The organism is Bacillus sp. RO1, assembly GCF_012524115.1.
Taxonomy (GTDB): domain Bacteria; phylum Bacillota; class Bacilli; order Bacillales; family Bacillaceae_I; genus Sutcliffiella_A.
This window is the reverse complement of record NZ_JAAZWB010000089.1, coordinates 57,672-115,342: the sequence shown is the minus strand read 5'-3', so window position 1 is coordinate 115,342 and position 57,671 is coordinate 57,672. Positions and strand designations below refer to the sequence as shown.

The following is a 57,671-nucleotide window of genomic DNA, read 5'->3' as shown; positions in this document are numbered from 1 at the left end:
CATGCAATTTGCCAATGAAGAGGAAAGAGCTCGCATTGAAGCAAAAAACCACCGTCGCGAAGAAAGCATTGCAGCTTTTAGGTCTGAGATTAAAGACGAAGCGAGTGCTCGCGAAAACGGTTTTAAGTAAAAGGGGAAGACGGGCAGCGTTCATGCCCGTCTTTTTTTAACTCTTTTAATGTGGAAAAATATTCTTTTATGTTATCATTATCAAATACAGCCAAGTAAATGGGGGAGTAGAGATGCTGATTTCTAAAAAAGAAATTGAAGTACGTTATGCTGAGACAGATCAAATGGGGGTTGTGTATCATGCCAATTACCTGGTATGGATGGAACTCGGCAGAACACAACTTATTAAAGACTTAGGCTTTTCCTACGCAGAAATGGAGCAGGACGGAGTGATTTCGCCTGTGATAGACATAAATGTTACATATAAGAAACCGCTGCGTTACGGGGAAGTGGCGTCGATACATACATGGATTGAAACCTATGATGGCTTCCGAGTAGTTTATGGTTATCAAATACTTACACAAGATGAGGAAATCGCGCTTGTTGGAAGTTCCTCGCATGTTTGTGTGAAAAAGGATAACTTCAAGCCAATAATCATTCGAAAAAAATACCCAGAGTGGCATTCTGCTTATGAAAATGCAAAAAAGCAAGGAGAGTAAATTATGGCTTTCGGAATTAAGCGTGTGGAACTTCAAGAATGGAAAGAGAAGGTGATAAACGGGGAGATTGCCTTCCTAACCCACTATTGGATTCACCCACGTTTTGATGGCATTACAACCGTTACAAAAGCCGGTTGCTGTGATGTAAATAAACTCATTAAATGGGGCCATCAATATGGGTTGAAGGAAGAATGGATACATAGAAGGGATAAATATCCTCATTTTGATCTAATCGGAGATACTCAGCTTGAGATTTTGAAAAAAGAAGGTCAATGGAATCAAATTACTCGCTTTTTTGAGCATAAATAAAGAATTAGGACTTTTTCGCCCTAATTCTTTTTTATGCTCACTCATAGTCAAATTTAGGTTCATTCAATTGTTCATCGAACTTAATATGAAGATCATGACCATCAAAGTACCAAGCATCTTTTTCTTCCACAAAGAACGTAATGCCGTCTTTTTCAGTGGTAGCAACAGCTTGATCTGGCTCTTCTTTTACAATACCTAAAGAAAATCCCTTCTGGACAGTGCTGCATCCTCCATAGCGCACTTGAAATTTTATGTTATCTCCCTTTTTTAAGTGCAGCTCACTTTTATACCATTCTAAGGCTTGATCTGACATGTGAATATTCATAACAGCAACTCCTTTTGTCTCTTTTGATTGTATTACGTTGCCTTGAAAAAAAGGAAAGATGCTTTCGCATGAACGCAATATGTATATACACCCTTATTATACCTGAATTCCACATATGCAACCAAATGAAACAGCTTTAGATAAAATAAAAGCACCGACCCCGATTATTGGTTCGATGCTTGTCCATTTAGTTTCTTATTTCATCTTCTTGTAACCATTGATACATATGCTTCATCATTTCCTCGTTCTTGGCCTCTGCCTGCGGAAACCCAAATGAAGCTGCGTCCTTTAATGGAACCACATGATATTTAGTAGGGTTTATCTGTGAAACATACGTAGGGATGAAATTATCCACTTTAATATCGATATTACTCTCCTGACCATCTACCGTCTTTTCCACATGGAGTTGAAGGATACCACCGATATCTTTGTAGTCATCTTTTTGACCAGAAAGGAAATTGCCCAATGAATAGACGACAAACATTTTACCACCATCAGGCCTGTCCATAAACTTCATTGGCTGCAATACATGAGGGTGATGTCCGATCACGATGTCGACCCCAATTTCAGCTAGAAAGTCTGCAAGTTCTTCTTGTTCGGAGTTTGGAAAAAGGATGTATTCTACTCCCCAGTGCATGGCAACTACGACGACATCTGAATTTTGTTTGGCCTCTTCCACGTCTTTTTTTATCGCCTCACGATCAATCAGGTTAACAAAGAACTCTTTCCCTTCCGGAACAGGAATACCGTTTGTTCCATATGTATAAGACAAGAATGAGAATTCAATGCCATTTTTAGATATGGTCCGTAATCGTGCTTTATCTTCATTGCTCTTATAGCCACCGACATATTTCATCCCGATGGTTTCGTAATGGTTAATGGCATTCATGATGGCTTTTTCGCCGCGGTCCAATGTGTGGTTGTTGGCGATGCTTACGATATCAACGCCAGCTTCTTGAAGAGCATCAGCAACTTCAAATGGACTGTTAAAACTAGGATAGTTAGATAACCCTATTTCCGTTCCCCCTATGATCGTTTCTTGATTTGCAATGGAGATATCGGTTTCTAGTAGGTGGGATTTCACCTTGTCTAGCATTGGATTAAAATCATAGCTGTTCTCCCCTGTTTTTGCAGCATCATAGACCGTACTATGGATAAGTAAATCTCCAACAGCAGAAAGGGTAGCTTCCGTGCGAAAACCTTTTTCTTCTTTTAATGACTTCGTTGAATGATGTAATTTAACCGGTTGTACAACGAGTTCTTCTTGATTATCGCTCCCAAAAAAACTGTCAAAATGTTTATAAGACAATACAGAAAAAACGGTCCCCAATAGCAATATGATAAGAATTGGGAATAAATATTTTACTTTTGCATTCATTGATTATGACCCCTTATATCATGTTCTTTACTCCACAATATAACATAGTTTTTGTGAAATCAGCCATAATATGTCGAAATTTCAAAAAATTAAAGGGTTTTTGTTTTGTTTCTCGAAATAGTAAGGGAGAATAGATAAAGGGGGAAGTCAATTGCTTACGTTTAAAAAACCTGAAGTGGAACAGTTCTTTAAAGTATTTAATATTGAAGATTTTACATTGAGTCCCGATGAAAAACAGTTAGTGTACAGTACGAATCTCACTGGTCACTATAATGTTTGGGCAATGGATTTGCCGAATCAATATCCATACCCGCTCACATTTAATAATCAAAGCTGTCATGGCTTAAAGTACGATCCAAACGGAAAATACATATTAGCAAGCTTCGACCAGGATGGGAATGAACTGACGCAAATTTATGCTCTACCAAGCAGCGGCGGTGAATTGCAGGATGTGAGAGTGGAACTGGAGCACCGTCACATGTCTCCAAGTTTTTCGAAAGACGGGAGCCGCATCTATTATACAAGCACCAAAGGAAACGAAACATATTTAAACTGTTATTGTTACGACTTAAATACAAAAGAAGAGAAGTTATTGGTAGAAGGGACAGATGCGTCTACCTACTTAATAGCCGTCTCAGAAGATGAAGAAAGCTTCATTACTTTAAGACACTATGCAAATACGTACACACAAGCGTATTTACATCAAGGAGGAACATCAACTAAACTAACACCGGAAACAGAGAGTCAGCACACCGTTGACAGTGCGGTATTTACTGGGGAAAACTCCGTTTATCTTGTAACGGACTATGAGGATGATAATGGTTACCTCGCACATTTTGATTTGGAAACGAAGAAATTTACAAGAGTATCGAAAAGTGACATGCATTTCAATGATATGTATTTAGACAAGACAGGAAATAAGTTATATCTTGTTTCAGCCAAAGGCGTAGAAGATAAGCTCTATACCTATTGTTTGGAGAAAAAAGTACTGGAAGAAGTTAACAGTCCGGTGTCTATTATTGAAAAAGTAGTAATAGGTAAAAGTGGATCGGTCTATTTACTAGGGAAAAATGCTTCAAAACCAGCAAATATATATAAGAAAGAAGATGGAGGTTGGGTACCATTAACAAATAACCGTGTGCCGGCGGTGTCGGATGAAGATCTATGTGAACCTGAAATTCTCTCGTATCCATCCTTTGATGGACTCGAAATTGAAGCTTTATTCTTTAAGGCAAAAGAAGAGGTTTCAAATGGTCATGTAATCCTTTGGCCGCATGGTGGTCCACAGTCTTCTGAACGAAAGTTTTTCCGCTCTTATTTCCAATTCCTTGTTAATAGAGGATATAGTATTTTTGCTCCGAATTTCCGTGGCTCTTCCAACTACGGATTAGCTTATATGAAAATGGTGGAGGGAGACTGGGGACATGGACCTCGCCTTGACAATATACATGGGTTGGAATGGATCATTGAAAAAGGGTTTGCAGACAGAGATAAGATATTCTTGATGGGCGGCAGCTATGGTGGATACATGGCATTACTGCTACATGGTCGCCACCCAGAGTATTTTAAGGCTGTGATTGATATTTTTGGTGTCAGCAATCTGTTCTCCTTCATTGATTCCGTGCCAGAACACTGGAAACCGGTCATGAAACAATGGGTGGGCGACCCAGTTGAAGATAAAGAACGCCTGACAATTGATTCCCCTATTACCTACCTTGATACCATGACAAAGCCAATGCTAATTATTCAAGGTGCTAACGACCCCCGAGTAGTCAAAAAAGAGTCCGATCAAATTGTCGATGCGTTAAAAGAAAAGGGCCGTGATGTAGAGTACCTTGTGCTGGAAGATGAAGGACATGGGTTCTCAAAAAAGGAAAATGAAATTAAGGTATTCAGGGCTATCTTGAACTTTTTAGAAAAACATAAATAATTATTTAAAGATTGTGTGGGGCTCGGGTTTTCCGGGTTCTTTTTTTATTGACAAAGGATGGCGCTCTAGTCGTATCCCTTCTACGCCTCAAGAAGTATTTTCCAAAAAACGCTTTTTATTTGATTTCGGAGAGCATATAATCAATTTTGGGTGTGTTGGAAATTTATTCTTATTTTTCTTAATGGAGAGGAGACTTTAGGGATGTCGATGATGGATTTCATTTTAAAAAGGAAAATTGCAGTTGGACTTTTAGTTGTGTTTGTATTTATGATTGGCTTCTATTCGCTGAACAAACTAGATCAGGAATTGATGCCACCTATTTCCTTTGACATGACAATTGTCCAGGTAGATGCAGGACAAATGCCGGTATTGGATGTAGAAGATAAAGTAACGACACCGATTGAACAAATTTTAAGCGGATTGGATGGTGTGGAATCTCATACTTCCGCAACATATGTAGGAAAGTCTTCTATCACTGTCATGATAGAAGAAGGAAGAGGGGATGAAGTACATAAAAATATAGAGGCCGCAGTAGCCCCTTTGTCCACGCAAATTCCTGGTGTTCAGTATATTAATAGTTTTCAAATGACTACTAGTCAGGAATATGAGTTTTATATGGATATTTTTAATGGTAACATGCAAGACATTTCAGCATTTGCTAAAAATGTAGTAGAGCCTAGACTGGAAGCATTGCCGGAAGTAAGAGATGTGAAATTTGATGGATTAGAAGAGAATGAAGTGATCATTCAATTAAAGAAGGATGAATTACAAGAAGATGGTGTGAACTCACAGCAAATCATTCAAACGATCCAACAGTCTAATCTCATAACGTCATTCGGAGAACTAACGGAGGAAGCAAACGAACCGACTGTCAGATGGAATACCTCTTTGACAAATGTGGAGGATATAAAAGGGATTCTTATACCGACAATGTCTGGTGTGAAAGAACTTAATGAACTTGCAGAAATTAATCTACAGGTTCGCGAAACTTCTTCAGGTGTGTGGAAAGACGGTAGTCAGGATGTGGTAATGGTACAAATCGGGCGTGTTTCTGAGGTTACACAAATCGAAATGGCAGAAGCGGTCCGTGCGGAAGTGGAGAAAATAAGGCAAGAAGGGCTTGTTTCTGGATTTGAATTTGAAGAAGTAGTAGCTCAAGCAGATTATGTTAGCGAAGCAGTGGATGGAGTATCAAGCAACATTTTAATCGGGGGATTACTGGCCATCGTCGTGCTATTTCTTTTCCTTCGAAATGTAAGAGCAACCATGATCATTGGAATCTCTATTCCATTATCTATCCTACTCACTTTTGCAAGTATGTGGTTATTAGGATATAGCATTAATATGCTGAGTTTAATAGCGTTAGGCTTGGGAATTGGTATGATGGTGGACGCTTCCATTGTTATTTTAGAATCCATTTATCGTAAAAAAGAACAAGGTTTAAAGAACCGGGAAGCTGTATTAATTGGGGTTAAGGAAGTTGCCTCTGCGGTATTTGCCTCGATGCTAACTACCATAGTGGTTTTCTTACCAATCGGTTTGTTAGGTGGAGAAGCAGGGAAGTTTATGATCATATTATCTGTTGTGGTCATTGTGACACTCGTTAGTTCAGTGGTGGTTTCTTTTACACTCATCCCATCCCTGTCTGAAAATTTCTTAAAATTGACCAAAAGGCAACAAAATAAAAAAGAGAGTAAGATTATCTTGTCTTATGGTAGGTTCATCAGTTGGCTGACAGGTAAAAAGCGCAGACGCTACGGTGTCATCTTCCTATTTTTCGTCATGTTTATCGGTTCTTTAGCGTTAGTAACAAAAGTGCCGATGACCATCATGCCTGACATGTATAATCGCTACTCGGAAATAATGGTTACCTTAGATAAAGGAGTCACACCAGACCAGAAAAATGAAATAGCAGAAGCCATACATGCCAAGCTTGTTGATATTCCGGATGTTAAGGAAGGTTTTGTACTGGATCAGATAGAATTTATGTTCGTTCTGATTAATATGACGCCAGAAGAAGAAGCCACCTTAGAGCAAAAAGAAGTAAACGAGCAAATTCTCTCGGGATTGCTTGAACTAAAAGATGATTATCCTGTTGTGAATGTTACATCTGTTATGAGCGCTGGAGCAAGTTATCCTGTTCAAATTGGGTTAAGTGGAGAGGATCTTGATGGTCTGACCTCGCTTTCCTCTGATATGGTAAAAGAATTAAATGGGATAGATGGAATCATTGGAACCACTACATCACTCGGAACTTTAATGGACGAAGAACTAATTGTTCTAAATGAAGAAGAGATGAAAAAGGACGGAATAACTCCTTTACAAATCTTAGGACAATTAAATGGTTTATCTTCTTCTGTTCCGATTGGTTCCTTGCAAGATGAAGATGCAACACCTATTTTAGTTGCCCCAGATGAAGTAATTTCAAACAAAAAGCAGTTATTAGATCTTGAAGTGAACACACAGGACGGACCTAAAGACCTTTCTACTTATGTTTCATTTGAGCAGGTGAAAGCACCTGGGCAAATTGATCATAAAGACGGGGAGCGGGTTGTGAAGATTCTTGCGAATATCGAGAATCGTGATTTAGGGTCAGTAAACAGAGATGTTCAAAAAATGGTCGAGGAATTTAATACACCAGATGGGTATTCCATTTCTGTTGGGGGAAGTTTAGAGGAGCAACAAGAAGCGATACAGGATATGTTAGTCATCTTAGCGATTGCCATCTTCTTGGTATATGTTGTGATGGCTGTCCAATTCAACCATTTGCTTCATCCAATCATAGTTATGACCATTATTCCCATGACTTTTACAGGCGTTATTTTGGGACTTCTGTTAACACAGCGTGAATTGAGTATTATGTCAGGGATGGGTGTCATTATGTTAATAGGGATTGTTTTAAATAATGCTATCCTATTGATTGACCGAGCAAAACAGCTGAGAGCCGAAAACTATGCAGTAGGGGAAGCAATGGTAGAAGCGGGTATGAATAGAATACGCCCTATCTTCATGACTACATTGACTACAGTTGGCGGAATGTTGCCGCTTGCCATTTCAACAGGAGCAGCAAGCAACTATCAGGCACCATTAGCCACAGTGGTCATAGCCGGACTATTGTTTTCAACTTTAATAACATTGGTACTGATTCCTTCTGTCTATATGCTTTTCCATGATCTTGGGGTGGGTATCCGTAAAATGTTCAAACGAAAAAGAAGCGATGGAACAGAGATTTCTACAGCTAAAAAAGCAGGATAATGATAAGCAAGCATCCATTGTTATGGAGATAATGGATGCTCGTCTCTATTTGATGTGCAGTCCTACATTTGTGTGTTCCTTTCTTCTTGTTTCCACTTTCTATAAAGAAGAAGGCAGTGGGTAAGGCCAGCTAAGATAAATAGAGACAATAAAAAAGCGGAAGCTATGGTGTCGATTTCAAAAATAATAATAATAGCAATTAATACTACGAAAGACGGTGGGAGTTGCCATAGGTTTCGGATAAGTTTTCGTCTATAACTGAGTTTGTAATAACTTAGTGCAAATCCTTTATCGACTTTTTTCTTCTTTCTGTAAACCCTCTTCATAATAAAACTCACGATTAATCCAACCATAATCCCAATAACTATATTAATCATCAGACTTTCCATTGATAGATTAGTAATTAAATCATTATCCATTATGTAACCCCTTCGCTTTAGTTTTTTCTATTATATGGTAACATAATAACTATCAATAAATATTTAAGGTGGGATCCATACACATGAAAACACTAGTCTGTTTTGGTGATAGTTTGACAGCAAGGCACGAAGGAAAAGACAACCCTCGTCTCACTGAAAAAATTTCCCTACAACTTCCAAACTACAGAGTTGTTAACGCAGGGGTATCGGCTAATACCACTAAGGACGCGTTACGAAGAATTGAAAAGGATGTATTAACTTATAGACCAGATTTAGTAACTGTATTATTTGGCTCGAATGATGCTGCAGTACATAAAAAGGTAGCTCTAAACACATATGAAGAGAACTTAATAAAGATTACCCAACTAATTGGACCAGATAAAACGATACTCATCACTCCTCCTCCAGTAGATGAAAAGTTACAACCAAACAGAAAAAATAGCGAACTGGCTAAATATGCAGATGCAGTTAAACGTGTTTCAGATGAAACAGGCAGCTATTTAATTGACTTCTACACAGAATTGTACTCTAGGACAAATTATAAAGAACTCTTGGTTGGCATCTTAAACGATGGATTGCATTTTGGGGAAGCAGGTTATGATATTTTGGCAAATCTAATCACTGAGAAAATACTAGATATTGAATCAACCCGAGAGAAAAAATTTGATTAGGGCGGTAATATTTGATCTTGATGGCACGCTTTTAGATAGGGATGCTTCATTAAAGAAGTTTGTTGAAGGTCAATATGAAAGGTATAAGCATGCTTTCGCACACATACACAAAAAAACCTATATGGATAGGTTTATCGAACTGGATGCACGAGGGTATGTGTGGAAGGATAAAGTCTATCAGCAACTTGTAGGTGATTTTCTAATAAATGTTCATATTTGGGAAGAACTATTGGAAGATTATATTTCTAACTTCCCATTCCACTGTACCCCTTTTAATAATGTAGAAAACACACTTCAGCGACTTTCTGAGGACAATCTTCCATTAGGCATGATAACGAATGGTTTCGAGGTTTTCCAGATGAACAACCTAAAAGCACTTGGTATTGAACACTATTTTCACTCCATTCTTGTTTCGGAGCGGGAAGGGATAAAGAAACCTAATCCTGAAATTTTTCGCAGATCCGCAGAGTTTCTTCAAGTATCGATGAAGGAATGCCTTTTTATTGGGGATCATCCCGAGAATGATGTGGCTGCTGCTAATGCTGTTGGAATGACGACAGTTTGGAAGAGAGATTCATATCGGGATGAAGTGGATGCAGACTTTATTATAGAGGACCTTGATTGTTTGCCTGCTATTGTCAAGTCGATAAATGAGAAGGAAGGCAGATAACATGATTTTTGAAGTAGAAACCCTTAAGCATGAACTTTTAACAATTGAGGATAAAAAGATACTAGAAGATACAACTTATTGTGACAAATTAATAGATTCCATGATGAAGCACATCGGCACAATTGATCCGACTCTTCGTGATGATTTGATTTACACTACCTTTGCTAAATTGATTAATGGTGGATTCATCCCGCAATCTAAGTTGCTTAAAATGTTAGAAATATGTTTGGATGAGGAGCATCTTTTTTATAAAATCGGGGAAGAAAAAGGGGACTCTGTTTTTACCCGATCCTTCTCTTCTTTGGTTGTTGCACTAATTTTAGCGAACGACGATGGGACACTTCTTGATGCTAAAAAGGTGCAGGAAATAAAGACAGCAATATTAGAATATCTAGATAGAGAAAAAGATACCCGCGGATTTGTTGAAAATAAGGGATGGGCGCACAGTATCGCTCATGGAGCTGACATGTTGACGGCTCTGGTAAGTCACACACATTTTCATATGAGTATACTTGCTGAAGTGCTTAAATCCATAGAAATTTGCCTTCTAAAGGATGTAGTGTACCAAGATGAGGAAGACGAGCGGCTTATTTTTGCTATAGAAGCCCTGTTAGAAAAAGGGATGGAGAAACACATTCTTATAAATTGGATAAAAGCTCTCTCAACTATTTTGAACGAGGGACAGGTAAATCACGGACAAACATTGCCTTTTTACCATAGTAAGGTTAACGTGAATAATTTCATGAAGTCCCTTTATTTTAGAGCGAAGCATATAAACCCTGATAAGGAACTGCTAGAATGCATAGAACAAGAAATTCATTATTGGTTTAGGAAGACTTATGGGCAAGGGTAGGCGTTAAAATGAACTATCATAAAAAAGAATTACTTATAAGGAAACTGCAACAAGGCAGGGATGAAAAACATTTATTAAAATGGTTGTCCAACCCAAAAGTATTGGAGTTCTATGAGGGGCGAGATGTAATATTTAACATGGAAGAAATTATAAGAAAATTCTTCAATAGAGACGATGAAGTATCTAGGTGTATGGTGGTCTATCAAGGAAAAGACATTGGTTTTATTCAATATTATCCAATTAATAAGGCTACTAGCACATTAGCAGAATACTTTGAGATGGAGAGGGTTTATGGCTTAGATCAGTTTATAGGCGATTCAAATTACTGGAACAAAGGAATAGGAACCCAGCTCATTTCCTCCATGGTAAATTACTTAAAAACACAAAAAGAGGCCACTAGGATAGTTATGGACCCGATGACATCCAATGGAAGAGCCATTAAATGCTATGAAAAATGTGGGTTTAAAAAGATAAAAATATTACGTGAGCATATTTTACATGAAGGAGATTATAGAGATTGTTGGTTAATGGAACTAACTAATCTTGAATAACAATCTCTATGCTTACATAATTGCTCAAACCTAGTAAACTATAGCTCTAAAGGTAATGACTAGATAAAACATCAAGGGAAATAGAGTTAAGATAATACCCATGGCCTTATACTTATTTTTAAATTGCAAGCCCAGACCGATAATCCAAATGCCGAGTATAAGTAAATACCATAGATTGTATTGTGAAGTTTCTGTTTCTGAGATACCTGGTCCTGCCAACCATAAGGTTAGTAATAAAACAAATAAACCGGTCACTACATTCCAAGCTACAAGTATAAATCTCTTCAAATTAGTGGCCTCCTTTTATATAAGTTAGTGTAATTTTACACGATAAAAGTATTGGGTGTACATCTTTTATTCTGAAAATTAGATAATTTTTCTTTTTGAAACCTTTTCTTTATTACAATCGTAGTATTAGAGACTTATAAAATTTTTATGTTGAATGGAGGAGTAGGGATGTCTTTTTTTAACAAGGCATTAGCTAGTGTAGGAATTGGAGCAGCAAAGGTAGATACTAAATTGGCTGAATCAAGTTTTGTAGCTGGTGAGGAAATTAAAGGTATTGTAGAAATCACTGGTGGTTCTATTGAGCAGAAGATTGATGAAATTTACTTAACTTTATTAACTAACTATATAAAAGAATCAAATGATACGAAGGTCCATAAACAAGCAGTTCTAGAAAAAAAGAAAATCGTGGATTCGTTTGTGATTGGTGTTAATGAAAAGAAAGAAATTCCTTTTACCTTGACATTGCCATATGAAACACCTGTAAGTATGGGCAACACAAAAGTGTGGTTACAAACAGGGTTAGATATAAAAAATGCAGTGGATCCTTCTGATAAAGATGTGGTCCATGTTCAACCATCTCCACTAGTCTCTACAATTATGAGTGCTGCTGAGCAATTAGGTTTTCGTTTAAGAAAAGTAGAATGTGAAGCTGCCCCTTATAGATGGAAAACTCATTATCCATTCATTCAAGAGTTCGAATTTGTTCCAACATCAGGACCTTTCAGAGGGAAGCTGGATGAAATTGAAATGATCTTTTCCAATAATAATGGAAGTTCAGTAGAATTGATCTTGCAAGTAGATCGTAAAGTTAGAGGTCTTGGTAGTTTTCTATCAGAGGCGCTGGATATGGATGAGACGTTTGTAAAAATGCGTGTAACAACCCAGGACCTTCCTGGCATTAAAGACCAATTAGAAAGTACCATTCGTCGTTATTGCTAAGAAAATATTTTAAATAAGGACACCTTTTCTAGGGTGTTCTTTCTTGTGTGAAAAAAGTTGTTATTTCATATAATATAAATTAAACTAAAAATTCATTCAATTTATTATAAAGGGGCGTGTTGTAATGACGAAACTAGGATTTATCCGACACGGTAGTACGGCTTGGAATAAGGAGCGAAGAGCACAAGGGAGTTCTAATATTCCACTTGATCAAGATGGGATTAAGGATGCAGAAAGTTTGGCAGATAGAATAAAGAATGAAGATTGGGATGTTATTTACTCTAGTGATCTAGTAAGAGCCATGCAAACCGCTGAAATTGTGGCAAGGAACCTGCAAGTTGAAGAGGTATTTTTAGACACTAGACTTCAGGAAGTGAATGGTGGTCAAATTGAAGGAACGACAGAACCTGAACGAATTGAAAAATGGGGAGAAGACTGGCGAGACCTCGACTTAGGTATAGAACCGAGGGAAATGGTAATAAAACGAGCCCTTTCATTCATTGAAGAGGTAACAGAAAAACATAAAGGTCAGAATGTACTAGTGGTTAGTCATGGATCTTATATTAGACATGTATTAAGAGAATTGGTGAAAGACCTTAAGATGGAAGATCATCTTGAGAATACCTCTGTTTCCACCGTTAAAGTTCGCGAAGGAATGTGGGAATGCGAACTATATAATTGCACGAAGCATCTTGGCGGGAAGTAGGAAATGGGTTCTCGATTAATGCACACCATTATTGCAGATGAAATTTCTTTACGGATCGGAGTAGCGGATCCTTCTTCATTCATTTTAGGAGCCGTTGCACCTGATGCTGTTGCTCCTAAGGATTTTTCCCATTTCTATGTAGGGAATCCAAACGATTACACTAGGTCAATAGATTATCAAGCTTTTTTACATAAATACAATACGTACAAAGACAACCCCTATATACTTGGATATTATACACACCTGATAGCAGATGATATTTGGCTAAAGGGGTTCTTTTTACCATGGTTAAAAAACAGGTTGGAAAACGATCCTACTTTATTAGAAAGATATCATAATGACTTTAAGCTCTTAAATTTTAAATTGATGAGTCATTATCAGACGAACCATGATTTATTAAAGGGGATTTCAGGAGCAGCACAGCCTGTAGAATTAGAGGAAGTGTCCATTACGCAGGTTTCATCTTTTATCCCTTACGTCGAACAGGATATGATGCTAAAACAAACAAGCGAGCCTTTGCAAGTTTTTACGATGGAAATGATCATTGGCTATATCGAAACTTCCATTGACAAGGGAGTGCAGTTGATAAAACAAACGTCTGATTGGAAAGTCTTGCTAAAATAGTGCTTTCTTTTGTATAATAAGAATATATGTTCGCATACCGTAAAAGGAGACATTTTTCTTGTTACAAACTGAAAAAGATTTACTAAATCTTATTGAATCAGATGAATGGATGATGGATATATTGAGAGCGGCAAAAGCCCTTAATCTTCCTGATTGGTGGGTATGTGCTGGATTTGTCAGAACAAAGGTGTGGGATACATTACACGGTCATTATAATAGAACTCCTTTGCCGGACATAGATGTTATTTATTATGATAAAAGTGATGTATCAGAGGAAAAGGAAAAGCAGCTTGAAAAAAGACTGCTAGAACTATGCCCGGTTGAACCCTGGTCCGTTAAAAACCAAGCAAGGATGCACGTCATTAATAATTTGCCGCCATATGCTAATTCTACGGAAGCAATGTCTAAGTTTCCAGAAACGGCCACAGCAATAGGGATTAAATTAGACCAAGACAATCAATTGCAATTAGCTGCTCCTTGTGGAATTCAAGATCTTATCAACTTACTGGTAAAGCCTACACCGCTCTATAAAAAAACAGCAGAGCATGCCCGCATTTATGAAAATCGGTTGAAACAAAAAAATTGGCAGGCATTATGGCCAAATATCACTATTTCACAAGTGGAAGGTGTTAGTTCATGACAGGAATGCTACATCATATAGAATTGTACGTGTCGGACTTGAAGAAAACGAAAGAATTCTGGGGGTGGCTTCTCGATGAACTGGGGTATATGCCCTATCAAGAGTGGAAAAGTGGCCAAAGTTGGAAAATAGAAAATACATACATAGTTTTTGTGCAAACGGAAGAAAGGTTTCTCGATGTTCCTTATCATCGGTGCAGAGTAGGCCTCAATCATCTTGCATTTCATGCAGCATCCCGGGAACAGATTGACGAATTATGTGAAAAACTAAAGGCACGTGGAGTAAATATGCTATATACGGACAAACATCCATATGCAGGCGGGGAAAACTACTATGCGGCATTTTTTGAAGATCCTGACCGGATTAAAGTAGAGCTTGTGGCTCCTTCTAAATAATGGCTTTCAAAGGGGGAAAATAAATGATTAATACAGTATTACTAATAGGTATTGCTATTGGGTTAGGAACGATCATTTCTTATCTTGGGCAAATGGTCAAGCAAAATAAAAGAATCATAGAACTATTGGAAAATAAAGATAGCGGAGAAAAATAAAATGACTAAGATCAGCATGTACACGATGTGTCTTGTGGTGGACGGAGATAAAGTCCTATTAATTAATAGACCTTCCCATAAAGGGTTTCCAGGCTATATAGGCCCAGGCGGGAAAGTAGAATTTCCTGAAAGTCTTACAGAAGGTGCAATAAGAGAAGTTCTTGAAGAAACTGGATTGGAAGTTAGTAACTTAGTTTATAAAGGTTTAGATGAATATGTAAATGAGATGGAAAATGAGAGATATATGGTGTTTAACTATGTGACATATACGTTCAGCGGACAACTCTTACCATCTCCACCTGAAGGAGAATTAAAATGGGTAGCAATATCGGAGGCCTTAGATCTCCCTATGCAAGACTGGTTCAAGAAAAGGTTTCCACTATTTTTTGAAGAGGGAACTTTTGAAAAACATGTAGTATGGGATGATGAGGTGAAAAAAGCTGTAAAAGAAGTGGTAACAAAGCATTAATGACATATAAAAAGCATCCGAGAAAACTCGAATGCTCTATGATACCTTCTTCTTTTTTAAACTTAACCAAGTGATCTTTGGCTCCGTTTTCTGGATGATTCGGCCGATATTAGCCCGATGCTTAAAAATCACAAATGCCGTAAGTAGGGACACCGCAATAATTAATGGAAGATCTCCAAAAGCAATGCTATATATGGTGGTGACTATTCCAGTAAGCATAGATGATAGAGATACATACTTCGTCAAAAATAAGAAAAGAAAAAAGCAGAATAACATTAAGCCGAACAGAAGCGGACTGGCGAACAACAGAACTCCACCAGAGGTTGCTACTGCTTTACCGCCTTTGAATTTTGCAAAAATCGGATAAACATGTCCGATAACGGCACAGGCACCAGCAAGAAGCGGATGAATGTCAGCTCCAAGTAAGATAGGCAAAGAAGCAGCGAGTGTCCCTTTTAAGATGTCGCATATCGTTACAATCATTCCTGCCTTTACACCCAATGTCCGAAACGTGTTTGTACCGCCTAAATTCCCGCTTCCGTGTTCACGGATGTCGATTCCATAGCCTACTTTTCCCACAATAAGTGCGAAAGGGATGGAACCGATAAGGTATGCAAGTATAATAATTAGTAGTTCAGTCATTCATTAAACCCCTTTATGTAATAATCCCTATCTTTAATATATGTTAAATTTAACAGGATGCAAAGGGTTTATTGCAATTATAGCGAATTTTTTATGAGTAAGTACTAATATCAGGTTATTATTAGTTGTTAAAACTAGACTAAACGGGTATAACAGTAAGAATTAACTTAAAAAAATAGTAAAGGGGACAAAAATATGAATATTCCTAGCAGAGAAGAAATCGGAAAGATATTAAAAAAGAGCAAGCGGATTGCTGTAGTTGGATTGTCTGATAATCCTGCTCGTACATCCTATATGGTTTCAAAAGCGATGCAGGATGCAGGATATGAGATTATTCCTGTTAATCCTACTGTAGACGAAGTCCTTGGAGTGAAGGCTGTTTCAACTTTAAAAGAAGTGGAAGGGCATATAGATATTGTCAATGTTTTCCGTCGTTCTGAGCATTTATATGGAGTTGCTGAGGAATTTTTACAAGTAGATGCAGACGTTTATTGGGCACAACTCGGGCTTGCTGATGAAAAGACATATGAACTGTTGAAAGAAAAGGGCTATACTGTCATTATGGATCGATGCATTAAAGTGGAACACGCATTAACCAAATAGGTCAAATTCGTCCTTGTTTTTGTAGAAAAAACAAGGATTTTTATTCATTATATGACAATTTACGCCAGATTATATTGGCTAAAGTCTAAGAACCCTATACAATAGAACATAGACAAGTTTCAAATGTATGATAATATATAAACGAATATTTGTTGTGAACAAACGACAAATCCGTATAGATAAAAGGAATTCATACATAACGTGATTTATTGGTAGTAGTAGTGAAAGGGGTATGTTTTGGTGGCAAAAAATACGATTGAATATAACGATGATGCGATACAGGTATTGGAAGGTCTTGAAGCTGTACGTAAACGTCCTGGTATGTACATTGGAAGCACGGACAGCAGAGGTCTTCATCACCTAGTATACGAAATCCTTGATAATTCCGTCGACGAAGCGTTGGGTGGATACGGGGATCATATCATTGTGACAATACATAAAGATAACAGCATTAGCGTGAAGGATAAGGGCCGTGGAATGCCTACCGGAATGCATAAAATGGGAAAACCTACCCCCGAAGTAATTTTAACGGTATTACATGCAGGTGGAAAGTTTGGTCAAGGCGGATACAAAACGAGTGGAGGACTACATGGTGTAGGTGCTTCAGTCGTCAATGCATTATCCGAATGGTTGACTGTAACGATCAAGCGGGACGGTATTGTATACGAGCAACGTTTTGAAAATGGAGGTAAGCCAGTTACAACACTTGAAAAGATTGGGACAACCAATCAAACAGGTACAACTATCCATTTCAAGCCTGATACAACTATCTTTAGCACCACAACATATAACTTTGAGACATTATGTGAGCGTCTAAGAGAATCTGCCTTTTTGTTAAAGGGACTAAAAATAGAGCTGAATGATGAAAGAAATTCCGTAAAAGAGATATTTCATTATGAAAGCGGGATTGAGGCATTTGTTACTTACCTGAATGAGGAAAAGGATTCGCTTCATAATGTTGTTTCCTTTGAAGGTGCCCAAAACGGTATTGAGATAGATTTCGCTTTTCAATTCAATGATGGATATTCAGAAACCATCTTGTCTTTTGTTAATAACGTGAGGACGAAAGATGGCGGGACACATGAAGCTGGTGCTAAAACAGCTATGACCCGTATTTTTAACGAATACGCTAGAAAAGTGAATCTTCTAAAGGAAAAAGACAAAAATTTAGATGGGTCAGACATTAGAGAAGGACTATCTGCTATTATTTCCGTTCGCATCCCAGAGGAACTCTTGCAGTTTGAAGGGCAAACAAAAGGGAAACTTGGCACAAGTGAGGCACGTTCTGCGGTAGATAGTGTGGTGTCTGAACATCTTGCCTACTTCCTGGAGGAAAATCCAGAAACAAGTTCGATGCTTGTGAAAAAATCCATTAAAGCTTTCCAAGCTAGAGAAGCGGCTCGAAAAGCAAGAGAGGATGCCCGGAGCGGGAAAAAGAGAAAACGATCTGATGCGATGCTTAGCGGTAAATTGACTCCAGCACAATCACGCAATCCTCAGAAAAATGAAATTTACCTGGTAGAGGGTGACTCTGCAGGAGGTTCGGCTAAACAAGGCCGTGATCGCCGTTTCCAAGCAGTCTTGCCACTTCGAGGAAAAGTTATCAATACCGAAAAAGCCAAGCTTGCAGACATTTTTAAAAACGAAGAGATTAATACGATTATCCATGCAATAGGCGGTGGCGTTGGACCGGACTTTTCAGTGGAAGACATCAACTACGATAAAGTGGTAATCATGACCGATGCCGATACAGATGGTGCGCATATTCAAGTGTTATTATTGACCTTCTTTTATCGCTACATGAAGCCGCTTATTGAAGCTGGAAAAGTATTTATCGCTCTTCCACCTCTTTACAAAGTAAGCAAGGGGACCGGGAAAAAAGAAGTATTGGAATACGCTTGGTCTGATGAAGAATTGCAAGGAGCTATCCAGAAGATTGGTCGCGGCTATACCATCCAACGTTATAAAGGTCTTGGGGAAATGAACGCAGATCAATTGTGGGAAACAACCATGAACCCAGATACTCGTACCTTAATACGCGTACGAATAGACGATGCAGCCCGTGCTGAGCGTCGTGTAACCACACTAATGGGGGACAAAGTAGAACCAAGACGAAAATGGATAGAAAGCCATGTTGCTTTTGGTTTGGAAGAGGACCCTAATATACTTGAAAATGATAACTTGTTGGTCGCAGCAGAGGAGGTATAACAGATGACACAGATAGAGAAATTTCACGACTTACCCCTAGAGGAAGTTTTAGGCGACCGATTTGGACGTTACAGTAAATATATTATCCAGGAACGTGCACTACCAGATGCACGTGATGGACTTAAACCAGTACAACGACGAATTTTATATGCCATGTACGCAGAAGGAAACGTACATGATAAACCATTCCGTAAATCTGCAAAAACAGTCGGTAACGTAATCGGTAACTATCATCCACATGGAGATTCCTCTGTGTATGATGCTATGGTCCGTATGAGTCAGGACTGGAAGGTACGAAATATGCTAATCGAGATGCATGGTAACAACGGTAGCATCGATGGCGACCCACCAGCGGCAATGCGTTACACGGAAGCAAGATTATCACCAATCGCATCTGAGCTTTTACGTGATCTTGATAAAAAAACAGTAGAATTTATTCCTAACTTTGATGATACATCTCAGGAACCTGTTGTTCTTCCTGCCATGTATCCAAATCTATTAGTAAATGGCTCTACAGGAATATCTGCCGGATATGCAACGGATATTCCTCCACACCATCTTGGAGAAGTCATTGATGCAACTATCATGCGTATCGATAATCCTTCTGTGACAGTGGATGAACTTATGACTGCTGTCAAAGGACCGGATTTCCCTACTGGAGGGATCATTCAAGGAGTAGAAGGAATCAAAAAAGCCTACGAAACTGGAAAAGGCAAGATCATCGTTCGCGGGTTGGCTGAAGTGGAAGACATCCGTGGCGGAAAGCAACAGATTATTATCACAGAAGTTCCATATGAAGTGAACAAAGCGAATCTCGTTAAGAAATTTGATGAACTTCGCTATGACAAAAAGGTGGATGGCATTGCAGAAGTTCGTGACGAAACCGACCGCACAGGCCTTCGTGTTGTTATTGAACTAAAAAAAGAAGCAGATGCCAATGGTATTTTAAATTATCTTTATAAAAATACAGATCTGCAAATCACTTTCAACTTCAACATGGTTGCCATCTATAAAAAGCGCCCGACATTAATGGGATTGCCACACTTTTTGGATGCATACATAGATCACCAGAAAGAAGTAATCTCAAACCGTTCACGTTTTGAGTTAAATAGAGCAAAAGAACGCCAACACGTTGTAGAAGGCTTAATGAAAGCACTCTCTATTTTAGACGAAGTAATTGCTACCATCCGTGCTTCCAAAGACAAACGCGATGCAAAAGATAACTTGATTGCCAAGTTCACTTTTACAGAACCGCAAGCGGAAGCTATTGTTTCCTTGCAGCTTTACCGTTTAACCAATACGGATATTACAGCTTTGCAGGCAGAAGCAGATGAATTAGCTAAAAAAGTTGCTGAGTTAGAAGCAATTCTAGCAAGCGAGAAAAAGTTACTTTCAGTTATTAAGTCCGATTTAAAACGCGTGAAGAAACTCTATACAAATGAGCGTCGTTCTAAAATTCAGGATCAGATTGAAGAACTCAAAATCAACCTGGAAGTAATGATTCCTTCAGAAGACGTCATCGTTACCGTTACAAAGGACGGATACGTAAAGCGTACAAGCTTACGTTCTTTCTCCGCTTCCAATGGACAAGATTTTGGAATGAAAGAAACGGACAGAATTATCTCCAAATTGGACATTAATACAACCCAAACGTTGCTATTGTTCACCAACAAGGGTAATTATTTGTTCCTGCCAGTCCATGAACTTCCTGACATCCGCTGGAAGGATATGGGCCAACATGTAGCAAATATTGTTCCAATAGACCGAGATGAGTCCATCATAAAAGCAATACCTGTCAGCAATTTCGAGGATCCTAAATTCTTGTTGTTCGTAACACGTAACGGAATGGTCAAGAAAACAGAGTTGAGCGCGTACAAAGCACAACGCTACTCTAAGCCACTGATGGCCGTAAACCTTAAAGGTGATGACCAGGTAGTAGATGTTCACCTTACAGATGGCAATCAGGATATCTTTTTGGCAACGCGAAGCGGGTATGGACTATGGTTTACCGAAGAGGAAATTAATGTCGTCGGCGCCCGTGCAGCCGGTGTGAAAGGTATAAACTTGAAAGATAATGACTTTGTTGTAAGCGGCTTAGTATTCGAAAAGGAATCCAAAGCCATGCTGTTTATCGCCACCCATCGCGGTGCGGTGAAGAAGTTGAAAATTACCGAGTTTGATAAAGCTACACGTGCTAAACGTGGGCTAGTTATGCTTCGAGAAGTTAAAAATAATCCACACCAGATAGCAGCAGTTGATCTTGTGGAGCCTTCAAGCTTCATTTATGTACAAACGGAAAAAGGCATGGTGGAGAAGCTTGCAGCTGCCTCTTACCGCAACAATGACCGCTATTCAAACGGATCCTTCGTCCTGGATCAACAGGAAGCAGGAGATGTAGTGAAGATGTGGGTAGAGACGGAAGAGGAAGTAGAAAGTAAGGAAAAATAGGATAAAGTTAGTTGAGACCGCTTTTCTGCGTAGGATTTTTTACGTGGAGGGGCGGTTTTTTTGGGTTTGTTTTGTTGTATGTTAGTGAAATGCGTAGAATGGTTGGCAGGAAGGTTATTAATCGGTTTACTAGATTTTTATTATGTAAACTTATGGTGAGCAAAAATATTAAAATTGTAGAAGATCTTAATTTAGAGGTAGAAGATTGTGTGGGAAATGTAGAAGCAAATCCGGGAAATGTAGAAGGTCGCAGTTTTATGGTAGAAGGTCACGAATAAATGATAGAACCAGTCCCAACATTTCCAGACTCTCCAGTAAAAAATTGTTTCTGAAACAGCAGATAAACAATATCTGATATAATATGGTAAAAACAATACTCAAAGTAACAATACTCAATGTTTATCTCTAAGCATATCGATTACAAACATCTAATAGAATAGTGGGGAAAGAGAGGGGATGCATTATGAAGCCAGTATTACTAGTTGTAGATGTTCAAAAAGGGTTTGACGATCCAGCATGGGGCCAACGCAATAATCTAGATGCTGAAGATAGAATGCTAGAACTGATGAAAGCGTGGAGACAAAAAGAGCTTCCTATCATACACGTTCAACATGTATCTCAAGATCCAAATTCTAAACTTCATCCCAGCAACCCTGGGTTTGCTTTGAAACCAGGATTTGAGCCGTTGGAAGACGAATATTTTATCCGAAAGAACGTAAACAGTTGTTTTATAGGAACACAATTGGACAGCTATCTAAAGAAAAATGGGTACCAAACATTGATTGTAATTGGTTTGACCTCCAATCATTGCATATCCACTACAGTAAGAATGGCTGGAAATCTCGGTTACAGAACATATGTTTGTAGTGACGCAACTGCAGCATATGAGACTGTTTCCTTTGATGGTTTGAAGCTATCAGCAGAAGATGTCCATCGTCACGCACTTTCCGCACTACACAATGAGTTTGCCGAAGTTATTTCTACGAAAGATGTCCTAAAAATAATTCAACAGCAACCCATTAAGAATTAATAAAAAACAACGCCATAACAATGTGGCGTTGTTTTTCAATAATGAGTCCGATCAACTTTTTTACTCCAATTAATAAAAGGTTGCAAGGAGTTTACTAATGGTAAATGAATAAAGGGGAGGGTTCGATTTGCAGGATCAAGTTGAACTTCACGATAAATAAACTCGTCATCAAAATGAATGGAGGCAGCATCATTTCGATCTGCAGCAAAATATACGGTTGGAATACGAGACCAATAAATAGCTCCAAGACACATCGGACAGGGTTCACAGCTGCTATAAAGTACGCAATCTCTAAGTTCAAAGGTTTGTAAGTTATGACAAGCTTTCCGTATAGCCATAACTTCAGCATGTGCTGTTGGATCAAGGTTACTGGTAACTCTGTTGACACCTTCAGCAATGATTTGATTGTTCTTAGTGATAACGGCACCGAATGGACCGCCATTTTCTTTAACATTTTGAAGAGCCAAGTCTATGGCACGGTGAAGAAAGAATTCATGCATGTGCTTTTCCAAAGAAACACCTCCACAGAAAGGGATTTCTAACATCTTATTGCATCTTTTTAGAGTTAATACGCTTTAGGAATAATTCTTCTAAATAAAATTTGGACAGCAATGAAGGGACAAAGTCATTATTTTATTGCGGTAATAATGTTATGTAAACTCACTAATAAAAAGAGACAACTGCATTATCAGATCTATAAACAATTCAATAGAGACCATTTATCAAAAATAAAACAATAAAAATCCTTATCAGCCAGACAAACTCAGTTTAGTTTTAGGTTGTAGATCTAATATAATGATGAAAAATAATTATTCTAATGCAAATTAGGTAAAAATAATTAAACTAAGGGATTATATCTTTTTTTTTGTTTTTTTGTCTCACTATCATAAGTTTACTTAGTTTTTGATACAAAATAACGTTTTTTCTATAACTTCCTATAATACATATTATGTAGACCCCGAAGAAAATAAAAGATTAGAGGAGTATTAAGTTACTCCTCTGCTCTCAAGTATTTATATTTTTGTTATGATTTTAATATTTGCAAATCGATCATCAGTTTTAATCCAATTCTCTAACTGCTCAACAGAAATATTTGCATGTAAACGTGCTTTTTCTATAGAGTTGTAAAACTTTAACTCTTTAAGGAATACTCTTTGCTTAGTAGGTTTTTTTGGCGCTTTGTTTATTAACTGTTCAGCTGATAACTCTTCTTTATTGTAAATATCAAACTTTCTTTTCAGATATAATTTTTTATCATTGTATATCCAGTCTCCAAATTGTTTTATGGTCTTTTTGCCGCTTATGTAAATTCTGAAGTGATTATCTTTGCTCGTAATTATTGGGTCGAATCCTTTGTCTTCGAGTATATCTCTTAACTCTAAAATAAAGGAATATGAACCTCCAACAAAGTTTATCATATTTCCTTTTTTATATATACTACCATCCCCATCAAAATAACCTCTTATAAAATGATGCATATATTCTTCTGGTACATAAGGAAATTTAACCGTTTTAGATTTGTTTGGTGTTAAACCATGTATATTCATCAGGTCATCTTTAATAATTTTGCTGTTTATATTAAGGAAATATACCCCATTTTTATATTCCCCAATTGGATGATTAGATTTCATTTCATGTCTTATTTCATCAAGAATTTCAATTTCCTTTTGTGCAAAACTTACTGTTTGTCCTTCTCCACTTACTACTCCATCCGCTAAAAAAAGCCTAATATATATGCCATGTTCGGTGACCAGCACTTGAAATAATCCTCATTTAAATGATATTTCCTTTTCCAATGTCCCCTTGGACGCAGTTCCACATTATTCTTCTTTAGAATTTGTGTAATTCTTCGGCTTGATACATTCCCTGCCTTTGCAATCTCACTGGTACTCAGTCCTTCTTCATACATTTTAATTATTTCCGGGAGGTCTAAGGTGATTTTTCTACTTGGCATCTGCTTCATATATTCCCCTTCCTCTCCTGTAGATCTAATTACCTATATTTATATTATACGAACATTTGTTCTGTGGTGCAAATAATAGCACTTCCCCTCATAAAAAAGAAAAAACCGCCCATCAATGAGCAGTTTTCCCTTCCATTTTCATTAATTTAAACGTCAACCCAACTGCCCCCATCACCATGACTCCCCCAATCCATGGAGTATGGATCAGACCTATAGAAACCACAATAATACCACCTAACAACGATCCAATCGCTATCCCTACGTTAAATGCTGCAATATTGAGCGCAGAAGCCACGTTTACTGCAGAAGGTACATATTTTTCTGCAAGATTCACGACCAACACCTGAAGTCCAGGTACATTCATAAATGCAAACATCCCCATTAAGAAAATCACGATCAGCCCTACAACTTTAAATGGTGCTGCAAATGTCAACACAACCAAAATGACAGCTTGCATCATAAACATCCACATTAGTGCCTTCAAGGGGTTCTTATCTGATGCTTTACCCCCAATTACATTCCCTACTGCAACAGCGATTCCATAAACAAGTAAGATACCACTTACCCACTTTGCACTAAATCCTGTAACGGTTTCTAAAAGTGGTGTCAAGTAAGTGAATGCCACGAAAGTCCCACCATATCCTAAAGCGGTTATCGCAAAGGCCATCAAAAGTTTACTGTTTTTCAACACATCAAGTTGCTCGCGTAACGTTGATGGTGGTGCCTCTTTTAAATTGCGCGGAATTAGAATTGCACTTGCTACTGCTCCAATCACTCCCAACAAAGCAACACCCCAAAACGTTGCTCTCCAGCCAAACATTTGTCCAATAAAGGTTCCTAGTGGTACACCTGTTACTGTCGCCACAGTCAATCCTGTAAACATCAAAGCAATGGCGCTGGCCCTTTTGTCAGCAGGAACAAGATCTGCAGCGATTGTTGCCCCTATTGAAAAGAAAATTCCGTGTGAGAATGCGGTGATAAACCGTGCTACCAATAGTAGTTCATAACTGTTGGATAATGCTGCTACCGTATTACCAATAATAAATACAACCATAAGTGAGATGAGTAGTGTTTTGCGATTCATTTTATTTGTCAGTGCCGTTAGTACTGGTGCTCCTACAGCAACACCCATTGCATAACCCGATATTAATAATCCAGCCAGTGTGATGGAGATGTTTAAATCATTAGAGATTGTTGACAATAAGCCAACGGGAACGAATTCAGTGGTTCCAATTCCAAAAGCACTAATTGCTAAAGCTAACAATGCTAACGTACTATTTTTTCTGTTTGTTTTAGGATGATCTATAGAAACTGCTTGTGAATTCATCTTAAAAGCCTCCTTCATATGTTTCAGATTTCCTGTTGGCGCCATTAGGAATCCTTTCGAGTTCTTATTATGAAGGTAGTTGTTTAATATTGTAAGTACGCACTTTAAAGTGAGGTAGGTACCTGGAAGTACCCTATTTACCTTTAAGGTCATGGTGGTATAATGAGTGAAATAAATACCAGACAAAGAAGGGATATTTTATGAAGAAATACAACATTCCTGTGGAAGCTGCATTGGAAGTTATCGGTGGTAAGTGGAAAGTAGTCATCTTGTGTCACCTTATTAAAAGTAAAAGACGAACAAGTGAACTTAAAAGGCTAATGCCTACTATTACGCAAAAGATGCTCACACAACAACTAAGAGAACTGGAGTCTGATGGGGTTGTAAATCGCATTATTTATAATCAGGTACCTCCTAAAGTGGAGTATGAATTAACCGAGTACGGCTGGTCTTTGAAGCCAGCATTGGACATGCTTTGCGCATGGGGTGAACATCATATAGAAAAGACCTCGCCAAATAATGAGTTAGTAAATTAACCCCCTTTCTTCATGGAAAGAGGGTTTTTCATTTTACTTTTTTCTTTCTTACTCTATATAATAGAATTGAGGGTGTGGATGTGAAAGAAAGTCGTGATGTGATATTGTCCAAGCATAGGCACCAGCCATGCTGAATATAACTAAATCGCCCACCTTTAGCGACTTAACAGGTTGTTTTCTTACTAATATGTCATTTGGAGTACAAAGCTCACCAGCTATTGTCACATCTTCTCCCCTTATCTGTGGTCGTGGCAATGGTGAATCGCGCCATTTCTTTATGGAGTAGATTGTGAAGGGATGACTTATTTTCCATGCTGCCGGAAGTCTGAGGTGGTGACTTCCTCCTCTTATTATAGCAAACCATTCCCCATAATTCTGCTTTAAATCAACAACTTCTGACACGTAATATCCCATTCTACCGGTCAGATAGCGTCCAAGTTCCAAGAACATCTTTAACTTATGTTCTGCAAAAAGGGGTGCTAGTTCTCGAAGCTCCTCACTGAAATAATTCCAATCGAACTGAGCTGCTGGATTCTCGTAATTTATCCCAATTCCTCCACCGGCATTCACAATTTCCACATTTAAAGCATAGGATTGCTTCCACTCCAAAGTTCTTCTTAAACATGTTTTAATAAAATCCACATGCTCTTTAGCGTTTAAATTATTACTCATAGCGTGAAAATGAAATCCTTTTACTTCTATGTAGGGAAACTGTACTAAGTTCTTTAAAAGATAAGGTATATTGCTCTCCTCTATTCCGAATTGAGTTGCAACTCCTGCCATTTTATGTGAACTCTCCTTGACGTTATGTTGGACATTCACTCTAATGAATACCTGTACCACCTTTTTAGCTTTTTCAGCTAAACGATTTATTCGGTGTAGATCTCTTTCACTCTCAATATTCATGTATAAGATCGTACCATCTACTAACAGAGAGATCTCCTTATCTTTTTTTGCTGGTGCTCCCAGTACAACTGGTTTTCCTAAGTTTTTTACTTTCCTAACTTCTCCCTCAGATGCCGTATCAAATCCATCTATCAATGTTGCCAGGGTGTTGAGAATTTTTTGATCAGGGTTTGCTTTGACTGCATAGTATAAAGAACAATAAGTTGGCAGGGACTCTTTTATCGTTTGTACATGGTTTCGTAAGCTTTTTAAGTTATAGATGTAAGCACTTGCTGGCTCTTCGCTTATAACAAGCTTGTCCACCAAACTCTTTATTTGATCTATTTCCAACAATCTCATTCCTTCCAAAGTCGTTGATTTATCAGTACTAAAATTAATGTAATAACAATGATACCCGCTCCCATCATTAGACCAGCAAATATAATGCCTATTAAATTGGCAATAAACCCTATTAAAATTGCTCCAAGTGGGATGTATCCTCTATCCATGAGGGCAATACTTAGTACTCTTCCACGGTACGCTTCCTCTACTTTTAACTGTACTATCATTCTACTAAGTGTCCTGTAGTACTGACTTATTGCTCCAACTATAAACATAAATAAGAAGGATAGGAGGACGGATTTACTAAATACAATAAATAAAAGAAAAGCTAATCCAAAGCCTATGGAAGATAAGATAAGCCATTTCCCTTTTTGTGTTGGCTGCTTCCATGACAGTAGTATCGTTGAAAGAATTGCACCGATGGAAGACACAGAGAGCAGAAGGCCAAATCCTTCTGGGCCTGCTTGAAATAATTGTTCAGCAAAAACAGGCATCATTGTTGTGTAAGGGAAACCAAATATCATGGGAGCAATGCTTATAAGTAAAATGGACTTAATAACCGGGTCTCTTTTTATATAAAAAAAGGTTTCTTTCCACGTTGATTTCTTAGTTTCCCGCTTCAATTTCTTATCTCTCTTGTAGGAATTGGGGGTGATTATCATGCTTAGCACCCCTATGGTCCCTAATGATAGCAGCATTATGATACTTGAAGCAGAGAAATGACTAAGCAATACACCAGCCATTGCAGGTCCTATCATTCTTGCTAAGTGAATGCAAGTAGTTTGTAGAGTAATAGCACTTCCTAGCATTTCATTTGGCACAATATCTGATAAATATGCATTACGAACAGGTACTTCTATACTCATAATGATGGATCTTATAAAGACTAGCACCATAAACATTACTAAAGTGGCATGATTGCTTAGTACAATTCCTAGCATTATAGTCAGTACAAAGATTCCAGAATAAAGCCACAGGAGAGAATGTCTTCTATCAAATCGGTCCGCTATATATCCACCGGTTAATGAGAAGAGAAATACTGGAATCAATCGACAAGCATTGGCAATACCAAGTGCGAGAGCTGAATGAGTCCATTGAAATACAACCCAGTTTAATACAGTGAGGTCCATCCAATCAGAAGTCCTCACAATAAAACTACCGTAGAGAAACCTTCGATATTGCTTTGACTTTAAGGCAATGCTGCCACCAATTGCATGTGAGGGAACACTATTCATTTTTTCCTGCTCGCACTCAGTGGATTATCAATATCGCTAAACATATACCCATCAGATGGATTCAATCGCATCTTTGTTAAAGCCTTGTGACTTATTTTATCCTGGTAGAAATATGTTCGGTCTTCCTTCACGTTCACTTCTGTAGATGACTCTAAGCATTGGAACACTGCCTCTATCTTGTTATCGACTGCCTGCCAAAATTCACTCTCCTCTACTCCAGAACTTTCTACTAGCAAGCGAATTATTTCCCCAATATGGCTTTGTATAATGGTATAATGTGCTTTCGTATGAATGTCATAAATTGCATCCGTTTCAATTAGACTACCACTATAAAAATCAGGAAAAATACCCTGTGATTGCAGTCTTGGCCTATATATTCTTGCTCCACCCCAGTCCCTAAAATAAAATCTTACCGGCTTCCCATTCCGAAAGACAGGTATACTATTTTGTAAATGACCTTCTAAAGCTATACCGTATTTTGTTAAAAATGTGAGGAATCCTGGAATAGTTATGCTGAGGTATTCTTGGAAAAATTGAATAGTCCCTTCCCTTCTGGGATAATGATAATATGATAGGTACTCCTCTAAAATATCATCCAAGATTGTTTTATTGGTCAATGGTGATTTATTGTATAAACTACTCCCTACTACCGGTATTTCCCCGTTCTCTAACTCCATTTCCTTGTTTTCACGTACAATTACTGTCAAATTTCTAGATTTATCCTTGTTTTCAGATTTAAATGCAAATCCACTTGTTTCATTGAGAGGGATAAAATCCCTTAAACTAAGCTCTTTGTCTAGTACCTCTTTTACCATATTACTGAAATGCACAGTGTTTAGTGCTGTGTTCGTTGATATGGACCGAACCGTTGATGTCATCTGACTATTAATCGCTAATTTCAAAAATGTATTTGTTGCTTTAGTAGGCATGACGGTTCTAAAAGAAGACGTTGCTCGAGCTGATATTTTAATAGAAGGTAACGGGATAATGATGTTCTGTCTTATTTCATTAGAATATAATGTATATAGAGTATGATTTAGTTGCCACTCGTGTACGGGTAAAATGTAATAGTTGGACGGGTTATGACCTTGAGCACTTAGCAGTTTTTTACCTTCCTCGAATTGTTTTTCAAGTATCCTTTCAAGTTGATTTGGTTTCATTTCTACTTGAAGTAAATAATCTCTACGTACAGCAAGGAAATGGATAGAAAATTGTCCATGGTATTCTGGAGAATATCGCATTACATCTTCCATACTCATGCCAGTTTTTGTTTTAGTGCCTGGATGTAAATGGTGACCTTCTACTGCAAGCTGCTCAAAAAATAATAAAGTGTTCCACTCAGGGTCCGTTTCCTTCTTTCTCTTGATAAAGTTAGAAAGGGATGGTGTTCTAAGCGCACTTGCTTCCTCTTTCATTTGATTCGTCCACCTATCGTGGTAAGTGTGAGCCAGTACACAATTTGAAGTACTATTATCCAATTCATTACAATACTCCGTACTATCCTCAAGTTGCATCAGTCTTAGCAATTCGCTTGCAGTTTCGACGACAGTTATAGAATTAGATGTTATTTTATAAATGTCTCCTTCGAGCGTTATCCGCCTAAAAGAAAATTCTTTTCTTATCGGGAAAACCAAAATATAATCTTCAAACCATTTAATACGATAAATCAGATGCTCTTTTAAGTCCAATCTTTGTATCTGATTAAGGTAGGGCTCCCAATGCTCTTCTACTTTTAATAAAGTGGTGACAAGTACAGAGCCGATTCTTTTTAATTCAACAGATTGAGAATACAAGTTTACAACATCCTCTCGAAAAAGAGAGGCAGCCAACTTATGAAGAATATGTTGATGGCCAGTTTTTATGAAAACTGGAAACCTTTCAGCAAGTGTAGAAGACATATTACGCAGCTTTTTATAATACTGCTTTTCTTCTTCAAGCCACACTTTTACACACTCAGCATTCTTAACAACGGTAGATTTAAGCTTCATCGTACTTGTCCTCCCTCTCTACTATTAATGGATTTGGTGCCTCTACGTACATATTCTCTGTATATGTATCCGATAGCCTCATACTAATTAATGCTTTTAAATGGGTATGTGAGGAGAAAATGTATGCTTCCAACCCCATTGCTTGCTCCTTTGTGCTAAGGTTTGAATATAGTTCCTGAAACGTATGTTTAATGACTTGCTTTACCATTCTCCACAGATATATCTCACCAACGCTAAACTCTTTAGCAAGTATTACAATTAACTCGCCAAGGTGGTTATGAATAACGGCATGTGAGAACATTTTATATAGGTCTAGATATTGATCTGTGAGTATGTTGGTAGATTGATCTATTTGATTAAGGTCCAACCAACTACTTGCATCCTGTTGATGGATTCTAATACCCCCATTATCACGAATCATCAACTCAACAGGTTGTCCCTTTCGAAATATTATTATTGCATTCTGAAGGTGGGCTTCCATACTAATGCCGTATTTCACTATTAAATGAATGAGTACGGGTATAAGGACCTTTCCGTATTCTTCTACGAAATTCATTGCTGCTATTTTTGGTGATAGACGATGAGAAATGGCGTAACTTTCTACTAGTTCTTTAATCAGGATCCCTTTTGAAAAGGGGAGTTTATTCAACAAAGCAGCTGCTGGAATTGCGAGCTTGTCTGGAGCCAAGGCGGCTTCTGGATTTTCCCTGATTATGCAGGATAAATTCTTTTCTAAGTCAAGTTCTGAAGATGGGTGTATAACTTTAAAATGACATCCTGCAATCTCCGATAAAAACACAGCCTTTCCTTTAATAAATGGGTCCTTCTGCTCTATATCTTTTAAAAGCTTGGATAAAACAGGGCCATTATGAACAGAAGCTGGGGAAACTGTTCGTTTAGCACTAGTCATCTGGATATTAACTGCAGTTTTGATATGATGTAATGTACTCCCCTTTGTTGGAGCCATTGAGCGAAATGACATTAAGGGTCTCACCCGTATCGAGGTATGTAAAGGAATGATTCTATTTTCAATTAATTCTTTTTGGTAATGTTTTCTTATTGTATGTTCGTATTGCCAAGGATGCACGGGCAGCAGTTCATATGAAGTTAAATGACAATATTCTTTATGTAATTCAGGATAATCCGATAGAAGGATTTCCGTGATGGATTGCTTTTCCATACATGTAATACGAGCAACATCCTTGTGAATCGCTAACACGACAAGATCGACTTCTGACCGCCATTCTGGAGCAAAGCGTCTGGTTTCATCTATGGATAGACCTAGCCTTGTTTTTGAACAAGGGTGAAGTGTGTGCCCCTCTATTACCGACTGTTCCAAATATGTAAGTGGACTGAAGGATGGATCCAGCTTTTTCTTCTCTAATAACATGTCCAAGATGTTATTTTTATCGTTTTTAAATTCGATAAATTTTTCTAGGGCTTCCATTGCTAAAGCATCGTTTCTAATACTGTTTTGTAACTCATCATGTAACTTCTTTATTCCGTGCGGTGCTAAATCCAGCGGACCAAACATAGCTTGGAGGAACTCAACAGAAGTCTTAATTTCCTTTTCCATACCATTTAAAGCGTGTAAAATCTTATCTTTTATTTCTAGTTGTCCTAGTAAATATTTTTGCTTAACGGGTATGGTGATGAAACCTTTAGCGTTTAAAGTGTGCAGTTTATAAACACCACCTGCTTTTTCTTTATCTGGCGTCCAGTCTGTTTCTATCACATTTTCTCGAATTACTGCTTGAACTAATTTAGCTAGAATTCTTTTTTCTGAAAATGGCAGATATCGTTTAGGTAGATCTTTTTCAAGAGCTTTATTACATAGTATAGACAATGGTATTCCTCCTGCTTTTTGAGTGAGAATGATTTTCATTAACAATTGAATAATAATTGAAAATCATTCTCACTGTCAATGGATATTGTACAATTGAGGATAAAAGACCTAATAGTTTATGGATAGAGGGTTTTTCATATTCCTTATGTGTAACAAACAAAAAAACCCAACAAAATTATTGGGTTTAGTCTTCTGTCTTCTTCTTTTCATGAACACTTAACTCTTCTGAGAACTCTGTTTGTAGTTCCATTGGTGAAGCTTCCCTCTTCGATTTCTTTCTCGGGTGATCAGGGAAAACACTTTTAACAAGGTACAGATGAAAGAACACTTCAAAAACTGTGATTGTAAATGCTGCAATTACAGATGGTAACAAGAACCCGCCACTTAAATTGGTCAAAATATATACCATGAAAGCGATAGTGGCAAAGTTAAATACAAAGTCAAATCCTGCAGCAAATGTATAGTTGGTTCGCGGCAATACCATGTCATCCACTACAAAGTACGAAAAAGTGATAAGGAGAACGGTTGTCAAAAGGATATCAAGGAAAGAGATTTCAGCAAACTGATTCAAGAAAAAGGATAAGATTAAAAAACTGGCGATGAACTTGATTAAAATCGGCATTAAATGCTTCACATTTTTCACTCCTTTTCTTTTGTAGATTGCTCGATGAAAAGGTGTTTTATACAAGTAAACCCCCTCGTAATATAAACGAGGGGGCTTTTGAAATCATCCTTCGATATCACGGTATTGAAATCCTATATAACCTACTAACGATAAACCAATGGAAATAATAATAAGAATCGCAAGCGTTAGATAATTGATCTCTTCCACCGGAATCTGTGGAATATGTCCGTATGGAGATAAATTTGCCATCCATTCAGGAAGCTTGAGCATGCCGCCAAGATAAACAACAAAAAACGAATAGCCAAGTACAAGCCAAGTGAGTCCTGTCAGTTTAGGTTTTAATCCAATGGTAGCAACTCCAATTCCGGTCAAGATCCACAAAGCGGGCAAATAGACTAAGCCTGCTTTTAAAATTGACTGCAAAGAGATTGGATCATCCATTACAGAATCTGCTGCCACCCATAAGCCTAAAATGGCCAAAGTTAGCATAATAAAGCCGAAAATGAGAGACAACAACATATAACTTCCCAGTAACTTTGATCGTGACACGCTTCTCGCAAGTATTGGCTCCAAGTGCCCTCTCTTCTCCTCCCCTTTTAGTTTCAACAAAAACATGATGGGAGGAATCGTACAAAGCATAGAAATAATAGCCATTAGCATGGTCATAAATTGTTCGGTTAACGTGTATCCTTCTACAGGTGGTAACATTTGAGTTAACATATCATTGCTAGAAAAGAACGTTTCTAGGTCCCCAAGCACAGAACCATACGACGCTCCTAAGATAAACATTCCAATCGCCCAAGCGATAATCCCTGTACGTTGAAGCCTGAAGGCCAATCCGAAAGGACTTTTTAAGAAACGAGACGCATATCGTTTACCTGGCTTTGTCGGGATGAAACCAGACCCAAGATCACGCGATGCATGTAAATAAAGCCCAGTCACGGCAATAGTTATAGAGCTGCCTAATGTAAGGAAAATTGGCCACCAATAGTTGTTCACATAAACCTCTGTTCCCAATATCCATCCGAGCGGTGAAACCCAAGACAAGCCTTCATTACTTACATCACCTACCGCACGAATTAAATAAGAGACTGCAAGCACTGTAAATGACAACCCAATGGTACCACGCGAGTTTGAAGAAAGTTGTGCAAATAGAAGCGTAATGCTTGTGAAAAATATCCCCGTAGCACCTAATGCTGCACCGTATAAAAGGGAGCCGTTTAGATCAATGCTGTCAATTCCTAGAGAGAATAAGCTAAAAGCAACGAAGAGACTTAAACATACATTGGTAGCTATCACAACGACCAGTGTAGAAGTAACAGTAGCTAAACGACCTACAGGCAAGGAGCGGATTAACTCGACGCGTCCCTCCTCTTCATCATTTCTTGTATGACGCGTAACCAACATAATACTCATGATTGCCACCACTATTGCTGTAAATAGTAGCATTTGGTGCGCCATCATGGGCCCCTCAGTATAGTTTTCCAACCCATATCCCTTACCGACCATTGCCGTCATGGCTGGATTCTTCATTGTTTCAGCGATTGCTTGTCTTTCCTGGTCATTCGCATACAGACCAGAAAAAGACGTGGCCGTTAATATTGTCATAATAGTAATGGACAGCAACCAAATTGGGATACGAATCTTATCCCGTTTCAAAGTGAAGAGAATGAGTCTACCAGTATTAGTAAAACGTTGCTTCCACATTAGGCTTCCCCTCCCGCTCCTGCATTGGAGGTATTGCCACTATCATAATGTCGCATAAACAAATCCTCTAATGTAGGAGGAGAACTTTCTAATTTAATTAGGCCGAACTCGCTCACATGCTTCATGACATTAGCCAGTTCCTCTGCGTCAACTTGAAAAGAAACCGCAGCATCTTGTTGTTTTACTTCATGTACACCCTTCAATAAACTGATATCGACTAAAGGCTGTTTTGTTTCAACTAGTAGATTTGTTCTTGTGAGATGTCTCAATTCTTGTAAGGTTCCTGTTTCTATAATCTTCCCTTGTCGGATGATTCCAACACGGTCACATAGCTTTTCAACCTCAGAAAGTATATGGCTTGAGAGAAGCACGCTCTTTCCCGCAAGTTTAGCCTCCAATACGCATTCCTGGAAAATCATCTCCATTAATGGATCAAGTCCTGAAGTAGGTTCATCTAATATATATAAATCTGCATTTGATGCAAATGCCGCAACTAACGCTACTTTTTGCCGATTTCCTTTAGAATAAGTTCTGCATTTTTTTGAAGGATCCAGTTTAAATCTTTCAATCAGCTCTTCTCTCTTTCCAGTGTTGCTCCCTCCACGAAGTTTCATGAATAAATCAATGACCTCTCCTCCTGTTAGGTTTGGCCATAATGTCACATCACCAGGTACATAGGCAATGCGTTTGTGGATTTCTACAGCATCCTTCCAAGCATCTAGGCCGAATATCTTCGCTTCCCCATGTGTTGCTTTCAATATGCCCAATAATATACGTATGGTGGTGGATTTCCCCGCTCCGTTAGGTCCGATGAATCCGTATACCTCTCCACTATTGACACTCATATCTACCCCGTCTAAAGCAGTGAAAGTACCAAATGTCTTCTTTAAATTATTCGTCTCTAAAATGGTCATGAAAGACCCTCCCTTAATCTACATGATAAACATACAGAAAAGAAAAATATGAAATATTTTAACTTATATAGTTCATAATATATATAAAAATATCCTTTGACAAGAGTTTATGAACTATTTTATTTGTTTTATTACATAAATTTGATTAAAATATAAGAGAGGTGAAGGAGAATGGACGGTTTTCAACGAAGGAGAGAACAAAAAAAGCTGGATATTTTAGAAGCTGCTTTAGTACTTTTTATGGAATTTGGCATTCAAAAAGTGTCCGTAGCGGAAATAGCACAAAAGGCCAATGTTTCTCAAGTGACGATCTATAATTATTTTGAAAGTAAACATAAATTAACTAGTGATGTGTTTGGATACTACATAAATAAAACTTCTGACGACTTCGAAAAGCTCATTCATAGTGATAAACCGTTCCCAGAGAAAATCAAACAAATTATTTTCAATAAAAAAGAAATCTCAAAACAGATTCATGAAGAATTTTATCATTTCATGATGAAAGAATATACAACAGAAGGTAATATCATTGAGAAAATTTATGTAGAAAAAGCACTTCCCTATTTTGCAAAACTGTTTGAGGAAGGAAAGGAACAAGGCTATGTCGACCCAAATCTTTCGCAAGAAGCCATTCTTTTCTATGTACAGATGCTGAAAGATTATATGCAAAGAGAAGAAGTTTATCAAAAAGTGCTTCCGTTAACAGAAGACATTACGAATATCTTTTTTTACGGAATTATTGGTAAAAAAGAATAAAAACAGGTGCCTTATTTGTGGGTACCTGTTTTTTCTTAGTCTCTTCTGTAACGAACCTGTAAAGAAAATTACCCCCACAAATTATCCTATTTTCCTTAATATTATAGATACAATACATAACCTTAGTATCAGTATGTTCATGGGAGGTAACTATGCAAACATATGTAAAGGATTCTTTATTAGAATGGAAAGAAGAAATGTTAAAGCAGAAGAAAGAAATTGATGATGAATATGAAAAAGTGAAGTCGGATCTTCAGTTATATTCTATAAAGTTCAGTATTACGAAACAAGTGATCCAATCCACCATAAACGATGAAATCATCGACAACATCAAAGAATCGTATCACAAACCATTTGAAGAGAAATTTAATGAACTTAAACAATACATAAAAGAGTTAGATGAAAAAAGAAAAGTGTTTCAGATGTTTGTGGACAAAATAGATAAAGTCAATGAAACTGAGATGATGGAGAAATAGAACAAGATGGCCAGGTGGAAAATCAAGTAGAATTCCCACCTGGCCATCTTGTTTACTGTGGACTTACCATTTTACTCGGATCAACAAAGGCATCAAATTCTTCTTCTGTTAGCAGTTCCAGTTTTAGTGCGGCTTCTTTTAACGTTGTCCCCTCTTTGTGTGCAAGCTTAGCAATGGAGGCTGCTTTTTCATACCCTATGTGAGGATTTAGGGACGTGACTAACATTAAAGAATTTTGCAGATTTAATGCTATTTTTTCTAAATTAGGTTCCATCCCGCTGACGCATTTGTCGTTAAAGCTGTTCATGCTGTCTGTCAAAAGTGTAACGGATTGTAGGAAGTTATAGATAATGACGGGTTTGAACACATTTAGTTCAAAATTACCCTGACTCGCCGCAATACCAATCGTTACATCATTCCCCATCACTTGCGTTGCCACCATCGTTAATGCCTCACTTTGGGTTGGGTTGACTTTGCCGGGCATAATAGAGCTTCCAGGTTCATTTTCTGGTATAGTTATCTCACCTATCCCGCTTCTTGGACCACTGGCAAGCCACCTTACGTCATTGGCAATTTTCATTAAATCTGCAGCAAGTGCTTTTATTGCTCCATGTACATACACAATTTGATCATGACTGGTTAATGCATGAAACTTATTCGCTGCAGAAGTGAAGTTTTTCCCAGACAGCTGTGTGATTTCTTCTGCTACCATCTGCCCAAATTCCGGATGTGCATTTATCCCTGTACCTACTGCCGTTCCACCAATAGCCAGTTCTTTCATATAGGGTAGGCTTTCTATAATCATGTTCTCCCCTTTTTCAAGCATATGATGCCAACCGCTGATTTCTTGGCCTAGTGTAAGTGGCGTAGCATCTTGTAAGTGGGTCCTACCTATTTTAATGACATCATTAAATTTGTCCGACTTTTGCAGCAAAGTCTCTTTTAGTCTTGTTAGAGCTGGAAGAAGTCTTTCCTCTACTGCTAACACGCCAGCAATGTGTAAGGCAGTCGGAAACGTGTCATTGGAGCTTTGGGACATGTTTACATCATCGTTTGGATGGATCCGGTCCTCTCCTCCGCTGTCCGTTAACAGTTGATTAGCCCTATTGGCAATCACTTCGTTTACATTCATATTGGATTGTGTACCACTACCTGTTTGCCACACAACAAGTGGAAAATGCTCATCCCATTTACCCATTATTATCTCATCAGCAGCGGCTGTCATTGCCTCTGCTTTTTCGGTAGAGAGTTTCCTCAATTTATGATTACTTTTTGCCGCTGCTTTTTTTAATAGTGCAAATGCGTGAATGATCTCTATTGGCATCCTCTCCGAACCAATTGCAAAATTTTCAATGCTTCTTTGCGTTTGTGCTCCCCATAGCTTATTCTTTGGGACTTTTATTTCGCCCATTGTATCTTTTTCAATCCGGTATTCCATGTATGTAGTCTCCTTTCTTTTCATTACTTACTATTTACCTCTATTGATAAAAGAAAAACGTAGTCTTTTCAGATAAGTATTTCTTTTTGTCCATAAAAATAACCTGTTCCTCGTTTGAGAAACAGGTTAACTGCTTATATATTAGTTTGTAACTTCTTCTTTGATTGCATCCATTCTTTTGCTTACTTCTTCTTCTGTTAATCCATGTTCTGTGATATAACGATTTCTTGGGTGTACACGGCATTCGTGGGAACAACTGCGCAAGTATTGGTGTTCATTTTCCTCAGAGCTCAAGATCTTCTTGTTACACTCAGGATTAGCACAGTTTACATAGCGCTCGCAAGGTTCACCAGTAAAATGATCCTTACCGACTACTACATGTTCCTTTTGATTAATTGGAACACTGATACGTTCATCAAACACATAGCATTGTCCATCCCATAGTTCTCCTTGCACTTCAGGGTCTTTCCCGTAAGTGACAATTCCTCCATCCAGCTGAGAAACATCCTCAAAACCTTCTTCAAGTAACCAGCCGGAAAACTTTTCACAACGTACTCCGCCAGTACAATACGTTAAAATCTTTTTGCCTTCAAAATTCTTCTTGTTTTCTTTAATCCATTGAGGAAGCTCTTTGAACGTATTGATGTCAGGTTTTACTGCCCCGCGGAAATGTCCAAGGTCGTACTCATAATCATTACGAGCATCAATTACTACTGTATCATCGCTTTGTAATGCTTCCAACCATTCTTTTGGTTTTAAATGCTTCCCGGTAGTTTTGCGTGGGTCAATGTCATTTTCCAGGCGTAATGTCACCAACTCCGGACGATAACGGACCTTCATTTTAGGGAATGCATGTTCAGTTACTTCATCTACTTTATAGATAATATCTGAGAACAGAGGGTGTGCATTCATATGCTCAATATAAGCGTCCGTTTGCTCGATCGTCCCTGAAACTGTACCGTTAATCCCTTCTTTTGCAATTAATACACGGCCCTTCAACCCTAGTTCTTTACAGAATTCCAGGTGTTCTTGTGTGACCTCTTCAGGATTCTCAATATCTACATATTTATAATACAATAATACTCTATAGTCTTGACTCATTATTATCACCAGTACCTTTATTAAATTTATCTATTTACATAGTTGACATAATTGTTTCTTTATATAAGAAGTTACAACATATTACTATATCAAAAATGGTGGGATTGTGACAAGCTTTTATTACGATAACATAAAGAAGTGAATGTCATTTCATTATTTTTAGTGAAAATGTATTGATTAACGTTAGGTTAAAGGGTATATTTTACACAAATGAAGGCGTTTTCAATTATTTTTTCGAAACGTTTCACTAAATCACTTTAAAGGAGTTGTTACAATTTGAGAAAATTGCTTGGGTTATTTTTGATAACTATGGTGTGTGTTGGTACAATTCTCTATTTTACAAGCACTCCAGAAAATGCAGTTGTTCAACCCAAAAATGAAATGGAAAAAGAACTACTAGACACTGCTGAAAAAACGTTTCGATTTTTTGAAGATTATACCGATCTTGAAACAGGTCTTACCATGGATCGGGTTGACTTTGAGCAGGATGAAACGAAAGCCGAACATACCTCCCCTACTAATATTGCCATGTATATGTTAGGAATGGTTTCTGGTGTGGAACTTGGCTTTATACCAAAAAATGAAGCCGAGAAAAAGCTTGAAAAAACCTTGCGCACATTAAATGAAATGGATACTTGGAACGGTCTTTATTACAATTGGTACTACACGAAGGATGGCAAGCAAAAAAAAGATTGGGGACAGTTTATCTCTAGTGTTGATAATGGTTGGTTGACTGCAGGGTTAATTGTTACAGGACAGTACTTTGAAGATCTGAAAGGTTTAACAGATCCCCTCGTTGAGCAAATGGATTATTCCACCCTTTATGACCCTTCTGTTGGTCATCTACATGGAGGATATGATAAGGAACAAGAAAGTCTTACTTCTCATCATTATGGGATGTTATATACGGAGCCGCGAGTGGCAAGTTACCTCGCTATTGGTAAAGGTGATGTACCTGAGGAACATTGGTGGAAGTTGTACCGAACTTTTCCGCCAGAGTTTGATTGGCAATCTCAAACTCCTTCGGGTGAGATGAAGGAGTATAACGGTGTAAGTGTGTTTCAAGGTGTGTACGAATATGAAAATATTAAGTTTGTACCAAGCTGGGGAGGCAGTATGTTTGAAGCGCTGATGCCAAGCCTTGTCATGAAGGAAAATGAACTCGGTGTGGATGCTTTAGGCTTGAATAATCTACAGCATGTAAAAGGTCAAATCCGCTATGCGGAAGTAAATGAATTGGAGGCTTGGGGCTTTTCCCCTGCAGCCATCCGAAATAATTATGGAGAGTTTGGAGCGCCTGTATTAGGAACTGAAGGTTATGAAGATAAAGCGACAGTTACACCACATGCGAGCTTTCTTGCATTAGAGCATGCTCCTGAAGAAGTCTATGACAACCTTAAAAAGCTGCAAGATATGGGAGCCTATGGAGAAGATTATGGATATTATGACACAGTCAATCTTGGAACAGGGGAAATTGCCCATACGTATCTTTCTTTGGACCAGGGAATGATTTTAGCTTCTATCACCAATTATTTAAAAAAAGGTGTCATCAGGGATTATTTTCATCAGGATTCAATTGGGAAAAAACCAGAACATCTATTGGAAGTGGAGGATTTCGGTATCAGGGAGTAAACTAAAAAGAGCCCAATCTTGACGGCTCTTTTTACTATTCTCTAAAGAAGTTATTTTATAGAACCAATATATGATAAAGAATTCACTTCTGCAGAATCATAGGAACCTTCTAGTATTTTTCTAATATCTTCAAGCATCGTCGGGAGGTCAACATCTTCTCCTTGTTTACCAGAAAAGGGTTCAGCAACATAGAAAGGTTGGGTTAGATATGCCTCCAATCTTTCCCCTCTCTTATAAATTTGTATATCAGATTCAGGGAGTTGATCCATTCCTCTGACTTGAACAAGTGAGCGTAACTCACGGTACCGTCTAAGAAGTTTTTGTGAGCGTTGTTGTATGGATAAGTGGTGTTGATCTAGGTGGGCACCTTCTAAAACAGATGAAGTAGAATGTAAAGGATTAATAGCTGGATATTTATGTCTTGCTGCAAGATCAGCATCAAATTGCCATAACGTTTCTAAAGGTCCATAAGGAAGGTCTTCATCCACAACTTGACCACTTAAATCAAGAAGGAAGGTTGTAACTGTATTCATTCCAACCTTTTCTAGTTTGTTGTGAAGGTCTTGAATGTTCCCGCTCGCTACATGACCTCGGTCAGCAGTGAAAATTATCTCTTTATTTGGTCCAAGTTCCATGATTTTTTGGTAAGCTTCTTCTATTGTGCTTACAGCGAAATCGACATGATCAAGAATGTCCACGACCTCAGGATGCTCCCCTTTAGGTGATAGCAAAATTGAAGTGTACCCTTCTCTTTTAAGACGGTAATACAACTCTGCTAGAACCACAAGTTGCCCCATGCCTGGTCTTGCCACAAGACCGTTAGTACCTCCTTTAGTCAATGGAGCCAATAAATCAATAGCTTTAATTTTTGTTTCAATCATATCGACTTTCTCCCCTCTCAATATCAACTCATCCAAGCTACACTCTGCTAAATCAGCTAGTGCGATAATGGTGCGTACCTCTGCTCTCCCAACTGGAATTTTGCCTGTGCACAGATTTGAAACGGTTGCGGGTCTTAAGCCCACAGATTTAGCCGCACTCGTCAAGTTTGGTACCTTTCTACGCAATAAAGCAACATTCAATCTTACATTTTCCATTATTTTCACCTCCTGTTACTTTATAGAGTAATTTATATTATGTTTAAAAGCAACAGAAATTTACGCTTAAACGCATTTATTTTTACTTCGAACCTCAGTAGTAGGGATTTTAACTTTTCTAAGGCTGATTGTAACTATTTCTTTAGTTATTGTAACTTTCTCTAAGGTTATTGTGACTTTTACACAGGTCATTGTGACATTTCGGCTTTCGTAACTAAAACACCAAAAAAAAAGAGCAGCAACTATGCTGCTGCTCTCTCTCCTCATACAAAAACTTATTATACATCCAACTCCATATCCGTAGATGCTTTACTGTTAAAAACAGTAGTATCAAGGTCATTTGTCACCTTACTCGTCAGCACACCTGCGGTCATACTACCACTTACATTCACTGCCGTACGTCCCATATCAATTAGAGGTTCAACCGATATCAATAATCCTGCCAGTGCAATCGGTAAGTCCATTGCGGAGAGCACCAGAATTGCAGCAAAAGTTGCTCCGCCTCCTACTCCCGCAACCCCAAATGAGCTGATAGCTACGATGACAATCAACATGAACAGGAACGATGAATCTAACGGATTTATTCCGACTGTCGGTGCAATCATCACTGCCAGCATGGCCGGATAGACACCTGCACAACCGTTTTGGCCGATAGATAACCCAAAAGAACCTGCGAAATTGGCAATACCGTCTGACACACCGAATTCTTTCGTCTGTGTCTTGATGTTTAATGGTAAAGCTCCAGCACTAGTACGTGAAGTAAAGGCAAATGATAGAACAGGAATCGCCTTACGAACATAAGTTAATGGATTCAAGCCGGCAATAGCTAAAAGAACTAAATGGATACCGAACACAATTGCCAGTGCCACATAGGAGGCTGCTACAAACTGTCCAAGCTTGGCAATGGCTCCATAATCACTAGTTGCGGTAACCTTGGTCATCAACGCCAGTACCCCATATGGAGTTAAACGAAGAATCAAGGTCACAACTCTCATAATGATGGTATAAAAGGTATCCACTATTTTTGCGAAGGATTCCGCCTGTTCAGGGTTTTTGCGTCTAACTCCTAAATAAGCTATCCCAATAAATGCGGCAAATATAACCACAGCTATTGTCGATGTCGAACGAGCACCTGTAAAGTCAAGGAATACATTGGAAGGGATGAAATCCAGCATCTGTTGCGGGAATGTTTTAGATGCAAGGTCCCCTGCTCGCTGTTCCATCTGTTCTCCTCTAGCTGTTTCCGCTTCTCCTTGCTCAATTTGGATTGCTTCTAGATCAAAGACAAGTGTGGTACCGATACCAACGGCCGCTGCTACAGCTGTCGTACCGATCAAGATACCAATGATCAACCCGCTGATCTTTCCAATGTTACTCTTTAATGTAAGTCTGGTGAATGCTGCAATGATACTGATGAATACTAATGGCATTACAATCATCTGCAGAAATTTTACATAACCAGAACCTACAATATTGAACCAGTCGATAGAACCTGTTAAAACTTCTGAACCTGATCCATAAACAAACTGAAGTCCAAGACCGAAAAGAATCCCTATCCCCAATGCAGAGAAAACGCGTTTAGAAAAAGAAATGCCTTTCTTTTGCATCGTATAAAGCCCAAAGCAAAGTAAAAGTAATAAAATAATATTTAGTACAATAAACAAAGTGTCCATACTATCTCCCCCTTCTTTCTTACTCAAATACTTTAATCCACTAAAACAACCCCGTCAAGTAGGAATTGGATATAAAAGAATAACTTTCCAGGTGAAAATCATTCTTTGATATAATGTATGGAGCTTATTCTCATACATGCCATTAAACAAAAAAAGAGGTTGTCCTTTTTTACAGGACAACCTTCATAGTATTATTGTTCTTTGTCTACCATCGTTTCGAATGCTGCGGAAACTTTATTAAACTCTTCGTCCGTTTCAATTTCGGATAATTCTCCGTCTTCTTCCACTTTCAAGAAGAAAATATCGACGTCGCCAGTCGTGTCTTTTGCAATCTCTTCTACAAAACCGACTGCTACGTATACAGCACCTTCCACGTCCATCGTTCCAAGAACCTCAAGCTCTTGTTCCTGATCATTCTCATCTGTCACAATAAAAATATCTCCAACTTCTATCTTTTCCATTTTTCTATCTCCCTTCAGTTACTTTACTTAGTGCTCTTGTAAGTATTTTCCTAGTACTCGTTATTCTATACACGATATAGAACTTACCTATCTTAACATACTGTGTTACTCAATTGGTGTAGCCAGCAAATAAAACGAGCCTCCACCTAAAGATGGAAGCTCGTTTTTTAGTGTGTTTTTAAAGGAACAAGCCACAACTGCCGTAACTTAGTATAAGAAAGTTTTAAACCACCACTCCTGAAAGTGGGTGTTCGCAAAAACATTCCTGTCGTCCTCTATCCATGGAGGCATGACATTCCTGCTTTTATATAAAACTCCCTAGCTAAGTATAAAGGTTAAAACTTTGTTATGGTTACGTACATCGTAGCTTGTTTCCCTATAGTACAGGAGAACGAGAAAAAATGCAAATGGTTTTAGTTATAACACTGTCTTGAAATGTTCCCCGCAGTATGCAAGGACTGCCTTCTCTTCTTCTTCTTCCATTTCGAAATCCAACGCCTTGTTGGTATTTTCTTCGTAGAACTGATATTGAGCAATCCTATGTCCATTACCATCTACCGCAAGGATCACTTTTATATAAACACCTTGCTCGGAATATAATTCATCTTCTTCATCAATTTCCAGATCTAGAAAAAATTCATATCTATCTCCCTCGATGATTCCTGTTGGATCTTTGAGTTTTTCCGCTTCATGACCTTTAATATTCATTGTTAAATCTTCCTTTCTATCTCTTGAAATTCCTGTTAGTAAAATCTTTTTTCTTTGCTTTTTCTTTTCTAGCTTTTGCAATATTTATATTGCGCTCTTCCTCGTAATCGTCGCGGTCAGGAATACTAATGCCTTTAAAAACGAGCTTCTCAAGTGGCATATCTAATCCCTTTTCTATCATTTGTAGGAAATCCACATCTCTAGGAGCGTAAAGCGTGTATGCTTCTCCTGTTCCACTCGCTCGCCCTGTGCGGCCGGTACGATGGATGTATGTCTCTAAGTCTTGTGGAATGTCATAATTATAGACATGTGTAACACCTTCTACATCAAGCCCGCGAGCAGCTACATCTGTTGCAACCAGGTATTGAAGTTTAGCTTCCCGGAACCATTTCATCGCTCTGTTCCGTTTGGATTGTGGGATATCCCCGTGTAATGCTTCACATTCTATGCCCTCGTGTTTTAAAATTTCAGTCAGTTTTTGTACCCTCGCCTTTGTACGGCAGAAGATAATGGCTAAATAGGGATTATGTTCTTTTATAAGATGAAGCATAGTGCCTTCTTTTCGGCGATCAGTCGTTTCCACGGCATAATGGTTGATAGTCTCCACAGTCACTTGCTTTTCCACAATTTGAATGTGTTTAGGGTGCTTCATATATTTTTGAGCTAAAGAATGGATCTCATTTGGTATGGTTGCAGAAAACAACATTGTCTGACGAGAAGAAAATGTTTCTGCAGTGATGGTATCTATATCCGGTAAAAAACCCATTAATAGCATCTGATCTGCTTCATCAATGACAAGCATGGAGATAGTGGAAAGATCAATTGTCCCTCTTCTCACATGATCTAGCAAGCGACCAGGTGTTGCCACGATAATATGCTGTGCTCCCTTAAGCTTTTTCAGCTGGGAATTAACATCCTGTCCACCATATACTGCAAGAACGTTTAAATCATCTATGTTTTCCTTTAATTTCTTTATCTCTTTTGTAATTTGGTGCGCAAGCTCTCTGGTTGGTGTTAAAATCAATGCTTGAGTATCAGGGCTATTAACATCCACTTTTTCTAGAATAGGAAGAACAAAAGCTAATGTTTTACCTGTGCCTGTTTGCGCCTGTGCAATTACATCATGTCCCTCAAGAACGGTAGGAACGGTTTGTTCCTGTATGGGGGTTGGGGAAGTTATTCCCATGGATTTTAAGGAGTGATTTACTGCCTTACGAATCCCTAATTTTAAAAAATCAGTCACTCTTATCACGTCTCTTTTCTAAATATAGCCTTGAAATAGCTTTCATAACTATATCACATATTAAAGTAGAGCATAAACAAAAACCGATCTTACTCTTAGATCGGTTTTTAAACATTCTATCCAATTTTATTTAAACCAACCTTTTTCCTTGGATTGGGTAATAGCTTCAATTCGGTTTTTCACTTCCAGCTTATCGAGTATGGTAGAAATGTAGTTTCTAACGGTACCTGATTTGATGCTTAATTCATCAGCTATTTCCTGTGTGTTTTTCCCATCTGCCACAAGTTCAAGAACCGCTTTTTCCCTTTCTGTGAGCGGGTTTTCCTCTCCGTAGAAGTCATCCATCAATTCAGGGGCATAGACGCGTCTACCTGACATGATGCTCCGAATGGAGTTGGCCAGATCTTCACTTGGACTGTCTTTTAGTAAGTAACCTGTAACACCTGCTTTTAAGGCTCTTTGGAAATACCCTGTTCTTGCAAATGTGGTCAATATGATTACTTTGCAACCTAACCCTTTTAACTCTTCCGCTGCCTCCAAACCTGTTTTTTCTGGCATCTCAATATCCATGATACATACATCAGGCTTATATTTATGATATAAAGCTACAGCCTCTTCCCCGTTCCCGGCCATTCCGACCACTTCCATATCGTCTTCCAAATCTAGTAATGAACCTAAGGCGCCTAACATCATTCGTTGGTCCTCTGCTATTACTATCCTTATCATGCTTTCTCCTCCCGTTCCCTCTGATTGACCATTTTAGGCACCTTGATACGGAGCGTTGTTCCCTGTTCCCCAATAATCTCCATCAGGCCATTTACAAATTCCAGGCGTTCCTTAATACCGAGCAGACCGCTGCCTTTTCCTATATCCTGTTGCTCTGTCATTCCAACCCCGTTGTCATGAATAGTCAGTCTGATCTCGTCTCCTAACTGCTCCATACGGACCATACATGTTGAAGCTTTACTATGTTTAACTACATTGGTAACCGCTTCTTTTAAGCACATACTTAAAATGTTCTCCAAGAACAATGAATTGTCCTTTAAAGGTAAATCGTGTTCCAATTTTAATTCTATCTCTGCAGCGTCAAGTATTTGTTTTATCCTTACAAACTCCTCTTTTAATCGAATTCCCCTCATTTGAGACACCATTTGTCTCACTTCATTTAACGCTGTCCTCGCTGTTTGTTGTACATCCTTTAGCTCCAATTTTGCCTGATCAGGGTTTTTACTCATTACCTTCCTTGCAAGATCACTCTTTAAGCCGATCAACGAGAGTTTTTGTCCAAGTGTATCATGCAGGTCTCTTGCAATTCGTTGCCTTTCTTCCTGGATGATTAGCTCAGAAATTCTTTTATTGGCTACATCCAACTGCTCTTCTAGCTGATCTTGTTTTCGTTTATTGTATAGATTAAAGGGAAGCAAAATTACAGCAATCCATATAATCACCACAAAGGGGATCTGCTTTAGGAATAACTCGTCCCTCATGACAACATTTATGTTGATTGCTACTGTAGTTGCAATTAGATGAATGATATATAGAACGATAAAAGCAATTTTATTCTTAATTTTCCCATTGTAAAATGCAATATAGAAAGCAAAATAGATGAAATGAAACAATATAGTCATCGTTATAGAAATCCCTATCAGTAAGCAAGTCCAGAAATAAACCGGCCACTTATTAGAGATGAATGCAAATCTATAAGCAATAAAAAATAGAATCGTTAAGAAAATACCTACTATTATCTCAGGTGTGGATGATGATTGAAAAATAAAATAAAACGGCAGAATGCTGAATACGCTCCAGATGTATGGGGATATTCCTGAACCCTTTTGAAACATTAAGTATCTCTTTTTCATAATAGTTGAAACCTCATTTACCTTTTACATGTCTTGTATCATAATTATAACAAATATTACTAGGAAAGTTTTGTAAAATACTCTTCATCTTTTAACCTTATTTTACTATTATAATGAGACTTGGCATAGTCATACGTGTCATGACAATATCATGACAAATGTCATATATATCATTAATTGGGTGGATTTTTACTGAACTTTTTATTCGTTAATAAATTTAGAACTGCCATTCCATCACTTGGACAGCCATTTAGGTGATTAATTGGAAATAATGAAAAGAATAAAAAGTAAAAAGAGAAATAGGTAAACTGATAATAGAAAATGCTTGGCTCTAAAAAGTCATTTAAGATTAATGTGTTCAAGATAAAAATGGACAAGATATTGAAAAGTGATCCCCCTAAATAAACTAAAACTTTATCAAGTTTAGACGCTTTTTTGCTTAACGATATATACTCACACCAACCATCATAAAAATATAACTTCCTTATGCGCATAGAACCAAACTTGAATAGGATATTTCCTGTTCCTATATGCACAATTACCTTACCACCAAAAAGCTTAGCAAAGAAATAATGCCCCATTTCATGAATGACTGTCACGATAGGAAGCACAAGAAAAAAGGAGAGAAAAAATTTCCACAAATCATTTATCCCGAACAATGTAAACACTACCTTTCTTATAAAAAAGATTAAATAATGCTTACATACCCTATATTGGTTAATTAAACATGTTTTTCAATAAAATTTTAACTAAGCCAAATGACCCGTTTTTCATTGTAAAAACCCACACCAGCATTCATAGTGTGGGATTCTCTAGTTTATTTTAGTAAGAGGTTTTGGATTTTATATTTTGCAAACAACTGTTAAAAAACTCACTTGCCAACTTGTATTGTTGGTTTTCGTAATAGTATTTCGCTAACATCTCTGTATATTTAATCGTGTAACGTTCATTTCCAGCATTCTTAAAATAAGGAATCACTTCTTGCTGGATGTATAGCTCTAACTTTCGATCTTTATCCAATAAATAAATATGTGTAGTGAAGTGAAGAATATATTCATTTAAATCAGTTCTCACAGCCAATCTTAACCCTTGTTCTGCCCATTCTTTTGAAAATTCTGTTTGACCCAAAAAATAATATTCTTCGACTAGCCCTAATATGGAATATACACTTCTTTCTTCTTCTCTTTTCCTTTTTAACGATTCTAGATAGTAATAGATCGCTTCCTCTGACTGTTTTTGATAGGATTTGATGCAACCAAGATTATGTAGTGCCATCGATTCGAGATAAGAATCTCCAATGGTTTCCCCTATATTTTTTGCAGACAGATAATGCTTTTCTGCAAAATCTTGTCGTTTGGAATGGTTAAAGTTTATTCCTAAAATAATATGACACTCAGCCGAGCGCTTATTGTTATAGAGACTCTGGTAGAGAGAAAGGGCCTTGTCTGCAAAAAAGATGGATTCATACGTATCACAAGTTTTTAATTTTGTTAATGCGACTTGATAATACAGTTCAGCTTTATCATTTGCAGAAATGTGTGGTAGTTTTTCCGCTAAAGAAAGGGCATTATCAAGCGCTAAAGTGGATTGTAAAAAGTTATTAGTTCGATAATAATAGATACCTAATGTTTTATGGTGTATATATTCAATCGAGGGATTTATGCTAGTAGGTAAACTTCTAATTTGATTATATATTGGCTGATATAACTTTCTATCATTATTTAAGATAGAGAATTTAAGTTTCACCACCAAATAAAGTAAGTTTATGCTGGGGTCCGACAATAAACTGCCGGTATCAAACTCATCGTTTAAGTATTGGAACTTTTCCCTTGCAGCTTTCTTATTTTGAAGCACTGTTAAATCATAGATTGTGTATAATAGTTTTTCCACTGGTGTATTAAATTTTAGATTCTCATGAACTTTCACACAATCATTGTGCCCTTCTGATAATTCAAAGGTGCCAACAATTCCTTGATCTAGATTATAGTTTAGAGAGAATGTGTCTCTGGAAAGCTTATTAATATGATTTTTTAAATTGCTCATTGAATACACCCTTTGTGTGAATTATAAGAATATTTTACCACCTTCTTCTACATATTTATACAACATTCCGTCAGTTTTTACTTTTTTTCTGAAAATTCTCCAACTGTATCTATATCTCATTTAAGATGATTTGTTATCTTGGATGAACTTCCTTGGTTGTCACAAATTAGCCGAATCTTTGCCATAAAGATGTCATATTCAAGCGCTTTCCCCCTGTTTTGCTTTATGTTTAAAGGGAATATACTAGAAAGAGAGTTTGCTTGATGTTTATATTGTGAAATATTGAGCAATCTACTGTATAATAATAAATATATCTTGAAGACAGAAATTTTGTGTTAGAGAAGGAGTGGAATTGGATGTTTGGGATGTTTGAATATGACCCGGTTTTATTAAGCCGAATTCTAACAGGTATTACTTTGGCTGTACACGTAATCTTTGCCACAGTCGGCGTGGGAGTACCCTTAATGATTGCTTTGGCAGAGTGGATGGGGATAAAAAGGAATGATGAGCATTACCGCCTGCTTGCAAGAAGATGGGCACGCGGATTTGTCATTACTGTTGCAATCGGGGTTGTAACCGGGACCGCTATTGGTTTACAGTTAAGTCTGCTTTGGCCTAACTTTATGCAAATGGCTGGACATGTTATTAGTCTTCCTTTATTCATGGAAACCTTTGCTTTTTTCTTTGAAGCTATTTTTCTTGGTATCTATTTATATACGTGGGACCGATTTAAAAAGAAAATTTATCACTTTTTCATACTAATCCCAGTAGCACTAGGGGCAATGGCTTCAGGCTTCTTTATCACAACAGTGAACGGATTTATGAATGCGCCAAGAGGATTTGATCTTGAAAACGGCATCCTGACCAATATCCGTCCATTAGAAGCGATGTTCAATCCCGCAACCCCTACAAAGGTTGCACACGTCTTATCTTCTGCCTATTTAACAACTGCTTTTGTTTTAGCAGCTATAGCAGCATTTGCAATACTTAGAGGAAAAGATCATGTTTATCATAAAAAAGCATTGCACCTTACAATGACAGCAGCTGCAATCTTTGCGATATCCACTGCTATCATTGGTGATTTTTCAGGTAAGTATCTAGCAAAATATCAACCTGAAAAACTTGCGGCAGCAGAATGGCATTTTGAAACTTCAACGGAAGCTCCGCTAATATTGGGTGGTGTACTGCAAGAAAATAATGAAGTGAAATATGCACTGGAAATCCCCTATGCCTTAAGTATATTAGCTCACGGGACACCAGATGCAGAAGTTATTGGCCTAGAAGAATTCCCTGAAGAGGAGCTACCTCCATTAATCGTTCATTACTTCTTTGATTTGATGGTCGGAATTGGTATGTTCCTGGCGTTTATATCACTCTTATACGTCTTATTTGCAAAAATCCGGAAATGGAACGAATGGAACAAGCCTTTGTTATGGGCAATAGTTGCGGGTGGACCGTTGTCCCTACTGGCAATTGAGATGGGTTGGTTCTTCGCGGAACTTGGTAGGCAGCCGTGGTTGCTTGTAGGCTATATGACCGTCGAACAAGGTGCAACGACCTCGGAACATGTTGACTTAATGATTGTACTATTTGTTCTACTCTACATCGTTCTTCTAACAACTTGTGCGACTGTCTTACGGAAAATGTTTAAAAATAACCCGGTGGAGAAAGAGCTTCACGATAGGGGCATGGAGTGAAGGGGATGACATATGAGTTATGAAGTAATAGGAATTACTGTCCTGTGGACGTTTTTGTACGGTTATTTAATAGTAGCATCCATTGATTTTGGTGCCGGGTTCTTTAGTTATTATTCCACCATTACAAAGAAAAACCACCTGATCAATAAAGTGATTGTCCGTTACCTCTCTCCTGTTTGGGAAGTAACGAATGTGTTCCTTGTTTTCTTCTTTATTGGAATAGTAGGCTTCTTCCCTTCTACTGCTTATTATTATGGAACAACTTTGTTAGTTCCGGGAAGCATAGCCATAGTGTTATTGGCCATTCGCGGATCATACTACGCTTTTCATCATTATGGAGAAAAAGGAAACAATTTTTATCAAGCCTTATATGGAGCCACAGGACTTTTAATTCCTGCTTCCCTATCTGTTGTGCTGACCATTTCAGAGGGTGGCTTCATTTACAAGTATGAAGACTCCGTATGGCTTGATTACGGAGCACTGTTCACTAGTTTCTATTCTTGGGCAGTGGTCATTTTAGCCTTAGTAAGTGTACTTTACATCTCTGCTTATTTCTTAGCATTTTATGCAAAAGCAGCGCGTGACGAAAATGCATTTGAAGTTTTAAGAAAATATGCATTAAACTGGAGTCTTCCAACTATCCTTGCCAGTGTTCTCGTCTTTTTCGCTTTAAGTGATCATAACCCAAAACACTTTGATAAAATGTTGGAGCTTTCTTGGATGTTCAGTCTATCGTTCCTTTTTTTCCTTGGAGCGGTTTATCTGATGTGGAAAAAGAAGCACCTTGGTGTAGCTTTTATCTTGGTGATGCTTCAGTTTGCAACGGCATTCTTTGGTTACGGGGCATCTCATATGCCTTACCTTCTGTATCCATATTTGACGATCTATGATGGATTTACGAATGAGGCGATGGCAGTAGCGTTGATTACAGCATTTATCGCCGGTCTTTGCCTACTGATTCCTTCATTATATCTTTTGATGCGCTTGTTCTTATTCGATAACAAGTACGTGCAAGGAAAAAAATAAGGAGGTTCATTTCATGGAAAACTTTTTGATTATGTATGCTTCCCCATTGATAGTGGCTGCTGGTATCTTCGTTCTATTCTTTTGGGGAGCGAAGGGGAAAGAGAAATACAAATAACTTATAAAAAAAACTGCTTTTCCTGAACATAGGGAAAGCAGTTTTTTTCAGTTAAGAAATCTTATTAATGATGGCATTTAGTACATCTCTGTAAAAATCGTCATTATGCGGAACAAAATTAGTTTTATTCACCTTCCACTTACTCGCTTCCATTTTGCCTTCCTTATTTTCAACAATCCCTTCGATTAGAACTGTTTGTAGATGATCTTTAAACAATAAATTCTTAAAACCTTCTAAAGGGACCAGATATACCCCACTCACCTCTTCCTGCTGAAAGGTGAATTCCTGAAATGGGATCATTCTTTTTAATAAAAAGACATGTGCATGTTCTTTATCAATAAAGCCCTCCAATACTTTCTCATATGGAAAAACCCCAAGATAATTTAATTCTTCTATCGCTATATCCAGACCTATTTCTTCTTTCACTTCCCTTATCCCGTCTTCTATATTTTCGTTATGTAACAGGTGCCCTGCTGCTGTTATATCTAACAGTCCAGGAAAATCTTTTTTATCTTCACTTCTTAGTTGGAAGTAAAGATACTTTTCCCCATCTATTTCTGCAAGCAGCCAAAAATGAAACGTTTCATGCCAATACCCTTTCTTGTGAACCTCCTCCCTTGAGGCGATTCCGACATATTCCCTTTGTTTGGTAAAAACTTTAAATTGCTCTAGATCTCCCACTACCACCTTCAACTCCTAACTGCTATTAACTTATTCTACGAAACTGATTCATTAACTTCTCTCTTTAACAATACCTAATTTATCGGCAATCTATCAATCTAAATTAAATTTCGCGAATTCGGGAAATGATTTTGATATAGCGAAAAATTTATTTTTGTAATATAGCACCTCCGTTACGAATAATGTTTCTTATCAGTTATGTTAAGATAGCAATAGCTTTAATTCCATTAATTATTTCCCGTTTTGTATTTACATAAGAAAAGCGATCCCTTTAAAGGATCGCTTCTCTTATGTGTTCTTAACATACTGAATCAGTTGATTTTGGATTATTGTTTTTATCGGAATTAATTATTTTTCACATGATGACTTCTTTCCAACTACTTGTAAACCTTCTGCTTGTATTCTATATTTCTTTAAAAGTTTGACTTTTTCATCTACTTATCTATAATTCGATTAATCTATCGAAATCTTTGTAAGTTGATTATTTAATCGAATTGAATTAAACTTATGTGGAATTCTTTTTGGAAGGAGTGAGAAAAGATGAAGCACCCAATATCCATTTTTATGATGGATGTGACAAACTCATCAAAAAATTGGAATGAAATAACTTCGTATTTAGGAGATATTGAAGAGCTTGTGAAAAGGTGGACAAGAGGTCTCCCTCACGCACAGGTTAAACACCGACTTGGAGACGAAATTGTCGGGCTTTTTGATCATTACTCTACCGCATATACAGTTGCATTTTATATAAGCCAAATTTGGAAATACAAAGAACAGCCTCCCTACTTCGGAATCACATTTGGAAGGGTTGCCACAAACTTACAGCAAATTGATTTAGACAAATGGAATCATCCGCTCATGCGGCAGGCACGGCTAGCTAATGAAAAAATTAAGCACTCCTCCCAGCGTTCGTCCATGATTTTTCTCCCAGGTGAGGAATCAATAGAAAATACGTCATTAGAAATGGCCAATTTGCTTTTATCTTATCAGCATAAATTTATGAGTGACCAAACGTCCTTGCAGCAATTAATCTGCAGGCTGTACGCCATCCTTGATGAGCAAAAAGCCATAGCAAGGCTAGTAAATAAGTCGCCTTCTACTATCTCCAGTCACTATAAGAAAGGGAATTGTGAGATAATATTGAATACCTTATACACGCTACAAGAAGCCTTGGACAGATTAGAAGCAAACAGTTTTGGGAACAATCCACATCATATTACGAAAGAGTTGATCCAAACGATTAAAAATGAGCTTCTTAAAAATATCGATGCGATCATTTCTATATGATTATCTATAGCAAGGAGCGTTTGAAATGATAATCCTTTCCCTTATCTTAGCCCATTTAATAGCCGATTTTTATTTTCAGACAGAGCACATGGTGAAGGAAAAACGAAAGTTCTTAAAGCTCCATTTATTTCACCATGCTGCTATCATGTTTATTACTCTCCTCCTTATTTATTTTTATCAAGGAAATGATTTAATTATAGAGGTCGTGTTGGCCACAATCCTATTAGTGGGCATACACGGGGGCATTGATTACTTAAAGATTTTCTTCCAGGAAAAAACAGATTATTTAGTACAGAAAAATGCCTGGAATCTTGGGTTATTTATCGTAGATCAACTATTGCATGTGATTACTATTTTGTCAGTCTGTTATTTTACTTTACAAGTAGATTTAAAGTCTACATTCAATACCTTTTTATTGTTATCCAACTTAAAGGAAGGCTTACGACCAGATATTGGATTGCTTGATGGACTTTTGTTTTTAATAATTATGTTAATACTATGTACAACCGTAACAGGCCATCTTATAAGAATCATGCTTGGTTCACTAACTAAACATATTTCCCTTTTTGAAGGAAAATACACATTGAAAGATCTTGCCGTCAGTCCTAATAGCGAAAAAAATATGTCAGAGGAATATACATATATGGTGATGAAACACCAGGATTTATCGCGGGGAAAAGTTATTGGATATCTAGAAAGATTATTAGTAGTGGCATTAATATTGATGGGTTCTTTTTCTGCAGTTGGATTCATTGTTGCAGCCAAATCACTTACTCGTTTCAAACAAATGGATGACCGCGATTGGGCGGAGTATTTTTTGTTGGGGACACTCACGTCCTTCCTATTTGCAATCATTTACGGAGTGTTGTTGAAGATAGTATTCTTCGGTGCTTACTAGCAAATCATTTTTTCGTTTTAATAGATTTTTAAAAAAATTCATAGAAAAAAGGTATATACCCTGTCCGATTCTATCAACTCTCATATGATAGAAACAAAGGGGGTGACTACATGTTGCGTTGTTACCGTTATATCACAAGATTAGGCGAAGTTCTAGTTGAAGAGGGCGAAGATTACTTGGAAAGACGAACAAAAATGGCAAAGAAAGTAATCAAAAGAGTAGCCCGCCGTTTGGATGATCTGAATGACGTTGATTGATTAAAGGTTTTCAGTCACTGTCTTTCAGGTTATGCATGGAAAACAGCACTATTAATACGATAGTACTGTTTTCCTCTACATACCTTGCTTTAGGAACCCTATTCTTCAGCAGCCTCCGCATCCGCTTTGTTGGGATGAACCGTACCAAAAGGGTGATTTGGAGGAGCATAAATCGAATATAACTTTAAAGGAGTACTTCCTGTATTGGTCAGGTTATGCCAAGTACCTGCCGGGATCACTATCGCATAATCGTCTGCAACCATTCTTTCAAAATTAAGATTATTTTTATCATCGCCCATCTGCACAATCCCTTGCCCCTGTTCTAGACGGAGAAATTGATCAACATCTGGGTGCATTTCTAATCCGATATCTTCTCCTGGATTTAAGCTCATCAATGTTATTTGGAATTGTGTTCCGGTCCATAATGCAGTTCGAAACGTATTGTTTTGTAAAGTAGCCTGGTTGATGTCTGTAACAAATGGGTTTGGACCATAGTCTGTTAACTGAATAGCCCTAAAGTTGTTGTTCAAATAATAAGCATTATACATAGCTGGATGTGCCCAGTAACTGTTCCTAACATAATTGTATGCATACGGATTTGTAGCATAAGGGTATGGATAATTATTTGTTGGATAATACATTCCTTCATCTCCTTCTTAAAATTCATTAAATTATCCTATTCATTCTGACTGGGAATGTACGTTGTAAGGGTTGGTTTAATTTAGAACATATAAAAAGCCTGTTTCTTCAAAAAAGAAACAGGCTTTATCAATGATCATTCTTTTGTAAATTCTTTTGTACTTCTTACAGTATCAATTGGTCTCACAAGCTTTTCAATTTGCTCGCGTTTTGGTTCAAGGAACGGAGGCAAAGAGAGTTTCTCTCCTAACGTTTCATATGGCTCATCCCCCATGAATCCTGGGCCGTCCGTTGCGAACTCAAATAAAATCTGAGGCGCAACTCGTGCATATAAGGATTCAAAGAAATAACGGTCCACATGTCCTGATGTGTTAAAGCCAAACCCTTTCAATCTTGCATCCCATTCATCAATGACAGCTCGATTGTCTACTCGGAATGCGGCATGATGTACCGTGCCGAATCCTTGCTGCGCTTGAGGAAGTGTATCGTTATGTTCAACAACTAGTCGGGCACCATTGCCTCCTTCTCCTACCTCAAATAAATATGTGTCTCCATTTTGGTCAATTTCTTTGAAGAGTAAGACTTTCTCTAATACTTCCTTAAAAAAGTCAAAATTTGCAACACGAATGTGGAGAGGTCCTAGTCCCGTGATGGCATATTCTAAAGGAATCGGCCCCTTCTGCCATGGCGTGCCCGGCTCCACCCCTTTATTATTTTCATCGGATACTAGCTGATACTGTTGGTCATCAAAATCTACAAATGACAGGGTCTTTGTCCCAAACTGATCCTTGATGCCTTCATGCTTTACGTTTAGGCGGTTAAAACGATCTACCCAATAAGTTAATGCGTTGTCGGATGGTACTCTGAAGCCAGTTCTGAAAATTTCATTTGTTCCGTGGCTTCCTTTTGGAATGCCTGGAAAATCAAAGAATGTCATATCTGTTCCCGGGCTTCCTGTATCATCCGCAAAAAACAGGTGGTATGTTTGGATATCGTCTTGATTGACTGTCTTCTTAACAAGCCTCATGCCTAGTACATAT

General features: G+C 37.8%; 60 protein-coding genes and 1 other RNA gene (2 of these 61 cut by a window edge). 30 read left to right on the top strand and 31 right to left on the bottom strand.

Annotation, left to right across the window (positions count from 1 at the left end):
• The 3 genes from tlp to HC179_RS19280 form a co-directional block, all read left to right on the top strand.
• Nucleotides 1-130, top strand: the 3' portion of a protein-coding gene (gene tlp / locus HC179_RS19290) for a small acid-soluble spore protein Tlp (RefSeq protein ID WP_060663629.1). 113 nt of this gene lie to the left of the window's left edge; 130 of the gene's 243 nt are visible here — the last part of the coding sequence; its start codon lies beyond the left edge, outside the window; it ends in the stop codon at nucleotides 128-130.
• A gap of 112 nt (nucleotides 131-242) precedes the next feature.
• Complete coding sequence (locus tag HC179_RS19285) at nucleotides 243-668, top strand: acyl-CoA thioesterase (RefSeq protein WP_168865824.1); 426 nt, start codon at nucleotides 243-245, stop codon at nucleotides 666-668.
• A gap of 3 nt (nucleotides 669-671) precedes the next feature.
• Nucleotides 672-977, top strand: a complete 306-nt coding sequence (locus HC179_RS19280; RefSeq protein WP_168865823.1) for a hypothetical protein — start codon at nucleotides 672-674, stop codon at nucleotides 975-977.
• A gap of 37 nt (nucleotides 978-1,014) precedes the next feature.
• On the opposite strand, the gene HC179_RS19275 is transcribed toward HC179_RS19280, so the two are convergent.
• Both HC179_RS19275 and HC179_RS19270 read right to left on the bottom strand, forming a co-directional pair.
• The gene (locus HC179_RS19275) at nucleotides 1,015-1,302 is read right to left on the bottom strand and encodes a HesB/YadR/YfhF family protein (RefSeq protein ID WP_168865822.1); all 288 of its coding nucleotides are present in this window, start codon (nucleotides 1,300-1,302) and stop codon (nucleotides 1,015-1,017) included.
• Between the two features lie 187 nt (nucleotides 1,303-1,489).
• Nucleotides 1,490-2,680, bottom strand: coding sequence for a CapA family protein (locus HC179_RS19270; protein WP_168865821.1), 1,191 nt, complete (start codon nucleotides 2,678-2,680; stop codon nucleotides 1,490-1,492).
• 151 nt (nucleotides 2,681-2,831) lie between these two features.
• Here HC179_RS19270 and HC179_RS19265 point away from each other — a divergent pair, with 151 nt between their 5' ends.
• Entirely contained in the window at nucleotides 2,832-4,610 is a 1,779-nt protein-coding gene (locus HC179_RS19265) for a S9 family peptidase (protein WP_168865820.1), read from the top strand.
• A 201-nt stretch (nucleotides 4,611-4,811) separates the two neighbouring features.
• The gene (locus tag HC179_RS19260) at nucleotides 4,812-7,865 is read left to right on the top strand and encodes an efflux RND transporter permease subunit (protein WP_168865819.1); all 3,054 of its coding nucleotides are present in this window, start codon (nucleotides 4,812-4,814) and stop codon (nucleotides 7,863-7,865) included.
• A 62-nt stretch (nucleotides 7,866-7,927) separates the two neighbouring features.
• On the opposite strand, the gene HC179_RS19255 is transcribed toward HC179_RS19260, so the two are convergent.
• Nucleotides 7,928-8,284, bottom strand: a complete 357-nt coding sequence (locus HC179_RS19255; RefSeq protein WP_168865818.1) for a hypothetical protein — start codon at nucleotides 8,282-8,284, stop codon at nucleotides 7,928-7,930.
• 83 nt (nucleotides 8,285-8,367) lie between these two features.
• Between HC179_RS19255 and HC179_RS19250 the strand changes: the two genes are divergently transcribed.
• Genes HC179_RS19250 through HC179_RS19235 form a run of 4 tightly spaced genes read left to right on the top strand, consistent with a single transcriptional unit; the run spans nucleotide 8,368 to nucleotide 11,029 of the window.
• Nucleotides 8,368-8,955: a GDSL-type esterase/lipase family protein gene (locus HC179_RS19250; RefSeq protein ID WP_168865817.1), complete on the top strand. Its 588-nt coding sequence runs from the start codon at nucleotides 8,368-8,370 to the stop codon at nucleotides 8,953-8,955.
• Entirely contained in the window at nucleotides 8,948-9,625 is a 678-nt protein-coding gene (locus HC179_RS19245) for an HAD family hydrolase (protein ID WP_168865816.1), read from the top strand. Before HC179_RS19250 ends, HC179_RS19245 begins: the two co-directional genes overlap by 8 nt.
• 1 nt (nucleotide 9,626) lies before the next feature.
• Nucleotides 9,627-10,478, top strand: coding sequence for a DUF2785 domain-containing protein (locus HC179_RS19240; RefSeq protein WP_168865815.1), 852 nt, complete (start codon nucleotides 9,627-9,629; stop codon nucleotides 10,476-10,478).
• An 8-nt stretch (nucleotides 10,479-10,486) separates the two neighbouring features.
• A complete protein-coding gene (locus tag HC179_RS19235; protein ID WP_168865814.1) occupies nucleotides 10,487-11,029 on the top strand; it encodes a GNAT family N-acetyltransferase in 543 nt (180 codons plus the stop codon).
• A gap of 30 nt (nucleotides 11,030-11,059) precedes the next feature.
• On the opposite strand, the gene HC179_RS19230 is transcribed toward HC179_RS19235, so the two are convergent.
• Nucleotides 11,060-11,317: a hypothetical protein gene (locus HC179_RS19230; RefSeq protein ID WP_168865813.1), complete on the bottom strand. Its 258-nt coding sequence runs from the start codon at nucleotides 11,315-11,317 to the stop codon at nucleotides 11,060-11,062.
• A 168-nt stretch (nucleotides 11,318-11,485) separates the two neighbouring features.
• Here HC179_RS19230 and HC179_RS19225 point away from each other — a divergent pair, with 168 nt between their 5' ends.
• From HC179_RS19225 to HC179_RS19200, 7 genes are all read left to right on the top strand, one after another.
• Nucleotides 11,486-12,256, top strand: coding sequence for a sporulation protein (locus HC179_RS19225; protein ID WP_168865812.1), 771 nt, complete (start codon nucleotides 11,486-11,488; stop codon nucleotides 12,254-12,256).
• A 124-nt stretch (nucleotides 12,257-12,380) separates the two neighbouring features.
• Nucleotides 12,381-12,962, top strand: coding sequence for a histidine phosphatase family protein (locus HC179_RS19220; protein WP_168865811.1), 582 nt, complete (start codon nucleotides 12,381-12,383; stop codon nucleotides 12,960-12,962).
• Between the two features lie 3 nt (nucleotides 12,963-12,965).
• On the top strand, nucleotides 12,966-13,586 hold the full coding sequence (locus HC179_RS19215) for a zinc dependent phospholipase C family protein (protein WP_168865810.1): 621 nt from the start codon (nucleotides 12,966-12,968) through the stop codon (nucleotides 13,584-13,586).
• 109 nt (nucleotides 13,587-13,695) lie between these two features.
• On the top strand, nucleotides 13,696-14,226 hold the full coding sequence (locus HC179_RS19210; protein ID WP_168865887.1) for a nucleotidyltransferase family protein: 531 nt from the start codon (nucleotides 13,696-13,698) through the stop codon (nucleotides 14,224-14,226).
• Entirely contained in the window at nucleotides 14,223-14,621 is a 399-nt protein-coding gene (locus HC179_RS19205; RefSeq protein WP_168865809.1) for a VOC family protein, read from the top strand. Before HC179_RS19210 ends, HC179_RS19205 begins: the two co-directional genes overlap by 4 nt.
• Before the next feature lie 23 nt (nucleotides 14,622-14,644).
• Complete coding sequence (locus HC179_RS21235) at nucleotides 14,645-14,776, top strand: hypothetical protein (RefSeq protein WP_277351332.1); 132 nt, start codon at nucleotides 14,645-14,647, stop codon at nucleotides 14,774-14,776.
• 1 nt (nucleotide 14,777) lies between these two features.
• Entirely contained in the window at nucleotides 14,778-15,245 is a 468-nt protein-coding gene (locus HC179_RS19200) for an 8-oxo-dGTP diphosphatase (protein ID WP_168865808.1), read from the top strand.
• Between the two features lie 36 nt (nucleotides 15,246-15,281).
• On the opposite strand, the gene plsY is transcribed toward HC179_RS19200, so the two are convergent.
• On the bottom strand, nucleotides 15,282-15,887 hold the full coding sequence (gene plsY / locus HC179_RS19195; protein ID WP_168865807.1) for a glycerol-3-phosphate 1-O-acyltransferase PlsY: 606 nt from the start codon (nucleotides 15,885-15,887) through the stop codon (nucleotides 15,282-15,284).
• A gap of 195 nt (nucleotides 15,888-16,082) precedes the next feature.
• On the opposite strand from plsY, the gene HC179_RS19190 reads away from it, so the two are divergent.
• The 4 genes from HC179_RS19190 to HC179_RS19175 all read left to right on the top strand — a co-directional run bounded on the left by HC179_RS19190 (nucleotide 16,083) and on the right by HC179_RS19175 (nucleotide 22,176).
• On the top strand, nucleotides 16,083-16,490 hold the full coding sequence (locus HC179_RS19190) for a CoA-binding protein (protein ID WP_168865806.1): 408 nt from the start codon (nucleotides 16,083-16,085) through the stop codon (nucleotides 16,488-16,490).
• Nucleotides 16,491-16,727: 237 nt separating this feature from the next.
• The gene (gene parE / locus HC179_RS19185) at nucleotides 16,728-18,698 is read left to right on the top strand and encodes a DNA topoisomerase IV subunit B (protein ID WP_205825395.1); all 1,971 of its coding nucleotides are present in this window, start codon (nucleotides 16,728-16,730) and stop codon (nucleotides 18,696-18,698) included.
• Between the two features lie 3 nt (nucleotides 18,699-18,701).
• On the top strand, nucleotides 18,702-21,146 hold the full coding sequence (gene parC / locus HC179_RS19180; protein ID WP_168865804.1) for a DNA topoisomerase IV subunit A: 2,445 nt from the start codon (nucleotides 18,702-18,704) through the stop codon (nucleotides 21,144-21,146).
• A 463-nt stretch (nucleotides 21,147-21,609) separates the two neighbouring features.
• Complete coding sequence (locus tag HC179_RS19175) at nucleotides 21,610-22,176, top strand: cysteine hydrolase family protein (protein ID WP_168865803.1); 567 nt, start codon at nucleotides 21,610-21,612, stop codon at nucleotides 22,174-22,176.
• 35 nt (nucleotides 22,177-22,211) lie between these two features.
• Here the strand turns inward: HC179_RS19175 and HC179_RS19170 are convergent, their stop codons facing one another.
• The 4 genes from HC179_RS19170 to HC179_RS19160 form a co-directional block, all read right to left on the bottom strand.
• The gene (locus tag HC179_RS19170) at nucleotides 22,212-22,676 is read right to left on the bottom strand and encodes a nucleoside deaminase (protein WP_168865886.1); all 465 of its coding nucleotides are present in this window, start codon (nucleotides 22,674-22,676) and stop codon (nucleotides 22,212-22,214) included.
• A 513-nt stretch (nucleotides 22,677-23,189) separates the two neighbouring features.
• The gene (locus HC179_RS19165; protein ID WP_346775165.1) at nucleotides 23,190-23,933 is read right to left on the bottom strand and encodes an LAGLIDADG family homing endonuclease; all 744 of its coding nucleotides are present in this window, start codon (nucleotides 23,931-23,933) and stop codon (nucleotides 23,190-23,192) included.
• Nucleotides 23,891-24,139, bottom strand: a complete 249-nt coding sequence (locus tag HC179_RS21105) for a helix-turn-helix domain-containing protein (RefSeq protein ID WP_240948590.1) — start codon at nucleotides 24,137-24,139, stop codon at nucleotides 23,891-23,893. Before HC179_RS21105 ends, HC179_RS19165 begins: the two co-directional genes overlap by 43 nt.
• Before the next feature lie 112 nt (nucleotides 24,140-24,251).
• On the bottom strand, nucleotides 24,252-25,466 hold the full coding sequence (locus tag HC179_RS19160) for an MFS transporter (RefSeq protein WP_168865802.1): 1,215 nt from the start codon (nucleotides 25,464-25,466) through the stop codon (nucleotides 24,252-24,254).
• 200 nt (nucleotides 25,467-25,666) lie between these two features.
• Between HC179_RS19160 and HC179_RS19155 the strand changes: the two genes are divergently transcribed.
• Nucleotides 25,667-26,002, top strand: a complete 336-nt coding sequence (locus tag HC179_RS19155) for a winged helix-turn-helix transcriptional regulator (RefSeq protein ID WP_168865801.1) — start codon at nucleotides 25,667-25,669, stop codon at nucleotides 26,000-26,002.
• Between the two features lie 48 nt (nucleotides 26,003-26,050).
• On the opposite strand, the gene HC179_RS19150 is transcribed toward HC179_RS19155, so the two are convergent.
• The 7 genes from HC179_RS19150 to HC179_RS19120 all read right to left on the bottom strand — a co-directional run bounded on the left by HC179_RS19150 (nucleotide 26,051) and on the right by HC179_RS19120 (nucleotide 35,544).
• Nucleotides 26,051-27,241, bottom strand: coding sequence for a type III PLP-dependent enzyme (locus HC179_RS19150; RefSeq protein ID WP_240948589.1), 1,191 nt, complete (start codon nucleotides 27,239-27,241; stop codon nucleotides 26,051-26,053).
• 2 nt (nucleotides 27,242-27,243) lie between these two features.
• A complete protein-coding gene (locus HC179_RS19145) occupies nucleotides 27,244-28,464 on the bottom strand; it encodes an MFS transporter (protein WP_168865799.1) in 1,221 nt (406 codons plus the stop codon).
• Nucleotides 28,461-30,452 (bottom strand): IucA/IucC family protein, encoded by a 1,992-nt coding sequence (locus tag HC179_RS19140; protein ID WP_168865798.1) that lies wholly within the window; start codon nucleotides 30,450-30,452, stop codon nucleotides 28,461-28,463. The genes HC179_RS19145 and HC179_RS19140 overlap by 4 nt, the downstream gene beginning before the upstream one ends.
• On the bottom strand, nucleotides 30,442-32,298 hold the full coding sequence (locus HC179_RS19135; RefSeq protein ID WP_168865797.1) for an IucA/IucC family protein: 1,857 nt from the start codon (nucleotides 32,296-32,298) through the stop codon (nucleotides 30,442-30,444). Before HC179_RS19135 ends, HC179_RS19140 begins: the two co-directional genes overlap by 11 nt.
• Before the next feature lie 184 nt (nucleotides 32,299-32,482).
• Entirely contained in the window at nucleotides 32,483-32,932 is a 450-nt protein-coding gene (locus HC179_RS19130) for a DUF2512 family protein (protein ID WP_168865796.1), read from the bottom strand.
• A gap of 93 nt (nucleotides 32,933-33,025) precedes the next feature.
• The gene (locus HC179_RS19125) at nucleotides 33,026-34,630 is read right to left on the bottom strand and encodes an ABC transporter permease (protein ID WP_168865795.1); all 1,605 of its coding nucleotides are present in this window, start codon (nucleotides 34,628-34,630) and stop codon (nucleotides 33,026-33,028) included.
• Entirely contained in the window at nucleotides 34,630-35,544 is a 915-nt protein-coding gene (locus tag HC179_RS19120; RefSeq protein ID WP_168865794.1) for an ABC transporter ATP-binding protein, read from the bottom strand. The genes HC179_RS19125 and HC179_RS19120 overlap by 1 nt, the downstream gene beginning before the upstream one ends.
• Nucleotides 35,545-35,715: 171 nt before the next feature.
• Here HC179_RS19120 and HC179_RS19115 point away from each other — a divergent pair, with 171 nt between their 5' ends.
• Nucleotides 35,716-36,300 (top strand): TetR/AcrR family transcriptional regulator, encoded by a 585-nt coding sequence (locus tag HC179_RS19115; protein WP_168865793.1) that lies wholly within the window; start codon nucleotides 35,716-35,718, stop codon nucleotides 36,298-36,300.
• Nucleotides 36,301-36,452: 152 nt separating this feature from the next.
• Complete coding sequence (locus HC179_RS19110) at nucleotides 36,453-36,776, top strand: hypothetical protein (RefSeq protein ID WP_168865792.1); 324 nt, start codon at nucleotides 36,453-36,455, stop codon at nucleotides 36,774-36,776.
• A 52-nt stretch (nucleotides 36,777-36,828) separates the two neighbouring features.
• Here HC179_RS19110 and fumC read toward each other — a convergent pair whose 3' ends face one another.
• Together fumC and trhO are read right to left on the bottom strand one after the other, a co-directional pair.
• Complete coding sequence (fumC, locus tag HC179_RS19105; RefSeq protein WP_168865791.1) at nucleotides 36,829-38,214, bottom strand: class II fumarate hydratase; 1,386 nt, start codon at nucleotides 38,212-38,214, stop codon at nucleotides 36,829-36,831.
• Between the two features lie 141 nt (nucleotides 38,215-38,355).
• Nucleotides 38,356-39,315: an oxygen-dependent tRNA uridine(34) hydroxylase TrhO gene (trhO, locus tag HC179_RS19100; protein ID WP_168865790.1), complete on the bottom strand. Its 960-nt coding sequence runs from the start codon at nucleotides 39,313-39,315 to the stop codon at nucleotides 38,356-38,358.
• Between the two features lie 276 nt (nucleotides 39,316-39,591).
• On the opposite strand from trhO, the gene HC179_RS19095 reads away from it, so the two are divergent.
• Complete coding sequence (locus HC179_RS19095; protein WP_168865789.1) at nucleotides 39,592-40,947, top strand: glucoamylase family protein; 1,356 nt, start codon at nucleotides 39,592-39,594, stop codon at nucleotides 40,945-40,947.
• A 50-nt stretch (nucleotides 40,948-40,997) separates the two neighbouring features.
• Here the strand turns inward: HC179_RS19095 and HC179_RS19090 are convergent, their stop codons facing one another.
• The 10 genes from HC179_RS19090 to HC179_RS19045 all read right to left on the bottom strand — a co-directional run bounded on the left by HC179_RS19090 (nucleotide 40,998) and on the right by HC179_RS19045 (nucleotide 50,031).
• Entirely contained in the window at nucleotides 40,998-42,044 is a 1,047-nt protein-coding gene (locus tag HC179_RS19090) for an ATP synthase beta subunit C-terminal domain-containing protein (RefSeq protein WP_168865788.1), read from the bottom strand.
• A gap of 278 nt (nucleotides 42,045-42,322) precedes the next feature.
• Entirely contained in the window at nucleotides 42,323-43,717 is a 1,395-nt protein-coding gene (locus tag HC179_RS19085) for an L-cystine transporter (RefSeq protein WP_168865787.1), read from the bottom strand.
• Nucleotides 43,718-43,908: 191 nt separating this feature from the next.
• Nucleotides 43,909-44,178 (bottom strand): DUF1292 domain-containing protein, encoded by a 270-nt coding sequence (locus HC179_RS19080; protein WP_168865786.1) that lies wholly within the window; start codon nucleotides 44,176-44,178, stop codon nucleotides 43,909-43,911.
• A 184-nt stretch (nucleotides 44,179-44,362) separates the two neighbouring features.
• A non-coding RNA gene (ssrS, locus tag HC179_RS19075) (6S RNA) lies at nucleotides 44,363-44,551 on the bottom strand.
• Nucleotides 44,552-44,595: 44 nt separating this feature from the next.
• Nucleotides 44,596-44,886, bottom strand: a complete 291-nt coding sequence (locus HC179_RS19070) for a DUF6509 family protein (RefSeq protein ID WP_168865785.1) — start codon at nucleotides 44,884-44,886, stop codon at nucleotides 44,596-44,598.
• 16 nt (nucleotides 44,887-44,902) lie between these two features.
• Nucleotides 44,903-46,129 (bottom strand): DEAD/DEAH box helicase, encoded by a 1,227-nt coding sequence (locus HC179_RS19065; protein ID WP_346775164.1) that lies wholly within the window; start codon nucleotides 46,127-46,129, stop codon nucleotides 44,903-44,905.
• A gap of 126 nt (nucleotides 46,130-46,255) precedes the next feature.
• Nucleotides 46,256-46,855 carry a response regulator transcription factor gene (locus HC179_RS19060; protein WP_168865784.1) on the bottom strand — a complete coding sequence of 200 codons (600 nt, stop codon included), beginning with the start codon at nucleotides 46,853-46,855 and terminating at the stop codon, nucleotides 46,256-46,258.
• Nucleotides 46,852-47,988 carry a sensor histidine kinase gene (locus tag HC179_RS19055; protein ID WP_168865783.1) on the bottom strand — a complete coding sequence of 379 codons (1,137 nt, stop codon included), beginning with the start codon at nucleotides 47,986-47,988 and terminating at the stop codon, nucleotides 46,852-46,854. Before HC179_RS19055 ends, HC179_RS19060 begins: the two co-directional genes overlap by 4 nt.
• Before the next feature lie 173 nt (nucleotides 47,989-48,161).
• Nucleotides 48,162-48,629, bottom strand: coding sequence for a site-2 protease family protein (locus HC179_RS19050; protein ID WP_346775163.1), 468 nt, complete (start codon nucleotides 48,627-48,629; stop codon nucleotides 48,162-48,164).
• Between the two features lie 181 nt (nucleotides 48,630-48,810).
• A complete protein-coding gene (locus tag HC179_RS19045; RefSeq protein WP_168865781.1) occupies nucleotides 48,811-50,031 on the bottom strand; it encodes a tetratricopeptide repeat protein in 1,221 nt (406 codons plus the stop codon).
• A 365-nt stretch (nucleotides 50,032-50,396) separates the two neighbouring features.
• Here HC179_RS19045 and HC179_RS19040 point away from each other — a divergent pair, with 365 nt between their 5' ends.
• The 3 genes from HC179_RS19040 to cydS are packed head-to-tail and all read left to right on the top strand — an operon-like array spanning nucleotide 50,397 to nucleotide 52,869.
• Nucleotides 50,397-51,728 (top strand): cytochrome ubiquinol oxidase subunit I, encoded by a 1,332-nt coding sequence (locus HC179_RS19040; RefSeq protein ID WP_168865884.1) that lies wholly within the window; start codon nucleotides 50,397-50,399, stop codon nucleotides 51,726-51,728.
• Nucleotides 51,729-51,740: 12 nt separating this feature from the next.
• The gene (locus HC179_RS19035) at nucleotides 51,741-52,754 is read left to right on the top strand and encodes a cytochrome d ubiquinol oxidase subunit II (protein ID WP_168865780.1); all 1,014 of its coding nucleotides are present in this window, start codon (nucleotides 51,741-51,743) and stop codon (nucleotides 52,752-52,754) included.
• 13 nt (nucleotides 52,755-52,767) lie between these two features.
• Nucleotides 52,768-52,869: a cytochrome bd oxidase small subunit CydS family protein gene (gene cydS, locus HC179_RS21400; RefSeq protein WP_442853667.1), complete on the top strand. Its 102-nt coding sequence runs from the start codon at nucleotides 52,768-52,770 to the stop codon at nucleotides 52,867-52,869.
• A gap of 51 nt (nucleotides 52,870-52,920) precedes the next feature.
• Here cydS and HC179_RS19030 read toward each other — a convergent pair whose 3' ends face one another.
• Nucleotides 52,921-53,550 (bottom strand): NUDIX domain-containing protein, encoded by a 630-nt coding sequence (locus tag HC179_RS19030; protein ID WP_168865779.1) that lies wholly within the window; start codon nucleotides 53,548-53,550, stop codon nucleotides 52,921-52,923.
• Nucleotides 53,551-54,090: 540 nt separating this feature from the next.
• Here HC179_RS19030 and HC179_RS19025 point away from each other — a divergent pair.
• The 3 genes from HC179_RS19025 (at nucleotide 54,091) to HC179_RS19015 (ending at nucleotide 55,992) form a co-directional block, all read left to right on the top strand.
• The gene (locus HC179_RS19025) at nucleotides 54,091-54,837 is read left to right on the top strand and encodes a hypothetical protein (RefSeq protein WP_168865778.1); all 747 of its coding nucleotides are present in this window, start codon (nucleotides 54,091-54,093) and stop codon (nucleotides 54,835-54,837) included.
• Between the two features lie 25 nt (nucleotides 54,838-54,862).
• Nucleotides 54,863-55,735 (top strand): DUF3307 domain-containing protein, encoded by an 873-nt coding sequence (locus HC179_RS19020; RefSeq protein ID WP_168865777.1) that lies wholly within the window; start codon nucleotides 54,863-54,865, stop codon nucleotides 55,733-55,735.
• Between the two features lie 110 nt (nucleotides 55,736-55,845).
• Nucleotides 55,846-55,992 (top strand): hypothetical protein, encoded by a 147-nt coding sequence (locus HC179_RS19015; protein ID WP_168865776.1) that lies wholly within the window; start codon nucleotides 55,846-55,848, stop codon nucleotides 55,990-55,992.
• 98 nt (nucleotides 55,993-56,090) lie between these two features.
• On the opposite strand, the gene HC179_RS19010 is transcribed toward HC179_RS19015, so the two are convergent.
• Together HC179_RS19010 and HC179_RS19005 are read right to left on the bottom strand one after the other, a co-directional pair.
• Entirely contained in the window at nucleotides 56,091-56,633 is a 543-nt protein-coding gene (locus tag HC179_RS19010; protein WP_168865775.1) for a cupin domain-containing protein, read from the bottom strand.
• A gap of 134 nt (nucleotides 56,634-56,767) precedes the next feature.
• On the bottom strand, nucleotides 56,768-57,671 hold the 3' portion of the coding sequence (locus HC179_RS19005) for a ring-cleaving dioxygenase (RefSeq protein ID WP_168865883.1). The gene runs 74 nt beyond the window's last position; only the last 904 of its 978 coding nucleotides appear in the window; its start codon lies beyond the right edge, outside the window — the gene reads right to left on this strand; its stop codon occupies nucleotides 56,768-56,770.

What these genes read in the sequence shown, in the direction of transcription:
- cydS (WP_442853667.1), top strand. Translation starts at nt 52,768, where the DNA reads ATGGAAAACTTTTTGATTATGTATGCTTCCCCATTGATAGTGGCTGCT.
- HC179_RS19275 (WP_168865822.1), bottom strand. Translation starts at nt 1,302, where the DNA reads ATGAATATTCACATGTCAGATCAAGCCTTAGAATGGTATAAAAGTGAG.
- HC179_RS19280 (WP_168865823.1), top strand. Translation starts at nt 672, where the DNA reads ATGGCTTTCGGAATTAAGCGTGTGGAACTTCAAGAATGGAAAGAGAAG.
- HC179_RS19285 (WP_168865824.1), top strand. Translation starts at nt 243, where the DNA reads ATGCTGATTTCTAAAAAAGAAATTGAAGTACGTTATGCTGAGACAGAT.
- plsY (WP_168865807.1), bottom strand. Translation starts at nt 15,887, where the DNA reads ATGACTGAACTACTAATTATTATACTTGCATACCTTATCGGTTCCATC.
- HC179_RS19060 (WP_168865784.1), bottom strand. Translation starts at nt 46,855, where the DNA reads ATGATAAGGATAGTAATAGCAGAGGACCAACGAATGATGTTAGGCGCC.
- HC179_RS19090 (WP_168865788.1), bottom strand. Translation starts at nt 42,044, where the DNA reads ATGGAAAATGTAAGATTGAATGTTGCTTTATTGCGTAGAAAGGTACCA.
- HC179_RS19255 (WP_168865818.1), bottom strand. Translation starts at nt 8,284, where the DNA reads ATGGATAATGATTTAATTACTAATCTATCAATGGAAAGTCTGATGATT.
- HC179_RS19010 (WP_168865775.1), bottom strand. Translation starts at nt 56,633, where the DNA reads ATGTATTATCCAACAAATAATTATCCATACCCTTATGCTACAAATCCG.
- HC179_RS19175 (WP_168865803.1), top strand. Translation starts at nt 21,610, where the DNA reads ATGAAGCCAGTATTACTAGTTGTAGATGTTCAAAAAGGGTTTGACGAT.
- HC179_RS19045 (WP_168865781.1), bottom strand. Translation starts at nt 50,031, where the DNA reads ATGAGCAATTTAAAAAATCATATTAATAAGCTTTCCAGAGACACATTC.
- HC179_RS19205 (WP_168865809.1), top strand. Translation starts at nt 14,223, where the DNA reads ATGACAGGAATGCTACATCATATAGAATTGTACGTGTCGGACTTGAAG.
- HC179_RS19125 (WP_168865795.1), bottom strand. Translation starts at nt 34,630, where the DNA reads ATGTGGAAGCAACGTTTTACTAATACTGGTAGACTCATTCTCTTCACT.
- HC179_RS19085 (WP_168865787.1), bottom strand. Translation starts at nt 43,717, where the DNA reads ATGGACACTTTGTTTATTGTACTAAATATTATTTTATTACTTTTACTT.
- HC179_RS19055 (WP_168865783.1), bottom strand. Translation starts at nt 47,988, where the DNA reads ATGAAAAAGAGATACTTAATGTTTCAAAAGGGTTCAGGAATATCCCCA.
- HC179_RS19015 (WP_168865776.1), top strand. Translation starts at nt 55,846, where the DNA reads ATGTTGCGTTGTTACCGTTATATCACAAGATTAGGCGAAGTTCTAGTT.
- HC179_RS19270 (WP_168865821.1), bottom strand. Translation starts at nt 2,680, where the DNA reads ATGAATGCAAAAGTAAAATATTTATTCCCAATTCTTATCATATTGCTA.
- HC179_RS19210 (WP_168865887.1), top strand. Translation starts at nt 13,696, where the DNA reads ATGATGGATATATTGAGAGCGGCAAAAGCCCTTAATCTTCCTGATTGG.
- HC179_RS21105 (WP_240948590.1), bottom strand. Translation starts at nt 24,139, where the DNA reads ATGAAGCAGATGCCAAGTAGAAAAATCACCTTAGACCTCCCGGAAATA.
- HC179_RS19140 (WP_168865798.1), bottom strand. Translation starts at nt 30,452, where the DNA reads ATGAAGCTTAAATCTACCGTTGTTAAGAATGCTGAGTGTGTAAAAGTG.
- HC179_RS19250 (WP_168865817.1), top strand. Translation starts at nt 8,368, where the DNA reads ATGAAAACACTAGTCTGTTTTGGTGATAGTTTGACAGCAAGGCACGAA.
- HC179_RS19215 (WP_168865810.1), top strand. Translation starts at nt 12,966, where the DNA reads ATGGGTTCTCGATTAATGCACACCATTATTGCAGATGAAATTTCTTTA.
- HC179_RS19120 (WP_168865794.1), bottom strand. Translation starts at nt 35,544, where the DNA reads ATGACCATTTTAGAGACGAATAATTTAAAGAAGACATTTGGTACTTTC.
- HC179_RS19155 (WP_168865801.1), top strand. Translation starts at nt 25,667, where the DNA reads ATGAAGAAATACAACATTCCTGTGGAAGCTGCATTGGAAGTTATCGGT.
- HC179_RS19190 (WP_168865806.1), top strand. Translation starts at nt 16,083, where the DNA reads ATGAATATTCCTAGCAGAGAAGAAATCGGAAAGATATTAAAAAAGAGC.
- trhO (WP_168865790.1), bottom strand. Translation starts at nt 39,315, where the DNA reads ATGAGTCAAGACTATAGAGTATTATTGTATTATAAATATGTAGATATT.
- HC179_RS19235 (WP_168865814.1), top strand. Translation starts at nt 10,487, where the DNA reads ATGAACTATCATAAAAAAGAATTACTTATAAGGAAACTGCAACAAGGC.
- HC179_RS19200 (WP_168865808.1), top strand. Translation starts at nt 14,778, where the DNA reads ATGACTAAGATCAGCATGTACACGATGTGTCTTGTGGTGGACGGAGAT.
- HC179_RS19240 (WP_168865815.1), top strand. Translation starts at nt 9,627, where the DNA reads ATGATTTTTGAAGTAGAAACCCTTAAGCATGAACTTTTAACAATTGAG.
- HC179_RS19220 (WP_168865811.1), top strand. Translation starts at nt 12,381, where the DNA reads ATGACGAAACTAGGATTTATCCGACACGGTAGTACGGCTTGGAATAAG.
- HC179_RS19170 (WP_168865886.1), bottom strand. Translation starts at nt 22,676, where the DNA reads ATGCATGAATTCTTTCTTCACCGTGCCATAGACTTGGCTCTTCAAAAT.
- HC179_RS19070 (WP_168865785.1), bottom strand. Translation starts at nt 44,886, where the DNA reads ATGAATATTAAAGGTCATGAAGCGGAAAAACTCAAAGATCCAACAGGA.
- HC179_RS19160 (WP_168865802.1), bottom strand. Translation starts at nt 25,466, where the DNA reads ATGAATTCACAAGCAGTTTCTATAGATCATCCTAAAACAAACAGAAAA.
- HC179_RS19035 (WP_168865780.1), top strand. Translation starts at nt 51,741, where the DNA reads ATGAGTTATGAAGTAATAGGAATTACTGTCCTGTGGACGTTTTTGTAC.
- HC179_RS19110 (WP_168865792.1), top strand. Translation starts at nt 36,453, where the DNA reads ATGCAAACATATGTAAAGGATTCTTTATTAGAATGGAAAGAAGAAATG.
- parC (WP_168865804.1), top strand. Translation starts at nt 18,702, where the DNA reads ATGACACAGATAGAGAAATTTCACGACTTACCCCTAGAGGAAGTTTTA.
- HC179_RS19040 (WP_168865884.1), top strand. Translation starts at nt 50,397, where the DNA reads ATGTTTGAATATGACCCGGTTTTATTAAGCCGAATTCTAACAGGTATT.
- HC179_RS19225 (WP_168865812.1), top strand. Translation starts at nt 11,486, where the DNA reads ATGTCTTTTTTTAACAAGGCATTAGCTAGTGTAGGAATTGGAGCAGCA.
- HC179_RS19145 (WP_168865799.1), bottom strand. Translation starts at nt 28,464, where the DNA reads ATGAATAGTGTTCCCTCACATGCAATTGGTGGCAGCATTGCCTTAAAG.
- HC179_RS19115 (WP_168865793.1), top strand. Translation starts at nt 35,716, where the DNA reads ATGGACGGTTTTCAACGAAGGAGAGAACAAAAAAAGCTGGATATTTTA.
- HC179_RS21235 (WP_277351332.1), top strand. Translation starts at nt 14,645, where the DNA reads ATGATTAATACAGTATTACTAATAGGTATTGCTATTGGGTTAGGAACG.
- fumC (WP_168865791.1), bottom strand. Translation starts at nt 38,214, where the DNA reads ATGGAATACCGGATTGAAAAAGATACAATGGGCGAAATAAAAGTCCCA.
- HC179_RS19260 (WP_168865819.1), top strand. Translation starts at nt 4,812, where the DNA reads ATGTCGATGATGGATTTCATTTTAAAAAGGAAAATTGCAGTTGGACTT.
- HC179_RS19020 (WP_168865777.1), top strand. Translation starts at nt 54,863, where the DNA reads ATGATAATCCTTTCCCTTATCTTAGCCCATTTAATAGCCGATTTTTAT.
- HC179_RS19080 (WP_168865786.1), bottom strand. Translation starts at nt 44,178, where the DNA reads ATGGAAAAGATAGAAGTTGGAGATATTTTTATTGTGACAGATGAGAAT.
- HC179_RS19025 (WP_168865778.1), top strand. Translation starts at nt 54,091, where the DNA reads ATGAAGCACCCAATATCCATTTTTATGATGGATGTGACAAACTCATCA.